Annotated in this window: 57 protein-coding genes and 2 tRNA genes (1 of these 59 only partly in view); 29 read left to right on the forward strand and 30 right to left on the reverse strand. The window is 62.2% G+C overall.

From position 1 onward, the window contains the following. Positions 1–155 precede the first annotated feature (155 nt). The 7 genes from pheT to infC all read right to left on the reverse strand — a co-directional run bounded on the left by pheT (position 156) and on the right by infC (position 6,178). Entirely contained in the window at positions 156–2,582 is a 2,427-nt protein-coding gene (gene pheT, locus ABIE33_RS20950; RefSeq protein ID WP_429128953.1) for a phenylalanine--tRNA ligase subunit beta, read from the reverse strand. 30 nt (positions 2,583–2,612) lie between these two features. After that, entirely contained in the window at positions 2,613–3,695 is a 1,083-nt protein-coding gene (gene pheS / locus ABIE33_RS20955; protein WP_429128956.1) for a phenylalanine--tRNA ligase subunit alpha, read from the reverse strand. 52 nt (positions 3,696–3,747) lie between these two features. Beyond that, on the reverse strand, positions 3,748–4,206 hold the full coding sequence (locus ABIE33_RS20960; protein ID WP_429128958.1) for a hypothetical protein: 459 nt from the start codon (positions 4,204–4,206) through the stop codon (positions 3,748–3,750). Between the two features lie 90 nt (positions 4,207–4,296). Beyond that, positions 4,297–4,701: a 50S ribosomal protein L20 gene (rplT, locus tag ABIE33_RS20965; protein WP_025425551.1), complete on the reverse strand. Its 405-nt coding sequence runs from the start codon at positions 4,699–4,701 to the stop codon at positions 4,297–4,299. 39 nt (positions 4,702–4,740) lie between these two features. Then, a complete protein-coding gene (gene rpmI / locus ABIE33_RS20970; RefSeq protein ID WP_025425550.1) occupies positions 4,741–4,944 on the reverse strand; it encodes a 50S ribosomal protein L35 in 204 nt (67 codons plus the stop codon). 172 nt (positions 4,945–5,116) lie between these two features. Beyond that, positions 5,117–5,518: a hypothetical protein gene (locus ABIE33_RS20975; RefSeq protein WP_429128961.1), complete on the reverse strand. Its 402-nt coding sequence runs from the start codon at positions 5,516–5,518 to the stop codon at positions 5,117–5,119. A 123-nt stretch (positions 5,519–5,641) separates the two neighbouring features. Then, positions 5,642–6,178 (reverse strand): translation initiation factor IF-3, encoded by a 537-nt coding sequence (gene infC, locus ABIE33_RS20980; protein WP_077503129.1) that lies wholly within the window; start codon positions 6,176–6,178, stop codon positions 5,642–5,644. 219 nt (positions 6,179–6,397) lie between these two features. Here infC and ABIE33_RS20985 point away from each other — a divergent pair, with 219 nt between their 5' ends. Both ABIE33_RS20985 and ABIE33_RS20990 read left to right on the forward strand, forming a co-directional pair. After that, entirely contained in the window at positions 6,398–7,207 is an 810-nt protein-coding gene (locus ABIE33_RS20985) for an alpha/beta hydrolase (protein ID WP_429128964.1), read from the forward strand. Positions 7,208–7,494: 287 nt separating this feature from the next. Further along, positions 7,495–8,115, forward strand: coding sequence for a transglutaminase-like cysteine peptidase (locus ABIE33_RS20990; RefSeq protein ID WP_429128967.1), 621 nt, complete (start codon positions 7,495–7,497; stop codon positions 8,113–8,115). 178 nt (positions 8,116–8,293) lie between these two features. Here the strand turns inward: ABIE33_RS20990 and mbfA are convergent, their stop codons facing one another. Further along, positions 8,294–9,277, reverse strand: coding sequence for an iron exporter MbfA (gene mbfA, locus ABIE33_RS20995; RefSeq protein WP_429128970.1), 984 nt, complete (start codon positions 9,275–9,277; stop codon positions 8,294–8,296). A gap of 164 nt (positions 9,278–9,441) precedes the next feature. On the opposite strand from mbfA, the gene ABIE33_RS21000 reads away from it, so the two are divergent. Further along, positions 9,442–10,251: a lipo-like protein gene (locus ABIE33_RS21000; RefSeq protein ID WP_429128972.1), complete on the forward strand. Its 810-nt coding sequence runs from the start codon at positions 9,442–9,444 to the stop codon at positions 10,249–10,251. Positions 10,252–10,266: 15 nt separating this feature from the next. On the opposite strand, the gene ABIE33_RS21005 is transcribed toward ABIE33_RS21000, so the two are convergent. Together ABIE33_RS21005 and efp are read right to left on the reverse strand one after the other, a co-directional pair. Then, the gene (locus ABIE33_RS21005; protein WP_429128973.1) at positions 10,267–11,508 is read right to left on the reverse strand and encodes a class I SAM-dependent methyltransferase; all 1,242 of its coding nucleotides are present in this window, start codon (positions 11,506–11,508) and stop codon (positions 10,267–10,269) included. A gap of 297 nt (positions 11,509–11,805) precedes the next feature. Next, positions 11,806–12,375: an elongation factor P gene (gene efp, locus ABIE33_RS21010; RefSeq protein ID WP_065773805.1), complete on the reverse strand. Its 570-nt coding sequence runs from the start codon at positions 12,373–12,375 to the stop codon at positions 11,806–11,808. Between the two features lie 177 nt (positions 12,376–12,552). Here efp and epmA point away from each other — a divergent pair, with 177 nt between their 5' ends. From epmA to ABIE33_RS21035, 5 genes are all read left to right on the forward strand, one after another. Continuing rightward, a complete protein-coding gene (gene epmA / locus ABIE33_RS21015; RefSeq protein ID WP_429128977.1) occupies positions 12,553–13,605 on the forward strand; it encodes an EF-P lysine aminoacylase EpmA in 1,053 nt (350 codons plus the stop codon). After that, positions 13,602–14,654, forward strand: a complete 1,053-nt coding sequence (locus ABIE33_RS21020; protein ID WP_429128980.1) for a lysine-2,3-aminomutase-like protein — start codon at positions 13,602–13,604, stop codon at positions 14,652–14,654. The genes epmA and ABIE33_RS21020 overlap by 4 nt, the downstream gene beginning before the upstream one ends. 115 nt (positions 14,655–14,769) lie before the next feature. After that, entirely contained in the window at positions 14,770–15,654 is an 885-nt protein-coding gene (gene sigJ / locus ABIE33_RS21025; RefSeq protein WP_429128983.1) for an RNA polymerase sigma factor SigJ, read from the forward strand. Between the two features lie 195 nt (positions 15,655–15,849). Further along, positions 15,850–17,292: an MFS transporter gene (locus ABIE33_RS21030; RefSeq protein WP_429128984.1), complete on the forward strand. Its 1,443-nt coding sequence runs from the start codon at positions 15,850–15,852 to the stop codon at positions 17,290–17,292. 213 nt (positions 17,293–17,505) lie between these two features. Beyond that, positions 17,506–18,321 (forward strand): class I SAM-dependent methyltransferase, encoded by an 816-nt coding sequence (locus ABIE33_RS21035; protein ID WP_429128986.1) that lies wholly within the window; start codon positions 17,506–17,508, stop codon positions 18,319–18,321. A 193-nt stretch (positions 18,322–18,514) separates the two neighbouring features. On the opposite strand, the gene ABIE33_RS21040 is transcribed toward ABIE33_RS21035, so the two are convergent. Further along, positions 18,515–19,180, reverse strand: coding sequence for an OmpA family protein (locus ABIE33_RS21040; RefSeq protein ID WP_429128989.1), 666 nt, complete (start codon positions 19,178–19,180; stop codon positions 18,515–18,517). 206 nt (positions 19,181–19,386) lie between these two features. Here ABIE33_RS21040 and ABIE33_RS21045 point away from each other — a divergent pair, with 206 nt between their 5' ends. Next, a complete protein-coding gene (locus tag ABIE33_RS21045; RefSeq protein WP_429128992.1) occupies positions 19,387–20,025 on the forward strand; it encodes an exopolysaccharide biosynthesis protein in 639 nt (212 codons plus the stop codon). 191 nt (positions 20,026–20,216) lie between these two features. On the opposite strand, the gene ABIE33_RS21050 is transcribed toward ABIE33_RS21045, so the two are convergent. Beyond that, on the reverse strand, positions 20,217–20,567 hold the full coding sequence (locus ABIE33_RS21050; RefSeq protein ID WP_429128993.1) for an antibiotic biosynthesis monooxygenase family protein: 351 nt from the start codon (positions 20,565–20,567) through the stop codon (positions 20,217–20,219). A gap of 211 nt (positions 20,568–20,778) precedes the next feature. On the opposite strand from ABIE33_RS21050, the gene ABIE33_RS21055 reads away from it, so the two are divergent. Continuing rightward, positions 20,779–21,186, forward strand: a complete 408-nt coding sequence (locus ABIE33_RS21055) for an OsmC family protein (protein ID WP_429128996.1) — start codon at positions 20,779–20,781, stop codon at positions 21,184–21,186. A 14-nt stretch (positions 21,187–21,200) separates the two neighbouring features. Here the strand turns inward: ABIE33_RS21055 and ABIE33_RS21060 are convergent, their stop codons facing one another. The 3 genes from ABIE33_RS21060 to ABIE33_RS21070 form a co-directional block, all read right to left on the reverse strand. Continuing rightward, entirely contained in the window at positions 21,201–22,226 is a 1,026-nt protein-coding gene (locus tag ABIE33_RS21060; protein WP_429128998.1) for a histone deacetylase family protein, read from the reverse strand. 242 nt (positions 22,227–22,468) lie between these two features. Continuing rightward, a complete protein-coding gene (locus ABIE33_RS21065) occupies positions 22,469–23,002 on the reverse strand; it encodes an N-acetyltransferase family protein (protein ID WP_429129001.1) in 534 nt (177 codons plus the stop codon). Positions 23,003–23,004: 2 nt separating this feature from the next. Next, positions 23,005–23,583: a helix-turn-helix domain-containing protein gene (locus ABIE33_RS21070; RefSeq protein ID WP_429129003.1), complete on the reverse strand. Its 579-nt coding sequence runs from the start codon at positions 23,581–23,583 to the stop codon at positions 23,005–23,007. A 209-nt stretch (positions 23,584–23,792) separates the two neighbouring features. Between ABIE33_RS21070 and ABIE33_RS21075 the strand changes: the two genes are divergently transcribed. Further along, positions 23,793–25,034 (forward strand): MFS transporter, encoded by a 1,242-nt coding sequence (locus tag ABIE33_RS21075; protein ID WP_429129006.1) that lies wholly within the window; start codon positions 23,793–23,795, stop codon positions 25,032–25,034. A gap of 82 nt (positions 25,035–25,116) precedes the next feature. After that, the gene (gene lepA, locus ABIE33_RS21080; RefSeq protein WP_429129009.1) at positions 25,117–26,943 is read left to right on the forward strand and encodes a translation elongation factor 4; all 1,827 of its coding nucleotides are present in this window, start codon (positions 25,117–25,119) and stop codon (positions 26,941–26,943) included. A gap of 152 nt (positions 26,944–27,095) precedes the next feature. Here the strand turns inward: lepA and ABIE33_RS21085 are convergent, their stop codons facing one another. The 4 genes from ABIE33_RS21085 to ABIE33_RS21100 are packed head-to-tail and all read right to left on the reverse strand — an operon-like array spanning position 27,096 to position 29,424. After that, a complete protein-coding gene (locus ABIE33_RS21085) occupies positions 27,096–27,587 on the reverse strand; it encodes an N-acetyltransferase family protein (protein ID WP_429129377.1) in 492 nt (163 codons plus the stop codon). Between the two features lie 39 nt (positions 27,588–27,626). Continuing rightward, positions 27,627–28,193, reverse strand: coding sequence for a sugar O-acetyltransferase (locus ABIE33_RS21090; RefSeq protein WP_429129012.1), 567 nt, complete (start codon positions 28,191–28,193; stop codon positions 27,627–27,629). Beyond that, positions 28,190–28,669, reverse strand: a complete 480-nt coding sequence (locus ABIE33_RS21095) for a GFA family protein (RefSeq protein ID WP_429129014.1) — start codon at positions 28,667–28,669, stop codon at positions 28,190–28,192. The genes ABIE33_RS21090 and ABIE33_RS21095 overlap by 4 nt, the downstream gene beginning before the upstream one ends. After that, on the reverse strand, positions 28,669–29,424 hold the full coding sequence (locus ABIE33_RS21100; protein ID WP_429129016.1) for a type 1 glutamine amidotransferase: 756 nt from the start codon (positions 29,422–29,424) through the stop codon (positions 28,669–28,671). Before ABIE33_RS21100 ends, ABIE33_RS21095 begins: the two co-directional genes overlap by 1 nt. Positions 29,425–29,783: 359 nt before the next feature. Between ABIE33_RS21100 and rnk the strand changes: the two genes are divergently transcribed. Further along, positions 29,784–30,191, forward strand: coding sequence for a nucleoside diphosphate kinase regulator (gene rnk, locus ABIE33_RS21105; RefSeq protein ID WP_429129017.1), 408 nt, complete (start codon positions 29,784–29,786; stop codon positions 30,189–30,191). 135 nt (positions 30,192–30,326) lie between these two features. On the opposite strand, the gene ABIE33_RS21110 is transcribed toward rnk, so the two are convergent. Next, a complete protein-coding gene (locus ABIE33_RS21110) occupies positions 30,327–30,782 on the reverse strand; it encodes a DoxX family protein (RefSeq protein WP_429129020.1) in 456 nt (151 codons plus the stop codon). Positions 30,783–31,079: 297 nt separating this feature from the next. On the opposite strand from ABIE33_RS21110, the gene ABIE33_RS21115 reads away from it, so the two are divergent. Both ABIE33_RS21115 and ABIE33_RS21120 read left to right on the forward strand, forming a co-directional pair. Further along, the gene (locus ABIE33_RS21115; RefSeq protein ID WP_025425523.1) at positions 31,080–31,361 is read left to right on the forward strand and encodes a SelT/SelW/SelH family protein; all 282 of its coding nucleotides are present in this window, start codon (positions 31,080–31,082) and stop codon (positions 31,359–31,361) included. Between the two features lie 83 nt (positions 31,362–31,444). Beyond that, a complete protein-coding gene (locus tag ABIE33_RS21120; protein ID WP_429129380.1) occupies positions 31,445–31,789 on the forward strand; it encodes a YqaA family protein in 345 nt (114 codons plus the stop codon). A 4-nt stretch (positions 31,790–31,793) separates the two neighbouring features. Here ABIE33_RS21120 and ABIE33_RS21125 read toward each other — a convergent pair whose 3' ends face one another. Beyond that, positions 31,794–32,420 (reverse strand): ribonuclease D, encoded by a 627-nt coding sequence (locus ABIE33_RS21125; RefSeq protein ID WP_429129023.1) that lies wholly within the window; start codon positions 32,418–32,420, stop codon positions 31,794–31,796. A gap of 111 nt (positions 32,421–32,531) precedes the next feature. Between ABIE33_RS21125 and ABIE33_RS21130 the strand changes: the two genes are divergently transcribed. The 3 genes from ABIE33_RS21130 (at position 32,532) to ABIE33_RS21140 (ending at position 36,241) form a co-directional block, all read left to right on the forward strand. Continuing rightward, a complete protein-coding gene (locus ABIE33_RS21130; protein WP_429129026.1) occupies positions 32,532–32,843 on the forward strand; it encodes a hypothetical protein in 312 nt (103 codons plus the stop codon). Between the two features lie 193 nt (positions 32,844–33,036). Continuing rightward, positions 33,037–34,068 carry a hydroxyacid dehydrogenase gene (locus tag ABIE33_RS21135; protein WP_429129029.1) on the forward strand — a complete coding sequence of 344 codons (1,032 nt, stop codon included), beginning with the start codon at positions 33,037–33,039 and terminating at the stop codon, positions 34,066–34,068. Between the two features lie 172 nt (positions 34,069–34,240). Further along, entirely contained in the window at positions 34,241–36,241 is a 2,001-nt protein-coding gene (locus ABIE33_RS21140; RefSeq protein ID WP_429129032.1) for an adenylate/guanylate cyclase domain-containing protein, read from the forward strand. 5 nt (positions 36,242–36,246) lie between these two features. On the opposite strand, the gene ABIE33_RS21145 is transcribed toward ABIE33_RS21140, so the two are convergent. The 3 genes from ABIE33_RS21145 to ABIE33_RS21155 form a co-directional block, all read right to left on the reverse strand. Continuing rightward, entirely contained in the window at positions 36,247–37,197 is a 951-nt protein-coding gene (locus ABIE33_RS21145) for an adenylate/guanylate cyclase domain-containing protein (RefSeq protein ID WP_429129035.1), read from the reverse strand. Positions 37,198–37,544: 347 nt separating this feature from the next. Beyond that, positions 37,545–37,631: transfer RNA gene (locus ABIE33_RS21150), tRNA-Leu, on the reverse strand. 78 nt (positions 37,632–37,709) lie between these two features. Further along, positions 37,710–39,137, reverse strand: coding sequence for a phosphomannomutase (locus ABIE33_RS21155; protein ID WP_429129036.1), 1,428 nt, complete (start codon positions 39,135–39,137; stop codon positions 37,710–37,712). 217 nt (positions 39,138–39,354) lie between these two features. Between ABIE33_RS21155 and ABIE33_RS21160 the strand changes: the two genes are divergently transcribed. Both ABIE33_RS21160 and ABIE33_RS21165 read left to right on the forward strand, forming a co-directional pair. Next, positions 39,355–39,906, forward strand: a complete 552-nt coding sequence (locus tag ABIE33_RS21160; RefSeq protein ID WP_429129039.1) for a BA14K family protein — start codon at positions 39,355–39,357, stop codon at positions 39,904–39,906. A gap of 136 nt (positions 39,907–40,042) precedes the next feature. Beyond that, entirely contained in the window at positions 40,043–40,792 is a 750-nt protein-coding gene (locus tag ABIE33_RS21165; RefSeq protein WP_429129040.1) for a hypothetical protein, read from the forward strand. Here the strand turns inward: ABIE33_RS21165 and ABIE33_RS21170 are convergent, their stop codons facing one another. Next, complete coding sequence (locus ABIE33_RS21170; RefSeq protein WP_429129042.1) at positions 40,793–41,125, reverse strand: DUF6665 family protein; 333 nt, start codon at positions 41,123–41,125, stop codon at positions 40,793–40,795. Positions 41,126–41,541: 416 nt separating this feature from the next. On the opposite strand from ABIE33_RS21170, the gene ABIE33_RS21175 reads away from it, so the two are divergent. Continuing rightward, the gene (locus tag ABIE33_RS21175) at positions 41,542–43,200 is read left to right on the forward strand and encodes a hypothetical protein (protein WP_429129044.1); all 1,659 of its coding nucleotides are present in this window, start codon (positions 41,542–41,544) and stop codon (positions 43,198–43,200) included. Positions 43,201–43,455: 255 nt separating this feature from the next. Here ABIE33_RS21175 and rpsA read toward each other — a convergent pair whose 3' ends face one another. The 3 genes from rpsA to aroA form a co-directional block, all read right to left on the reverse strand. Beyond that, entirely contained in the window at positions 43,456–45,162 is a 1,707-nt protein-coding gene (rpsA, locus tag ABIE33_RS21180; RefSeq protein ID WP_429129047.1) for a 30S ribosomal protein S1, read from the reverse strand. Positions 45,163–45,327: 165 nt separating this feature from the next. Then, a complete protein-coding gene (gene cmk / locus ABIE33_RS21185; protein WP_429129049.1) occupies positions 45,328–45,963 on the reverse strand; it encodes a (d)CMP kinase in 636 nt (211 codons plus the stop codon). 251 nt (positions 45,964–46,214) lie between these two features. Next, positions 46,215–47,561 (reverse strand): 3-phosphoshikimate 1-carboxyvinyltransferase, encoded by a 1,347-nt coding sequence (aroA, locus tag ABIE33_RS21190; RefSeq protein WP_429129052.1) that lies wholly within the window; start codon positions 47,559–47,561, stop codon positions 46,215–46,217. A gap of 283 nt (positions 47,562–47,844) precedes the next feature. Here aroA and ABIE33_RS21195 point away from each other — a divergent pair, with 283 nt between their 5' ends. The 5 genes from ABIE33_RS21195 (at position 47,845) to ABIE33_RS21215 (ending at position 51,549) form a co-directional block, all read left to right on the forward strand. After that, positions 47,845–48,237: a TIGR02300 family protein gene (locus ABIE33_RS21195; RefSeq protein WP_053251913.1), complete on the forward strand. Its 393-nt coding sequence runs from the start codon at positions 47,845–47,847 to the stop codon at positions 48,235–48,237. Between the two features lie 290 nt (positions 48,238–48,527). Then, a tRNA-Ala gene (locus tag ABIE33_RS21200) sits at positions 48,528–48,603 on the forward strand. 169 nt (positions 48,604–48,772) lie between these two features. Further along, positions 48,773–49,948, forward strand: a complete 1,176-nt coding sequence (locus ABIE33_RS21205) for a TMEM43 family protein (protein WP_429129054.1) — start codon at positions 48,773–48,775, stop codon at positions 49,946–49,948. A gap of 79 nt (positions 49,949–50,027) precedes the next feature. Continuing rightward, on the forward strand, positions 50,028–50,843 hold the full coding sequence (locus ABIE33_RS21210) for a YdcF family protein (protein WP_429129057.1): 816 nt from the start codon (positions 50,028–50,030) through the stop codon (positions 50,841–50,843). Positions 50,844–50,913: 70 nt separating this feature from the next. Beyond that, complete coding sequence (locus ABIE33_RS21215) at positions 50,914–51,549, forward strand: trimeric intracellular cation channel family protein (RefSeq protein WP_429129059.1); 636 nt, start codon at positions 50,914–50,916, stop codon at positions 51,547–51,549. Between the two features lie 5 nt (positions 51,550–51,554). Here the strand turns inward: ABIE33_RS21215 and irrA are convergent, their stop codons facing one another. Further along, positions 51,555–51,980 (reverse strand): iron response transcriptional regulator IrrA, encoded by a 426-nt coding sequence (gene irrA, locus ABIE33_RS21220; protein ID WP_065784909.1) that lies wholly within the window; start codon positions 51,978–51,980, stop codon positions 51,555–51,557. Between the two features lie 20 nt (positions 51,981–52,000). After that, entirely contained in the window at positions 52,001–52,222 is a 222-nt protein-coding gene (locus ABIE33_RS21225) for a hypothetical protein (RefSeq protein ID WP_429129062.1), read from the reverse strand. Positions 52,223–52,301: 79 nt separating this feature from the next. Between ABIE33_RS21225 and fabA the strand changes: the two genes are divergently transcribed. The 3 genes in view from fabA to fabI are tightly spaced (at most 46 nt apart) and all read left to right on the forward strand, a layout consistent with a single transcriptional unit that may run on beyond the window. Next, a complete protein-coding gene (gene fabA, locus ABIE33_RS21230) occupies positions 52,302–52,817 on the forward strand; it encodes a 3-hydroxyacyl-[acyl-carrier-protein] dehydratase FabA (protein WP_025425501.1) in 516 nt (171 codons plus the stop codon). Between the two features lie 46 nt (positions 52,818–52,863). Continuing rightward, the gene (gene fabB / locus ABIE33_RS21235; protein WP_429129064.1) at positions 52,864–54,087 is read left to right on the forward strand and encodes a beta-ketoacyl-ACP synthase I; all 1,224 of its coding nucleotides are present in this window, start codon (positions 52,864–52,866) and stop codon (positions 54,085–54,087) included. Positions 54,088–54,091: 4 nt separating this feature from the next. Then, positions 54,092–54,390: the 5' portion of an enoyl-ACP reductase FabI gene (gene fabI / locus ABIE33_RS21240; protein WP_429129065.1), read on the forward strand. It continues 508 nt past the right edge of the window; only the first 299 of its 807 coding nucleotides appear in the window; it begins with the start codon at positions 54,092–54,094; the stop codon falls past the right edge of the window.

The following is a 54,390-nucleotide window of genomic DNA, read 5'->3' on the forward strand; positions in this document are numbered from 1 at the left end:
GACCGCAGCCTCTGCTGCGCTCTTCGCCAGCCGCCTTGGTCCTGGCCGAAATTCCTTCCGGCAGAATGCTTCTGTTTAAAGATGAAGCGCTCTAGCTGCATGAAAAAGGCCGCTGCAAGCAGCGGCCTTTGCGATGGTTACGGGTTGAACGGCTTTCAGGCGCGCAACACGCCGCCTGTCGTCTTGGTGACGTTGGCGACGATCTTGGCCGTCAAAGCCTCGAAGTCCTCGTCAGTCAGCGTGCGCTCGACCGGCTGGATCGTCACTTCGATGGCGATCGACTTCTTGCCTTCACCGAGCGAAGCCCCCTCGAACACGTCGAAGACACTGACGCCGGTTACCAGCTTGCGGTCGGCGCCAGACGCCGCACGCAGGATGGCGCCTGCCTCGACGCCCCTGTCGACGACGAAGGCGAAGTCGCGCTTGACGGCCTGGAAGGGCGAAAGATCGAGCGCGGGCTTGGTGCGGGTCGCCTTTTTCTTCGGTTCCGGCATGGCGTCGACATAGATCTCGAAGCCGCAAAGCGCGCCGGAGACGTCGAGCGCCTCAAGCGTCTTCGGATGGAATTCGCCGAACGAGCCAAGCACGATCTTCGGACCGAGCTTGATCGTGCCGGAGCGGCCAGGATGGTACCAGGCCGGGCCACCGGCCTCGAACTGGACATTGCCCATCGGCAAGCCGCAGGCTTCGAGCACCGCGATCGCATCGGCCTTGGCGTCAAAGACGTCGACCGGCTTGCCGCCGCCCTTGGCTGCATTCGACCAGAGCCGTCCGGCGCCATTCAGCGATGCGGTGCCACGCCGTACGCCACCGGCAACGCGGCGCTGCTGCTCCGGGCCGTCGCCCTCGTAGGTGCCGGAGACTTCGAAGAGCGCAACGTCGCCAAAGCCCTTGTCGGCATTGCGCTGCGCCGCCGACAGAAGACCCGGCAACAGAGACGGGCGCATGTCCGACATGTCGGCCGCGATCGGGTTGGCAAGCTTCAGGGCCGGCGCACCACCGCCGAAGAGCTTCGCCTGGTCTTCGGAAATGAACGACCAGGTGACGGCTTCCAGCATGCCGCGGCTCGCCAGCGCGCGCTTGGCAAGGCGGGTGCGGATCTGCAGCGTCGTCAGGATCTTGCCATTGACGGTGCCGTGGCTTGGCAAGGGTGCTGCAACGATATTGTCGACGCCGTGAATGCGCATGACCTCTTCGACGAGATCGGCCTTGCCGTCGACATCCGGGCGCCAGGACGGCACCGACACATTGACGCGCTCACCCGAACCCTCGACGCCGAAGCCGAGCTTCTTCAGGATCGTCACGCTCTCGTCTGACGAAACTTCAAGCCCCGTCAGCCGCTTGACCTCGGACATCGGGAAATCGACGATCTTCGGGCTATAGCCCGCATAGCCGACGACCTCGGCCTTGGCCGGCTTGCCGCCGCAGAGCTCGACAACCAGTTCCGTCGTGCGCTCGAGACCGGGCACCATGTATTCTGGATCGACGCCACGCTCGAAGCGATAGCGCGCGTCGGTGATGATACCGAGCGTGCGGCCGGATTTGGCAATGTTCATCGGATCCCAGAGCGCCGATTCGATCAGCACGTCGGTAGTGCTCTCATCGCAGCCGGAGTGTTCGCCGCCCATGATGCCGCCGATCGACTCGATGCCCTCTTCGTCGGCGATGACGACGTTGTTCGGGCCGAGCTTGTATTCGCGCTGGTCGAGCGCAAGCACGGTTTCACCTTCCTTTGCGCGACGCACAGTCAGGTTGCCCGTAACCTTAGCAGCGTCGAAGACGTGCATCGGCCGGCCCTGGTCGAAGGTCATGTAGTTGGTGATGTCGACCAGCGCATTGATCGGACGAAGACCGATGGACAAAAGCCGCTGCTGCATCCACTTCGGCGACGGTCCGTTCTTGACGCCGCGCACCAGCCGCAAGCCGAAGCCGGGGCAAAGGTGACGGTCTTCGCCAAGGTCGATCGTCAGCTTGACCGGGGTCTCGCCTTCGACTGCAAGGGACGGCACTGCGCGGGCCTTCAGCGTACCGAGGCCGGAGGCTGCGAGATCGCGGGCGATGCCGTAGACGCTGGTGCAATCCGGGCGGTTCGGCGTCAGGTTGATCTCGATCATCGGATCGTCGAGGCCGGCATAGGCCGCATAGCTCGTGCCAACAGGCGCATCATCAGGCAGGTCGATGATGCCGTTGTGGTCGTCGGAGATCTCGAGCTCCTTTTCCGAACACATCATGCCGTGGCTTTCGACGCCGCGAATGTTGCCGACGGAGAGCGTGACATCGATCCCCGGCACATAAGTGCCCGGTGCGGCGAAGGCGCCGACGAGGCCGGCGCGGGCGTTCGGCGCACCGCAGACGACCTGAACTGGCGCGCCGGACCCGGTATCGACCATCAGCACCCTGAGCTTGTCGGCATTTGGATGCTGCTCGGCGGAAACAACCTTGGCGATGACGAACGGCTTGAAGGCCGCCTTGTCGTCGACATCTTCGACTTCAAGCCCGATCATCGTCAGGCGCGCGCAGATTTCGTCCAGCGAGGCGTCGGTTTCAAGGTGGTCCTTGAGCCAGGAAAGCGTGAATTTCATGATTTCACCTGTGTCCTAATTTTTGCGCGATCAGACCGAAAGGCCGCCGAACAACGTCGGCATGTCGAGCGGGCGGAAGCCGTAATGGTTCATCCAGCGGACATCGGCGTTGAAGAAATCGCGCAGGTCCGGCATGCCGTATTTCAGCATGGCGATGCGGTCGAGGCCCATGCCCCAGGCAAAGCCCTGGTATTCGTCCGGATCGAGCCCGCCGGAACGCAGCACGTTCGGGTGAACCATGCCGCAGCCGAGGATTTCCATCCAGTCGCTACCCTCACCGAACTTGACGATCGGGCCGGAGCGGTCGCACTGGATGTCGACCTCGAAGGACGGCTCGGTGAACGGGAAGAACGACGGGCGGAAGCGCATCGTCACCTGATCGACCTCGAAGAACGCCTTGCAGAACTCTTCCAGCACCCAGCGCATGTTGGCGACGTTCGCGGACTTGTCGACGACCAGGCCTTCGACCTGATGGAACATCGGCGAGTGAGTGGCGTCGGAATCCTGGCGATAGGTCTTGCCGGGGATGATGATGCGGATCGGCGGGTCCTGCGCTTCCATCGTGCGTATCTGCACCGGCGAGGTATGCGTGCGCAGCACCTTGCGCTCGCCCTTCTCGTCCTCGTTGAAGAAGAAAGTGTCGTGCATTTCGCGGGCCGGGTGACCTTCCGGGAAGTTCAGCGCCGTGAAGTTGTAGTAGTCGGTCTCGATATCCGGACCTTCGGCGATCGAGAAGCCCATGTCGCCGAAGATCGCAGTGATCTCATCGACGATCTGGCTGATCGGGTGGATCCGGCCGCGCTCGGCCGGGGACGAGCGCACCGGCAGGCTGATATCGACCGTTTCGCGGGCCAGACGCTCGGCGATCGCCTGGTCCTTCAGCGCCGACTTGCGGGCGGTGATCGCATCTGCAACCGTGGTCTTCAGCGCGTTGATCTGGGCGCCACGGGTCTGGCGCTCTTCCGGCGTCATCGTGCCGAGCGTCTTCAGGAGCTCGGAGACCGAGCCCTTCTTGCCGAGCGCGCCGACGCGCACCGCCTCGATCGATCCTTCGTCGCCGGCGGCATCGATGTCCGCCAGCAGTGTCCGTTCCAGTGTTTCCAGTTCGCTCATTCTGTCCTGCCTCGATGCGGGAATGGGTTCGGTTCTATATCGGTTGTTGTCTTCAGGAATGTGATTGGGTCGTGCCAGCCAGGTCGTCCGTCCCCGCCACGAAGTGCACGAAGCCACCGCCGTTCTGAATGCGCAGGAAGAAGTGCGCCAGCGGCAACAATCGCGAGAAGAACGGCAGGCCCAGATGAGAAAGCACCAGCGCCGTCGTGTCGCGATAGAGAACCTGCGGGGTCTCGAAGCCGGCGGCGGAGAAGGCAGTGACCTCGCGGTCGAGCATGCCTTGCGGATTGAGAACGGGGGCCGGCCGGAGGATGGCAACGCCGCTCAGGCGCCAGACGAGCCACTGCAGGCGTTGGCCGAGGTGCTGGTAACCCTTGATCCAGACCATACGATCCTTGAGCTGGCACCGTTCGACACGGGACGATCCGCCGGCAAGTGCTGCCAGCAGAGCCGCCATGTCCTCGTCGTCAAGCTCCGGGACCGCAAGCAGTCCCCTTCGATCGTCGTACACTTTCGTCTCGCCAAATAAGAAAAACCCGCGCTAGCCCTGCCAGCGCGGGTTTCCCAACAAAATTCAAGAACGGTTTGGGAAAGCGCTGGCTTAACGAACAGCGCTTTCAAACTCGTTGGTCGTACCGGCTTCCTTGAGGTAGGCAAGTGCCTTCTTGGAAGCTTCGACGAGGGCGCCGAATGCTGCCGGCTCATGGATAGCCATGTCGGACAGAACCTTGCGGTCGACTTCGATGCCAGCCTTGTTCAGGCCATCGATGAAGCGGCCGTAGGTCAGGCCGAATTCGCGGACGGCAGCGTTGATGCGCTGGATCCAGAGGGCGCGGAAGTTGCGCTTGTTGACCTTGCGGTCGCGGTAAGCGAACTGCTTGGAACGATCAACCGCAGCCTTTGCAGCGCGGATGGTGTTCTTGCGGCGGCCGTAGAAGCCCTTGGCTGCCTTGAGTGTCTTCTTGTGCTTGGCGTGAGCGGTTACGCCGCGTTTTACACGTGCCATGTCATGATCTCCTTAACGTGTCCAAAATGCCTGAAAGTCTTAGAGACCGTTGGGCAGGTAGTTCTTGATGACCTTCTTGCCATCGGGCTCCGCGAGAACCATGGTTCCACGTGCGTCGCGGATGAACTTGTTGGAACGCTTGATCATGCCGTGGCGCTTGCCAGCAGCTGCTGCACGAACCTTGCCGGTAGCGGTGATCTTGAACCGCTTCTTGGCAGACGATTTCGTCTTCATCTTGGGCATTTTGCTACTCCATTTTTCTTAAGAAATCGAAACAGACAGACGAGGTCCATTTCCAGCGTTAAGAACGGCCACGGCATGCCCTGCCGGACCGTTCGGACGGGGGCTTATACCCGGACAGCCCCAAAAGCGCAACTACCGAATCGAAGAAGCGTCATAGAGGCGACATGGAACGTCAAACCGGATCGCGCGGACGCTTGCGCCCGCCGGTCGCTTCGAAGGCGAGCACTGACGGGCCGGGATTGCGTCGGGCATCGCCGCCGTGCGGCTCGACCGTCACCACACGCGGGCCGTGTTCGAATTCGACTTCGACCTCAAGCACACCCCCGAGATTGTCGACCGCGATCAACGAGCCGTCACACAGTCCGCGCAGGCTGGCTTCGGACACGTTGTGCGTGACTTCGTCCCGGTCGCCGCGGTCGCCGTCATCATCATCGCTGTGTCGGCCGCGGTGATCGTCTTCATCATCATTGTCGTCGTCGTGATCGCTGCCGGGGGCCGCGGTTACCGCCGCGATCGTCATCGTCATCCCGATCGTCGCGATCGTCGTTGCCGCTCCGGCCGCTGCTGTCGTCATCGTCGGCAAGCGCGGGCATGGCGAACGGATGCGCCGGATCGGTTGCTATCAACGCAAAAAGCCGCCCCATGGGCGGCTTCCTACCTGATCGAGTTTCCGAGCGTTGCACCCGGACACTTCGGGTCAACGCGGAGCGAGGACCATCATCATCTGGCGGCCCTCGAGCTTCGGCTCGGCTTCCACCTTGGCAATCGTCTGCGTGTCATCCTTGACCTGAAGCAGGAGCTTCATGCCGAGTTCCTGGTGCGCCATTTCGCGACCGCGGAACTTCAGGGTCACCTTGACCTTGTCGCCTTCTTCGAAAAAGCGATTCATCGCCCGCATCTTCACTTCATAATCGTGCGTGTCGATGTTGGGACGCATCTTGATCTCTTTGATCTCGACGATCTTCTGCTTCTTGCGCGCTTCGGCCGCCTTCTTCTGGTTGGCGTATTTCAGCTTGCCGAGATCGAGGATCTTGCACACCGGCGGTTCGGAGTTCGGTGCGATCTCCACCAGATCAAGACCGGCCTCTTCCGCCATGCGGAGCGCCTGGTCGATCGGGACGGCGCCGATATTCTGGCCTTCGGCATCGATAAGCTGAACCCGGGGTACCCGGATTTCCTTGTTTGAGCGCGGTCCCTCCTTGACGGGGGCGTCCGTTTTGAACGGTCTGCGAATGGTCGTACTCTCCTCGAGCTGTTTCCGAAAATGCGGTTCAATTAATAGTCGGCGCGGCCTTGGCCGAAATGCTTCAATCTGCCACCGACGGCAATGTGTGAATTGCGACGCGAGAGTCAATAGCATGGCTCGCAGGGAAAATCACCACCTGTCGAAGCCAAGACGAATCTGTTTTAGAAAGAAATTCGCCGCCAATCCGGGCATTTGGAGAGAAATGAGATGCAAACGACGCCAGCCGAAACCGAAACAACCTTCATCGAGGTTGGCAAGGATGCCGCCCGTCGCCGCATCGCCATGAAGATCCTGCGCGCACAAAAGCCCTCCGATCGGCCGGTGCTTGTGTGGCTCGGCGGTTACCGCTCCGACATGACCGGCACGAAGGCCATAGAGGTCGAGCGCCTTGCCCGCGACCGGGCAACCGACTGCATCCGGCTCGACTATTCCGGCCATGGCGCCTCCGGCGGCGCCTTCAACGACGGCACGATCTCGCGCTGGCTGGAAGAAAGCCTTGCCGTCGTCGAGCATGCGGCGCCTAAGCAACGCCTGATCCTGATCGGCTCATCGATGGGCGGCTGGATCGCGCTGAGACTGATCCAGGAACTGCGCCTGCGCGGCCTCGGCGAACGCATCGCCGGACTGGTGCTGATCGCGCCTGCCCCCGACTTTACCGCCGAGCTGATCGAGCCCAATCTGACCGAAATCGAACAGCGCTCACTTGCGGAGCAAGGCTATTTCGAGGAGCCGTCCGAGTATAGCCCCGAGCCCAACATCTATACGCGCGCCCTGATCGAGGATGGCCGCGACAATCGCGTGCTCGTCGGCACGATCACCACCGGCTGCCCGGTCCACATCCTCCAGGGCATGCGCGACCCGGATGTGCCCTACACGCACGCGCTGAAACTGATGGAGCACCTTCCCGCCGACGACGTCGTCATGACGCTCATCCGTGACGGCGACCATCGTCTTTCGCGTGAGGAAGACATTGCTAAAATGAAACAGGCGATCGGAAACATGCTGCCTTCGGCTTAAGCCGTTAAGCCGGCGCTCGACGCCCATTCTACCCCCAATTTTCGAGCCCATGCGCCGCAGACTGCCTGCTGCGCAGGGCTTTGCGCTGCATTTCGGCAACGGCTTTAACCATAAAGTCCAATGCCCGAATCAGTAGATTGACTCTCCGACCCCAACGCTATTAACTCTTTATTAACGATTAGAGCAGCGTGAGGCGGAAGACCTGAACAAGCTGCCTTCAACTCAGGATTGCGCGAATACGTCCGGACAGGAAGAGCCCGGCATACCGCGTCACGCAGGGGATTTGTATGGCGTCTTGGACTGGGGTTAAGGGAAGTATCGCGGCGTTTTGCGCACTTTTCATTTCAGCGAACACGGCAATTCCCGCACAGGCGGGATCCTCTCCTTGGATGCAGACCGGCTCGGTTACCTCGCAGCCGATCGGACATTACGAGTTCTGTCAGAAGCACAAGGGCGAATGCAGCGTCAAGTCGAAGACAAGCGTGGCGCCGCGTGTCACCGAACGCGGCTGGGCGACGATCCGTCAGGTCAACGCTGCCGTGAACCGCGAAATCACGCCGGTGACCGATCAGGAACTCTTCGGCAGGGATGAAATCTGGTCCTACCCGCAGGACGCCGGCGATTGCGAGGACTTCGTCCTCGAAAAGCGCAAGCGCCTGATGCGCAAGGGCTTTTCCGCAAGCGAACTGCTGATCACCGTCGTTCGCAAGCCCGATGGCGAAGGCCATGCGGTGCTGACGGTGCGCACCGCCCAGGGCGACTTCGTCCTCGACAATCTCGAAAACGGCGTGAAGCTCTGGACGCAGACGCCCTACCGCTATCTCAAGCGCCAGGCTTCGTTCAACAGCGGTCGCTGGGTCACCATCGAAAATGGCGCGGAAGTGGTCGTCGGCTCGGTCGGCAACTGATACCGCAGCATCACCTCTTTGCGAAAAAGGGCCGGTCAAACCGGCCCTTTTTTTCGTTTCTAAGCATTTTCAGGAAAAGTGAGAAGCGGTTTTCCGCCAGGACACGCGTAAAAACAAAGAGATAGAGCGTTTCTGCCACTCCGTCTAAGCCAGAAACGCTCTCACGGTGCACGCCTGGTCAAGCGTTGCCGATCAGGATGCCCGCTGCCAGCACCAGGCCGCCGCCCAGCACAACCTGGAATGCGGCACGCAGGAACGGCGTTTCCATGTAGCGGTTCTGAATGAACGCGATTGCCCAAAGCTCGAAGAAGACGACGACTGCGGCCGTGATAGTCGCTGTCCAGAAATGTGGAATGAGATAGGGCAGCGCGTGCCCGAGGCCGCCGAGCGCGGTCATGATGCCCGACGCAAGGCCGCGCTTGATCGGCGACCCGCGGCCGGAGAGCTTGCCGTCATCGTGGGCCGCCTCGGTGAAGCCCATGGAAATACCGGCACCGACCGAGGCGGACAAGCCGACGAGGAAGGTCTGCCAGGTATCCTGCGTCGCAAAGGCGGCAGCAAAGATCGGTGCGAGCGTCGAAACCGAGCCATCCATCAGCCCGGCCAGCCCCGGCTGAACGTAAGTCAGGATGAACTGTCGGCGCGCGGTCTGATCTTCTTCGTCGCGGACATCCTCCGGCGTGTGCTTTTCACCGAGCCTGCGGGCGAGCGATTCATGCGACTTCTCCGCGATCGCCAGATCGCCCAGCAGCTTGCGCGTCGCCGCATCCTGGGTGCGCGCCGCCGCCTCGACATAGAAGCTGTGCGCCGTCTCCTCCATCGCCTCGGCTTCCGCGCGCGCCTTCTCGATCGGCATTTCGGCGATCAGCCACTCAGGCTTGCGATCGGGGAAATCGCGGACATGCTCGCGGCGGACCAGCGGGATGCGGTCGCCGAAGCGCTGCACATACATGTCGATCAGCCATTGCCGATGATGGCTCTCCTCCTCCGCCATTTCCTCGAACACTTTTGCCGAGTGCGGATATTTCTCTCTCAGCGCATCCGCATAGGCGAGATAGATGCGGCCATCGTCCTCCTCGGAGGAGATCGCCAGCGCCAGGATTTCCTGTTCGTTGAGGGAGAGAAACGGCCGCTTGGAGCGGGAGAAGAGGCGGGAGAACATCGACGAAAAACCTTCTTTAGAATAATTCTAAAATAGAAACCGCGGGGATGTGCGTCAAGGCCAAAGCCATGCAATCACGCGACAATCACTCGACAGAATGTCGCGGCTCGGCCACCATGCAGGCGCATGCGAATCCCCTTCCCGCCGCTGGAGCGATCGCCTCCATGAGGACCATCTACCCGCTTTCCGAAAGCAAGGATACGTTTCTGGACCGGCTCGGCGCCCGTATGGCCGCAAGGCTGCAGACACAGACCCTTGGCTATGAACCCTACACGCCATCCGATCAGGAGACCTTGGCGCGCACGCTGCGCCCGGGTGACGTCCTGTTGATCGAAGGCAACCAGAAGGTTTCCGCCGCGATCAAATACCTGACGCAATCCACCTGGTCGCACGCCGCGTTTTTCGTCGGCGACCAGATGCCGCTGACGCTCGACCAGGCGACCCTGCCGGTGATCGAGAGGCCACAACTGATCGAGGTGAATATCGGCGAAGGTTGCGTCGCCGTGCCGTTGAAGAAATATGCGTCGTTCAACACGCGCATCTGCCGACCGGTGGCGCTGACGCCCGACGATCGTACCGCGCTGGTCGGCTTCATGATCTCCCGGCTCGGCATGAAATACGACCTAAAGAACATTCTGGACATGCTGCGTTATTTCATGCCGGCACCGCCGGTGCCGGTGCGCTGGCGGCGACGCCTGCTGGCACTTGGTTCCGGTGATCCGACGCGGGCGATCTGCTCGACACTGATTGCTGAAGCCTTCGAGCAGATCCATTATCCGATCCTGCCGGAGGTCACGCGCGCGCCCGGGCGCGCATCGGCCACCTCCACCTATTCACGCGAAGAGATCCTGCATATTCGCCATTATTCGCTCTACACGCCGCGCGACTTCGATCTCTCGCCGTTCTTCTCGATCGTCAAGCCGACACTCGAATTCGGCTTCGACTACAAGCGGCTGCGCTGGAACCGAGACTGACCGGCAGAAAACCGGTCAGATGTTAAGGTCGAGCCCGTGCTCGCGGGCCATGAAGTCGCGCTGCCGGTCGGTGATGTAATCGCGCACGATCGGCGCCGCGTCGCGCGAGCGCGACAGCTGCATGTGGAAGACCAGTTGGCTGCCGGTGCGGAACATCATTTCGGCGCTGATCAGGTAGAACTCCCACATGCGGGCAAAGCGCTCGTCATACATCGCGATCACCTTGTCGCGGTTGGCCTCGAACCGCGCGCCCCAATGCGCCAGCGTCGTGGCATAGTGCACGCGCAGGAATTCGAGATCGGTGACCCACAGGCTGTTGCGCTCGACGACGTCGAAGACCTCCGAAAGCGCAGGCGAATAGGCGCCGGGAAAGATGTATTTTCGCAGCCAGGCGCTCGCCATGCCGGGCGGGCTCATGTGACCGATCGAATGCAGCACCGCAACGCCGTCACCCGGCATCAGGGCATTGAGCTTCTTGAAAAACTCGTCGTAGTGATGCACGCCGACATGCTCGAACATCCCGACTGAAACGATGCGGTCGAACGGTCCCTGCACGTCGCGATAGTCTTTCAGTTCGAAGCGAACGCGATCGGCGAGCCCGGCGGCCTCGGCCCTTTGCGTCGACAGCGCCTGCTGCTCCTTCGAAAGCGTCACGCCCAGAACCTCGACGTTTTCCAGCTTCGCCAGGTACATCGCCAGATCGCCCCAGCCGGAACCGATGTCGAGCACCTTCATGCCCGGTTCCAGGCAGAGCTTGGAGGCGAGCAGCCGCAGCTTGTTGCGCTGGGCCTTCTCCAGGCTCTCGTCCGGCTCGCGGAAATAGGCGCAGGAATAGAGCATGTTCTCGTCGAGGAACAATTTGTAGAAGTCGTTGCCGAGATCATAGTGATGGGCGACGTTCTCCTGCGCCTTGCCCTTGGGATTTGCCTGCTGGCGCTTGCGGAAGCGCATCTTTATCGCGCGCAGAACCTTCTGGATCGGGTAGGAGCCGAGCGAGAGCCGATTGATCGAAAACAGCGTCAGGAAATCCTTGAGCGTCGAACCTTCCTCGAAGCGCATGGTGCCGTCCATATAGGCCTCGCCGGCCGCAAGCTCCGCATTGAAGACAAGGCTGCGATAGAGCTTCTTATCGGTAAGCCGCATCGTCACCTGCGGGCCGGGTTCACCGGAAAAGACATGCCTCTTGCCATCGGCGTCGATCACCGTCAGGCGACCCTTGCGAATGAACGACTTCATCATATGCGACAATGGAAACATGCAGACCCTCTCGTGACAGAAACGTCGTGGCGCCGGCATCCTAGCACCCGTTTTTTGAAATGCTCCCCCTAAATTTGCGGTTGCTGATCCGGTCGCAGTCGCAGCTTCTGGGCTCTGCGGCGTCGCACCTCTGCTGACGCGTCAAGGACGCGGTAGCACCTTGAACTTGCGGCCTGGTCTTGCCCCTGAAACATCAACGATCGAAGGAGCCCTGCAGTAGAAACGACAACGGGGACGGCAGGTTGAACCTGCCGTCCCCGTTCGATCCGATCACTCGATCGTCAGTGCTTGAGCGTGTCAGTCCTTGGCGCGCTCGACATAGGAGCCGTCTTCGGTGGCGATGACGACGCGGGTGCCGGCCTGGATGTGCGGCGGAACGAGCGTGCGAACGCCGTTCGAAAGCACAGCCGGCTTGTAGGACGACGATGCCGTCTGGCCCTTGACGACCGGCTCGGTCTCGGTGATTTCGAGCGTCACGTGCCGCGGCAGGTCGATAGCGATCGCCAGGCCTTCGTGGATCGAAAGAATGCAGGCCATGCCTTCCTGCAGGTAGGCCTTGAGGTCGCCGATGTCGTCGGTGGTCATGACCAGCTGGTCGTAGCTTTCCGGGTTCATGAAGTGGAAGCCTTCGCCATCTTCATAAAGGAAGGTGTGCTCGCGGTCCTCGACGAAAGCGCGCTCGACCTGTTCGGTCGTGCGGTAGCGCTCGGAGACCTTCACACCGTCCGAAATGCGGCGCATGTCGACCTGGGTGACCGGCGTGCCCTTGCCCGGGTGGAAGTTCTGCGCGGTAAGAACGACATAGAGCTTGCCGTCAACATCGAGAACGTTGCCCTTGCGGACAGATGAAGCGATGACCTTGACCATTAGTCTTCCTTGTAACAGAGGTATGCGCGACACGGCGCGCCGGGAAAGCCGGCCCCGAAAGACGCGAAAATTATGATATCGCGCCGCCACTACCCTAATTTCGTGCAAATAGCCAGCCTGCGCCGGCATTGGCGCGAAGAAAGCGTAGGGCGCGAAGAAAGCCTGGATCGAACGACCATGTCGCATGCCTCACCCTGGTGGACGCCGCACGTCCATGCCGACCGGCGTCCGTTTCTTCTCGGACGCAACCGGATCCAGTCGGCATTGCGCCGGTTCTTCGACGAGCGCGACTTCATCGAAGTCGATACCGCGACGCTGCAGGTTTCGCCGGGCAACGAAGCCCATCTGCACGCCTTCGCCACCCAGGCGCTCAACCATGATGGCTCCGCCCATCCGCTCTATCTGCACACCTCGCCGGAGTTTGCCTGCAAGAAGCTGGTCGCCGCCGGCGAAAAGCGCATCGCCTGCTTCGCCCATGTCTACCGCAACCGCGAGCGTGGGCCGCTGCACCATCCGGAATTCACCATGCTCGAATGGTACCGCGCCGGCGAGACCTACGAGACGCTGATGCGCGACTGCGCCGATATCGTGGCGCTCGCGGCGCGCACGGCCGGCGTCAGTCGGTTCACCTTTCAGGGCCGCACCTGCGACCCCTTCGCCGAGCCTGAGCGCCTGGCGGTGGCCGAGGCCTTCGCGCGCTTTGCAAACATCGACCTCCTCGCCTCGATCGCCTCCGATGGCGAAACGGACCGGGACGCGCTTGCTGGCGCGATGGTACCGGTCGGGTTGCGGGTTGCCGCCGACGATACCTGGGCCGACCTGTTCAGCCGCGTGCTGGTCGAAAAGGTCGAACCACATCTCGGCTTTGGCCGCGCCACGATCCTCGACGAATATCCGGTTGCCGAAGCTGCCCTTGCCCGGCCGACCGCGCGCGACCGCCGCGTTGCCGAACGCTTCGAGCTCTATGCCTGCGGCGTCGAACTCGCCAATGCGTTCGGCGAACTGACCGACGCTTCCGAGCAGCGCCGCCGGTTCGAGATGGAGATGGCGGAAAAAGCCCGCGTCTATGGCGAGACCTATCCGCTCGACGAAGATTTTCTGGCGGCGCTCGCCATCATGCCGGAAGCCAGCGGCATAGCGCTCGGTTTCGACCGGCTGGTCATGCTGGCGACGGGTGCCACGCGCATCGACCAGGTGCTCTGGGCGCCGGTGGCGGAGACGGCGAGATGAACGTTCACCGCCCGATCAAGACGGCCGTTGAATTGGTTGATGCCGGCCTTGTCCAACCGTCGCAGCAAGAGGCCGTTTCGCGCGTCGCCGAGCGCTATGCCGTCGCCATCAGCCCGACGATCGCGCAGCTTATCGACCGCGATGATCCGAACGATCCGATCGCCCGCCAGTTCGTGCCCGATGCCGCCGAGCTGACGCTGCTGCCAGAAGAGCGCGAAGATCCGATCGGTGACAAGCCGCACAGCCCGGTCACCGGCATCGTCCACCGCTATCCCGACCGCGTGCTCCTGAAGGCCGTGCACGTCTGCCCGGTCTATTGCCGCTTCTGCTTCCGCCGCGAAATGGTCGGCCCACAGGGGCTTGGTACGCTGACACCGGCCGAACTCGATGCGGCGATCGCCTATATCGCCGAGCATGAGGAGATCTGGGAAGTGATCCTTACCGGTGGCGATCCGCTGGTGCTTTCGCCGCGCCGCCTCACCGAAATCATGGAGCGGCTGAAGCTGGTCGCGCATGTCAAGATCGTGCGCTTCCACACCCGCGTGCCGGTGGTCGAGCCCGAGCGCGTCAACGCCGAGCTCATCGCAGCCCTCAAGGCCAGCGGCAAGGCCACCTATGTGGCGCTTCACGCCAACCATCCGCGTGAACTCACGCAGGAAGCGCGCGACGCCTCAGCCCGATTGATCGATGCCGGCGTCGTCATGGTCAGCCAGTCGGTGCTTCTCAAAGGCGTCAATGACGATGCGGACGTGCTTGCCGCCCTGATGCGCGCCTTCGTCGAAACCCGGATCAAGCCCTACTATCTGCACCATCCGGATCTGGCACCCGGCACCGGCCATTTCCGGCTGTCGATCGAGGAGGGCCAGGCCCTCGTCGCGTCGTTGCGTGGCCGGGTCTCCGGCCTCTGCCAGCCCGCCTATATCCTCGACATTCCGGGCGGTCACGGCAAGGCGGCGATCAGTGCGGCATCGATCGCAGCGGACGGCGGCGGTTGCTACACCGTCACCGACTTCCGTGGTGAAGAGCACACCTACCCGCCAAAAATCTGAGAAAAATTTCAAGACGGCGTCACAGGTGCGCAAAGCCAATCGTCAGATGGTCATGTGATCAACGATCGCGGCAATCAGCCGTCCGAACCGTATCTGAGGCATTGAGATGGGTAGCATGAACAGCATTGATATCTTCGAGGACGCACGTCCCCGTCTTCTCGGCCTCGCCTACCGGATCCTCGGATCGCGGGCGGACGCGGAAGACGCGGTGCAGGACACATTCGTGAAGTGGCAGGAGGCCGATCAACGGGCGATCGAAAGCCCGGCCGCATGGCTGACCACTGCCTGCACCCGCCGTTGCCTCGACCTCCTGAAGGCGGCGCACCGCAAGCGCGTCGACTATGTCGGCGCCTGGCTGCCGGAACCGATCCATACGGCAAGCGAAGACAATGCCGAGGAAAAGCTGGCGCTGACCTCGTCGCTCACCACCGCGTTCCTTTTGATGCTGGAGCGGCTGACGCCGAAGGAGCGGGCCGCCTATCTGCTGCATGAAATCTTCGGCCAGCCCTATGAAGAGGTCGCTGAAACGCTCGACATGCAGGAGGCGGCCGCGCGGAAGCTGGTGTCGCGCGCCAAGACCAATATCGGCGTCGAGAAGAGCCGTCACCAGACGCCGCGCGAACGCCAGGACGAATTGCTGTCGGCTTTCCACACGGCGATCCACGGCGGCAACATAGCCGGCCTCTCGAGCCTGCTTTCCGCCGACGTGCGACTGACCGCCGATGGCGGCGGCAAGGTGGCGACAGTGCTCGGCGTGCTCTCGGGCAAGGAAACCGTGCTTGCCTTCATCGCCGACAGGCTCACCGAATACTGGGCGCACTATGTCTGGGACGTTGCCGAGATCAATGGCGGCCGCGGCATTGTGCTCAGGGGCGAGACCGAAAATGATATCGCCGCCAGCGTTTCCTTCGGCTATGACGGCGACGGAAACGTCAACGACATCTTCATCGTTCGCAATCCGGACAAGCTCGCCCATCTCGGTGACGCTGCGGTCCACTGAATCAGAGCACTTCCCAGGAAAAGTGCGAAGCGGTTTTCCGTCGGGAAATGCGTAAAAACAAAGAGATAGAGTCGCTCCAAAACCCCATTTTAAACGGGAGTGCTCGATCGGCGCCGACGGGGGCAAACCCGACGCGCTCGCGCAGCGATGCGCCGCGCGTTAATTGCCGTGACGCCAAAGGAAAGGTGCACACATATGCTCGACAAGACATCCGACCCCGCTGATAAGGCCAACAGCGGCTGGCTCGCCTTGCTATCGGGCGAAAACGCCATTCATTCGATCGTGCTGAGCGGCGGCGTGGCGCTCCATGCCCTGAACATCTATGTCGTCACCACCATCATGCCGTCGATCGTGCGCGAGATCGGCGGGCTCGAATATTATGCCTGGAGCACGACCGTCTTCGTCGCCGCATCCATCCTCGGCGCAGCGCTCTCGGCCCGGCTGCTTGCTGCCGTCGGCGCCGGTTCGGCCTATGCGATCGGCGCTCTCGTCTTCGGCCTCGGTACACTTCTGTGTGCCTCAGCCCCCGATATGCTGGTGCTGCTTGGCGGCCGGGCGATCCAGGGTTTTGGCGGCGGCCTGCTCTATGCGCTCGCCTATGGCGTCATCCGGCTGGTGTTTGCGCCGGCGCTCTGGACCCGTGCCATCGGCCTGATCTCGGCGACCTGGGGCACGGCAACGCTCATCGGCCCGGCAGTCGGCGGCATGTTTGCGGAATTTGCCACCTGGCGCGCCGCCTTCTGGTCGCTGCTGCCGCTGACGGCACTTCTGGCAGCACTTGCCTTCTGGACGTTGCCGCGCAACGCTTCGTCCGAGGACAAACGCACACCGCTGCCCGTGATGCAACTGCTGCTCCTAGTCGGCATTGTCCTGGCTCTTTCGATCGCAAGCACGCTGTCCACATCAGCTGAGCAGCTCGCCTCGGTCGGCGCGGCCATCCTCATGTTCGCCGTGCTTCTCTTGGTCGAACGCCGGGCTGCCGGCAAGCTGCTGCCGAGCGGCAGCTTCACCATAACCTCCCCGCTGGCAGCACTTTATGCTACGATCACTCTGTTGATGATCGGCATGCAGCCGGAGATCTACGTGCCGTATCTGCTGCAGGAATTGCATGGGCTGTCGCCGCTGGTTGCCGGCTACATCGCTGCGCTGATGTCGATCGGCTGGACCGCAGGATCGATGACCAGCGCACACTGGCACGGCGACAGGGCGCAACGCACGATCTTCGCCGGACCTGGCTTCGGCTTTGCCGGCCTGGCGCTGATCGCCGTGTTCATGCCGATGGCTGGCGCCGGCTTTGCCGCGATCGCCGCGCCGCTCTCGGCAGGTATCATGGCGGTCGGTTTCGGCATGGGTTTCGCCTGGCCGCATATCGTGACGGCCGTCTACGAACTGGCACCACAGGGCGAGGAAGAGAAGGCTTCGAGTTCGATCACCACCGTGCAGCTTTTCGCCGCCGCGCTCGGTGCTGCCCTTGCCGGCCTGGCTGCCAATCTGGCGGGTATCGAAGCAAGCACCACCGGCGGCGTTGCCCGCGCGACGCAATGGCTCTTCTGGCTGTTTGCGCTGGCACCGGCACTGGCAATGCTGACGGCGAAGCGCGTCCGTCGGGCTCGTGCCGCAAAGGCAACCGGAGCCTAGAGCGTTTTTCGCATTTCCTGACGGAAAACCGCTCCGCACTTTTCCTGGAAATGCTCCAGGCCGCGGATACGGCCCATCGTTTCCGGGGCCGTGTCTCCTGCATAATTCCTTAAATCGGATCCGATTCAAGGATAAAATTATGCAGCAAGTTTAAAGCGCTACAGGGTCCTGTGCGCGTTATATTTGACGCGCGGCGTTGTAGAGGAGGAAACGATGGACGCCGACGAGATCGGCCTTAGCGGCGCGCAAGAGACGCTGCTGATCACGCTGCAGGCAAAGGCCGCCGAAAGCGCGCTTCCCGATTCCCTCCTGCACGACCATTTCGCCGCCGATGCCATGCGGCGTCTCGGGCAAGCCGCGCAGCGTCTCGACGTCGGCCATGACATGACGATCGGGATCGCCATGCGCGCCTATCTCGTCGACCGATGGACACAGGCTTTCATCGCCAGGCACCCGGATGCAACCGTGCTGCATCTCGGTTGCGGCCTTGATAGCCGCGTTTTCCGCGTCGATCCGCCCGAGCAGGTGCGGTGGTTCGACATCGATTTTCCTGATGTGATCGCGTTGCGCCGCAGGCTCTATCCGGATCGCGCCAGCTACACGCTGATCGGATCTTCGGTGACGGAGGCAGGATGGCTTGCGACCATACCGGATGACAGCCGGGCGATCGTCGTCGCCGAAGGCGTCCTGCCCTATCTCGCTGCAGACGACGTCTACGATCTGCTTCGGCGCCTTTTGGAACATCTGCCGGCGGGCGAGGTCGTCTTCGACGGCTATAGCCACCTGGGCATTCAATTGCTGCGCTTCAATCCCGCCATCCGCGCCACCGGCGCCGAGCTTCGCTGGGGCATCGACGATCCACGCATGCTGGAGCGGCAGGTTCCGGGCCTCAGTCTGCTGGAGGAGGTCAGCGACTACGATCCAAGCCAGATAGAAAGGATGTCCGCGGCCGCGCGCATCGCCATCCAGCTCTTCAGCGTGATGCCCATACTGCAGCGGATGGGGCGGCTTTTGCGCTATCGTTTCTAGAGCATTCCCCGGAAAAGTGCGAAGCGGTTTTCCGTCACGAAATGCGTAAAAACAGAGAGATAGAGCGTTTCTGCGACTCGGTCTAAACCGGAAACACTGCAGTAGGGCCGCGGAGAGGCTGTCGCCCTCAACGAAGAAGGGCTGCACCGGTTCTGGCACAGCCCTTCGATGTTCAGATATCCAGCAGAAGCGATCAGCCCTGCTTGATCGGCGCGATCGAGATTTCGACGCGGCGGTTCTGCGCCCGGCCGGCTTCGCTGCCGTTGGAGGCGATCGGCCGTTCCTGGCCGAAGCCCATGGTGGCCATGCGGCGCTGGTCGACGCCCTGGCTTGCCAGATAATTGGCAACGGACGCGGCGCGGCGCTCGGAAAGGCCCTGGTTGTAGGAGGCACTGCCGGTCGAATCGGTATGGCCGTCGACGTCGATCAGCGTCTTGTTGAACTTGCGCAGCACGATCGCCACGGAATTCAGCGTGTCGTAGAAGGCCGGAATCACCTGGTCGCGGTCGGTTGCGAAGGTGATGTTCGACGGCATGTTCAGGATGATGCGGTCGCCGGCGCGGGTAACGGAAACCCCGGTGCCCTGCAGCTGGGCGCGCAGCTCCGATTCCTGGCTGTCCATGTAGTTGCCGACGAGGCCGCCGCCGAGCGCACCGATACCGGCACCGACGAGAGCGGCATCACGCCGTCCCGCAGAACTGCCGCCGACGAGAAGACCGGTCGCTGCACCGAGACCCGCGCCGATCAGCGCGCCGCCGGCGGTGTTCGACATCTTCTGCTCACCCGTATAGGGATCAGTGGTCGTGCATCCTGAGAGATAGATGGCCGCTACAGCCAGTATGGCGCATTTCTTGATCATAGAATCAATGGTCCCTATTCGTGCTCAAAGGTGCTTCATACTAGCGATTGCGGCAGGAAGATGAAGAGGCGTCCCACTGATGCCATGGTTTGACGACAAATGGCCACATGGCCACGGTTGTCGTCATGACAGGGCCGGATACTAACCGATCCTTCACACGCTCTTGATAACAAGCGCGTTCGAGGAAAATCGAGGCGGACTATCTGATGGCAATCGAGTTTGGCGACACGCAACGCAGTCTCAGCGACACGCTCAATGGGATGATCGGGTCCATTCGCGGCAACACGATCACGCTTCGCGACCTGATGACGGGCATCGGCGAACAGGGCTTTCTGCTGCTGTGCGCGCTGTTGACGCTGCCGTTTTTGCTGCCGGTCTCCATTCCCGGCGTCAGCACCGTCTTCGGTGCGGCCATCATCCTGATCTCGATTTCGATCACGCTCAACCGCCTGCCCTGGATGCCGCAACGCATCCTCGACCGGCAGATCGAAACCGAAAAACTGGTGCCGACGCTGCAGAAGGGTGCAGCACTTGTCTCGAAGCTCGATCGTTTCGTCAGGCCGCGCTTCGGTTTCTTGACGCAAGGCGCGCTGATGAACCGCTTCAATGGCCTGATGATCATGGCCGGAGGCGTGCTCCTGATGTTTCCGCTCGGCCTCATCCCGCTGTCGAACACGTTACCGGGCATCGCCATCCTGCTTCTGTCGCTCGGCATCATCCAGCGCGACGGATTGATGGTTGCTGGCGGCTATCTCTTCCTGATCGCAACCACGGTCTACTTCACCGTCCTCGCCTATATGGCGGTTGCGGCCGGCCAGGGCCTATCCACCTTCTTCGTTTCTTGAAGCCTGATAACTTCGCAAGTGAGCCTGACGCGTCGTCATCGACGCGCCGCTCGCCAGTCCGGCCGACTACAGCGCCGCGCGTCAAATATGACGCGCAAAGGACGCTGTATCGCTTTAAACTTGCTGCATAATTTTGCCCTTAAATCGGATCCGATTTAAGGAATTTTTGCAGTAGCCGGAGCGGCGGGTTGTCATGCCGGTGTCGCCTGGAAGCTCTTGTAGCTGGCGGAATCGGTCTGGACGCCGAGCTTTTCCATCAGCGCCGCACGGTCGATGTTAAGGCTCTTATCGAACTCGCCGATCGCCGCTGCGACCTTCGGCGCGAACTCTTCGCTTTCGAATTCGATCATGGTGCAGAAGTTGAACTTTCCCGGGCCGGCATGCTGCTCGAGGAACAGATCCTTGACGTAGCCTTCCTGGCTGCGAATGACCGCAAGCGTCTTTTCCACCAATTCGACGAACTCAGCGCGCGCCGCAGTCGGCACGGCAAACTTGTTGATGCGATAGAGCGCGACGATGCCGGTCTTTACATTGCTGCTCATTGAACTCTCCCTCAAGTGTCACTTCAAAGCCCGCCGGCGACCATTCTGCGGCGGGCAGCAACACTCGTACGACCTCAAGTAAAGTTGAGGTCAACAGGGGTCTCGCGAAAAAATAGGCATTGCCGCCACCGCGATGGTCGAATGCGTGCAGCCTTGCGCCTCCATCGTCACGCGATAAGCTCGGCTTTCGAAACCACGCGGAGATCGTCCAATGCCGTCAATGACCGTGGAATTGCGCAATGTCGAAGGCACCGAGGCGGCCCTGGGTTGGGTGGGCGGACACACGATCGTGGTCGACAGGCCCGAAGGCAAGGCCGGAGGCAGGGGGCTGGGGTTCAATGGCGGGCAATTGCTGGCTTTGGCGATCGGCGGATGCTTCTGCAATGATCTGCGCTATGTCGCAGCAGAGGCCGGCGCGCGCCTCGGGCGACTTTCTGTCAGCGTGACGGTCGAGCTTGACGGCAGCCCGCTGCTGGCGACCGCAGCAACGATGACGGTCGGGCTCGAAACCCTCGACGGGTCGGACCCGACCGAGATCATCGAGCGGGCGAAGGCAAGCTGCATGGTCAGCAACTCGCTGCGCGCCGGCGTGCCGGTGGAGATCCGCACTGCCGCCTGACCGCCGGAAAAGCCTCAGGCGGCGATACCCTTGAGCACATTGGCGACATTGAGCCCGATTTCCGGCACGCCGTAGCCGCCTTCCATGCAGACGACGACCGGCACGCCTGCCCTTTTCAGCCTCTCGCCCATATCAAGATAATCCTCCGACTTCAGCTTGAACGACGAAATCGGATCCCGCTCGAACGTGTCGACGCCGAGCGAAACGACCAGCGCCTCGGCACAGAACGCTTCGATGCGGCGAAGCGCATCCTCCATCGCGGCCGACCAGGCGGCAAAGCCCGTCCCGCGCGGCAGGGGATAGTTCTTCGTCGAGCCTAGACCTTCGCCTGCCCCCTCCTCGTCGGCAAAGCCGAGAAAATATGGGAAAGCGTCGACCGGATCGCCGTGCAGCGAAGCGAAATAGACGTCGCCGCGCTCGTAGAAGATATCCTGGGTGCCGTTGCCATGGTGGAAATCGACATCGAGCACAGCCACTCTGGCGGCACCGAGATCACGCAGCCGCTGCGCGGCGCAGGCGGCGTTGTTGATGAAGGAATAGCCGCCAAAAAGATCGATCGCCGCGTGATGGCCGGGCGGGCGGCAGAGAGCAAAAGCGGCCCTGCTGCCCGCATTGACATGCTCGGCTGCGGAAATCGCACAATCCATCGCCGCGCGCGCAGCCGCGTAGGTGCCTTCGGTGATCGAGGTTTCGGCGGCAAAGGCGTAGTAGCCAAGCGCCCCGTCGATATCCTTGGGTGGGTGCTGGCGCATCCGGCGGGCGGGAAAGCAGGTCGGGATCGCCTCGCCGCGATAGCCATCGGCGACCCAGCGTGCCCAGGCGGTTTCCAGAAATTCGAGGTAGTCGGCTGCGTGCAGCTTGCCGGCCGTTTCCAGCCCGTGATGTTTGGGCGCGACGACGTCGTGGAAGCCCGCTTCCCTTACCGCCGCCAGAATCCACTCGGCACGAAACGGCGCCTCGAATGGCGCAACCAGTTCGCCGCCGAACAATTCGCTGCGGGCATCGCGCAGCCTGTGGTCTTCGGAATAGAATATGCGCATGCAGATGATGTCCCGGTTGAGTTCGTGGAGCGAACGGAGCGTCGGCAACCTAGCGCAGGGTCCGGGCCGCTGGCTACCTCAGCGGGCGCCCCCTCATCCGGCCTGCCGGCCACCTTCTCCCGCGAGCGGGGCGAAGGACTATTGCGGTAAGCTCCGATCTCCCCTCTCCCCGCTTGCGGGGAGAGGGTCGGGGTGAGGGGCTTTTACACCAAGTGAGAAGCATCAAACCAAGCGAGTGACGATCACCCCTGAACCGCGATGCGCTTGTAGAAAAGCGTCGTGGCGCAAAGTCCACCTTCCGGCCACATCGCATAGTCGGGAATGACGCCAACGCGCTCCCATCCCAAGCGCGGATAGATCGCCTCCGCCTCGCTGCCGGTTGCCGTGTCGAGAACCAGCAACTCCTTGCCGCGCAGAGCCGCCTCGCGCTCGATGGCCTGCATCAACAGTCGTGCGACGCCCTTGCCGCGGGCGGCGCGATGGACGAGCAGCTTCTTCAGGTCGCCGCGATGCGGCTGGTTGGGCATCTGCGCCACGCCGACCTGGACCGTACCGACAATCCGCCCCTCGTCTTCGGCGACCATCAGCAGCGTTTCATCGCCGGCAACCGCATTGGCGACACCATCCCAGTAAGGCAAGGCCGCCTGTGGCGGATAGGGCTGCATGAAACCGACGGAAGCGCCGCCCTCGACGCAATCGGACAATATCTCGGCGAGCGCCGGCACGGCGGAACGGGCTTCGGCTTCGGTTAAAAGTCGGATTACTATGTCAGGCATGGTCAAACCCTGGTTCGGCTAAGGATGACGGCGTAGTGAGCCGGCTCATCATGGGGATTGTGAAAGACGTGGGCTTGCTCGAGGCCCATGAACAGGCAATCGCCCGTCTCCAGCACATAGGGGCCGGATTCCATGGTCAGTTCGAGCCGACCGGAGAAAAGCCAGAGATGCTGCGTGGTACCCCGGTCGGCCGGTTGCCGCTCAAACACCACGCGGACACCCGGCGGGAACTCGACCTCAACGATATCGACCGGGGAACCGACGCCTTCCGGCGAGACCGAGCGGCGCAGATAGCCGGATTCCGGATCCCGCCAGAGTCTTTGATCGGCTCGCCTTGCAACCGGCGAGGCCTGCTCGCTTTCAAAGGCAAAGAGCGCAGACAGTGTGGTCGAGAGCGCGCTGCAGAGCTTGGCCAGCAACTGCGCCGTCGGGCTCGCCTCGCCGCGCTCGATGCGGGAGATCATCGCTCGGCTGACGCCGGAACGCGTCGCCAGATCGTCAAGTGTCAGGTTCTGCTCGGTCCTCAGCGAACGAACGCGTTCGCCGATGGCATGCTCGAGTGGGTCGGCGGCATTTTCCATTATTTGAGATTGCATTTCTCATATAATGGAGTCAAGACCGTGCGGGACTGAAAATAAAGGCTGATAATGCCGCTTTGGCGACATTGCGACGACATGCTTTCGGCTAAGGTCCGCAACAGGCATCCGGAGCGAAAAAGCATTCTTACTCAATAATTTAGCAGAGTCTCACAAAACGGGCCGTCACGGCCGATGGAACGGACCGACAAGACATGGACAAGCAGCCCTCCTCGCTGACGTCGATCGCCAGCATAGTGATGTCGATGACGGCTGTGGCGATCGGCAACGGCGTGATGCTTGCCTATGTGCCTTTCGTGCTGACGCGGTCCGATGCGCCGGAATGGGTGCCGGGTGCGGCCGTCACCATGATCGCCTTCGGTGGCCTTGTCGGCTGTGTGATCGCCGGACCGATGATCCGCCGGGTCGGCCATGCGCGGGCGTTCTCATGCTCGATGGCACTGGTCATCCTTTCGGCGCTGACGATCAGCCTCGGCATGCACCCGATCCTCTGGGTGCTTGCCCGCGGCCTTTACGGCGCTGCCGGCAACACCAATTTCATCATCAGCCAGAGCTGGCTGAACCATGCCAGCGACAACCATTGGCGCGGCAAGGCCATGGCCACCTTCTACATGGCCTATGTGATCGGGCTCGGCACCGGCGCCTGGCTGTTCGGGCAGATTCCCGCCGACGGCAACCTGCCGCCGCTGATCACCATCTTCTTCACCGCCCTTGCCATCCTGCCGATCGGCCTAACCCGCCTGCCGACGCCGCCGGCGCCGGCCAAGGTCAGCATCGACATCCCGATGGTCTGGCGCAGTTCGCCTGTCGCCTTCATCGGCGTGCTTGCCGCCGGCGGTCTGTCGATGGTGGTGCAGGGCTTCACGCCGATCTATGCCGCCGCCAATCAGGTGAGCCAAAGCGACGTCGCCAACCTGATGTTCGTGATGCAGCTCGGACTGATCGCCATCCAGTATCCGATGGGCACGCTGTCCGACCGGATCGACCGCCGGCTGGTGCTGATCGCCACCTGCCTGCTCATCGTCGTCGCCGGCTTCTTCGCGATCTCGGCGACCTTCAGCAATCTTCTCCTGCTGATGGTCGTCTTTGCGCTTTTTGCCGGTGCGGTCGAGACCGTCTATTCCATCGCCAATGCGCATGCCAACGACCGCACCGATCCGGCGGATTTCGTGCCGCTTGCCAGCACCATGCTGGTCGCCTGGTCGGCGGCCGCAACCCTGGTGCCGATGCTGGTGACGCTGCTGACGCCGGTGTTCGGGTCGCGCACGTTCATCTATGCGGCGATGGTCGTTGCAGCGCTCTACGCGCTGTTCGTGCTGATGCGCTTGCGGAAACGCGACGAGGTGCCGGCCGGCGAGCGCGAGACCTTCGAACTGAAGAGCGCGCAGGTGCCGAATGCCGGCGCGCTCATCGACGCCGAGGCAAGAGCCGAATAGCCGCAGAAGCCATGCGATTTATAGTGAACGAAGCCTTCATTTCCCGCTTTGCGCGGCTTGAACGCACTGCTATATGCGGCCCATGAGCACAACATCTTCCAAGACGCCCCTGTCGCATATCCGTAACTTCTCGATCGTGGCCCATATCGACCACGGCAAATCGACGCTGGCCGACCGACTGATCCAGTCGACGGGCGGCCTTGCCGAGCGAGAAATGTCCGAGCAGGTGCTCGACAGCATGGATATCGAGCGCGAGCGCGGCATCACCATCAAGGCTCAGACCGTGCGTCTGCACTACAAGGCCAATGACGGCGAGACCTACGTGCTGAACCTCATCGACACGCCCGGCCACGTCGACTTCGCCTACGAAGTCTCGCGGTCGCTGTCGGCCTGCGAAGGTTCGCTGCTGGTCGTCGACGCATCACAGGGCGTGGAAGCCCAGACGCTCGCCAACGTCTACCAGGCGATCGACAACAATCACGAGCTCGTCACCGTGCTCAACAAGATCGACCTTCCCGCCGCCGAACCGGAACGGATCAAGGAACAGATCGAGGAAGTGATCGGCATCGACGCGTCCGACGCCGTGCTGATCTCGGCCAAGACCGGCCTCGGCATTCCCGACGTCTTGGAAGCGATCGTCACCAAGCTGCCGGCGCCGAAGAGCGAGGGCGGCGATGCGGCACCGCTCAAAGCCCTGCTCGTCGATAGCTGGTACGACACCTATCTCGGCGTCATGGTTCTCGTGCGTATCATCGACGGGACGCTCAAGAAGGGCATGACCATCCGCATGATGGGCACCGACGCCAAGTACTCCGTCGAACGCATCGGCGTGCTGACGCCGAAGATGGTGGCCATGGATGCGCTCGGCCCGGGCGAGATCGGCTTCATCACCGCTTCGATCAAGGAAGTGGCCGATACCCGCGTCGGCGACACCATCACCGAGGACAAGCGCCCGACCGCCAAGGCACTGCCGGGCTTCAAGCCGGCGCAGCCGGTGGTATTCTGCGGCCTGTTCCCCGTCGATGCCGCCGACTTCGAGGACCTGCGCTCGGCGATGGGCAAGCTGCGCCTCAACGACGCGTCGTTCTCGTTCGAAATGGAATCGTCCGCCGCCCTCGGCTTCGGCTTCCGCTGCGGCTTCCTCGGCCTGCTGCATCTGGAAATCATCCAGGAGCGGCTGGAGCGCGAGTTCGACCTCGACCTGATCGCGACGGCCCCTTCGGTCGTCTACAAGCTGTTCATGACCGACGGCTCGGAGCGTGAGCTGCACAACCCGGCCGACATGCCGGATGTCGTCAAAATCGCCGAGATCCACGAGCCGTGGATCCGCGCGACGATCCTGACGCCCGACGACTATCTCGGCGGCATCCTGAAGCTCTGCCAGGACAGGCGCGGCATCCAGATCGAACTGACCTATGTCGGCACCCGCGCGATGCTGACCTACGACCTGCCGCTCAACGAAGTCGTGTTCGATTTCTACGACCGGCTGAAGTCGATCTCCAAGGGCTATGCCTCGTTCGACTACCAGATCACCGATCACAAGGAAGGCAACCTTGTGAAGATGTCGATCCTCGTCAACGGCGAGCCGGTCGACGCGCTATCGATGATGGTGCACCGGATGGCAGCCGAAAAGCGCGGTCGCGAAATGTGCGAGAAGCTCAAGGAGCTGATCCCGAAGCACATGTTCAAGATCCCGATCCAGGCGGCGATCGGCGGCAACGTCATCGCCCGCGAGACCATCTCGGCGCTGCGCAAGGACGTGACGGCCAAGTGCTACGGCGGCGACGCCACCCGCAAGCGCAAGCTTCTGGAAAAGCAGAAGGCCGGCAAGAAGCGCATGCGCCAGTTCGGCAAGGTGGAGATTCCGCAGGAAGCCTTCATCGCCGCACTCAAGATGGGCGACGAATAAGGGCGGTTCGACTGTCGATACTTCGACGTCGTTCAGGATGCAGAAAACAAAACGGGCGGCCTGCTGGCCGCCCGTTTTGTTTGATCCAGGCAGCGGCTATCGGCGGTAGCGCCCTCGTAAGCCGCGATCAGGCCGGGGCGGAAGCGCTCGCTTCACACCTCGGTGAGCAAATACCGCTTCGAGATTCGATCCACGACTAGGCCGCTCTTGAGCGGCACGGCCTTGTCGACCTTGTAGTCGACGAAGCCCATCTTGCCGTAATAGGCAAGGCCGCCGGTATTGTCGGCGCGGATGGTGGCGTTGATCGCCGTAAGGCCCAACGCACGGGCCTTGTCCCTCGTCGCGGCAAACAGCGCCGAGCCGGCGCCGCGCACCTTGGCATCCGGTCGGGAGAAAGTGCCGATATCGGCCCAGCCTTCCGGCAAGCCGTCGTAGCGCTCGAGCGCCTGGAATGCGCAAGGACGGCCATCGGTGTCCTCGGCGACGAAGCAGCTGACGAAGCCCGGACCGCTGAGATAGTGTGCGGCAAAACTTTCGGACGTGAACGGCGTTTCGTTGGCGGTCGTGCCGCCGATCCGGATGATTTCGTTGAGGAAGGCGCAAAGCGCCGGTACGTCGGCAGGGGCTGCCGGGCGCACCTTGATTGTTGTTATCTCGTCGACCACCAAAAACTCCCTGTTGAACTATCGTTTGCCGGATAACGGCAGAGGTCGTGCCGGGTTGCCGACAACCGTCGCTCCGGCCGCCACGTCTTTGGTGACGACCGAGCCGGCCCCGATGATGGCGCCGTCGCCGATCGTCACGCCGCCGAGAACGATGGCGCCGCCGCCGATCCACACGTCCTTGCCGATCACGACCGGCCTTGCGATCTCGATGCCGCGACTTCTGAGCGGCACGTCCTTGTGATGCTCGGCGCAATAGATCTGCACGCCCGGGCCAAGCATCGAGCCCTCGCCGATCGAAATGCGGCCACTGTCCAGCATGGTGCAGCCGGCATTGAGATAGACGCGAGACCTGAGCGAAATGTTGATGCCGTAGGAGCAGTGAAACGGCGCCTCGATGAGAACATCGTCGGCGACGCTTGCGAAGAGCGCCCGCAGTGCCGGAGCCATCGACCCACGTGCATCGGGCGCCATGGTGTTGTGCTGATATACGGCGGCACGCGCTCGCTGACGCAGCTGCTCGAGTTCCGGGTCAAGGCAGCAGTACCAATCGCCCGCCGCCATCTTTTCGCGTTCGCTGGCGCTCACGCCTTCGCCCTTGCTTCGGCCGCCGCACGCCGCGCCAGGCTTTCGGCCGGCCACTGTGCCGCCATGTCGTAATAGATGTCGAAGGCGGGCGCGCCGCCTTGAAGCGACAGCCAGGCGACTTTCGAGCGCGTGAAAATATGGGCATCGGGCGGGAAGTCCGACGGCCGGTCGAGGCTGGCGATGCGCAGGAAGGACAGCCAGCCGCGCCGACCGTAATCGCTCCAGAGCGCTGTCTGGCATTCGGCGCAGCGGTAGACGTCATGCGGGCGGCCGCTCTCGGTCGGCAGCGTCACGACGACGGGCTCGCCCGCCGTCAACTCGATATTTTCCCGCTCGATGACGCCATTGACCACGAAGGCGCTTCCGACCTGCCGCTGGCAATCGGTGCAGTGGCAGCAATTGACGAACATCGGCCGCCGCTTCAGCCGGTAACGGATGCGTCCGCAGAAGCAGCCGCCACCAATGTTTTCGTCCATCAGCAGGCCTCCTCCAGCACCTCGTCGCCCGGCGCTGCGGCATAAGCATCGCCGTGTCTGATGGTAGAAACCCAGGCGCGTGCCAAAGCGAGCCCGGCGGCATTGGCCTTTTCGCCATGACGCCGGGCGTGGGCAGGGTATTCAGCCAACCAGTTGGGGTCGAGCCGATTGATCGTCTGCGGGAACGAGCGGTTCCAATCCTCGACAAGGTCGGTGTCGGCCTCGAAGTGGAACTGCGTGCCGTAGGCGGCACGACCGATGCGAAACGCCTGATGCCGCGTGACGTCGTTTTCAGCAAGGTGCATGGCCCCTGCCGGAAGCGTGAAGGTATCGCCATGCCATTGGAAGATCGGGAAGCTTTCGCCGACGGATGCCAGCACCGGATCGCTCTGTCCTTCGGCACGCACGCGCACATCGTGCCAGCCGAATTCCTTGGCTTCGCCCAGCAGATTCTTCGCACCATAGGCGCGCGCCAGAAGCTGGCTGCCGAGGCAGATGCCGAGTACGGAACGCTCGCTGTCGCCGAAGCGGCGCATCAGCGTTGCCAACTGCGGGAGATAGGGGAAAGCCTCATCGTCAAGCGCACTCTGCTCGCCGCCGAGCACGACCAGCGCATCGTAGCCATCGGGTCCAGCCGGAACCGGGTCGCCGGCATAGGCGCGGCGAACCTCGATCTCCGCCTTGACCTCGCGAAGCGCCGTGCCTACCTGGCCGAGCTCCGTCTTCGCCATGTTTTCCACCACCAGTACCCGCATGATAACCTACCCTTCGTCGTATGGGCGGAAGATTGATCACGTCATGCGCTTTGGTTCAAGAGGCGAGAGAGCACCCGTACTCACCGCTGAAAGCAGCCGGGCCTTGACTTCCGTGCCAAACTTTCCGACTTTCGGGGCATCATGATGCTCGCGATTTCTTCCCTTCGCTGCTTCCGGGTGTGCCCGATCGCAGGAACCTGACCCCAGCCCGGATGCTTGCGCTCTCCGGGTCAGGGGAGCCTTTCGCGTCGGCAAATGAGAACCTCGTTCCCAGGCCACGATCCGAGCGCCAAGTTTTTCCAGATAGAATTAGCAACGACGGCGCCCATGGCCCGTCGAAGAGAACGTCAGGTATCATCATGGCGACGACCGCCCGCAACAAACTTCCCGCGATCATCATCAATGCCGAGGATCACAAGCGCCTGACGGCGCTTGCCTCTGCCGCCCTCGAGCGTATCCCTGAAGTCGCCGAGGCGCTTCTGTCCGAACTCGACCGGGCACGCACCACCACGCCGGAGAAGCTACCGGCCGACAGCGTGCAGATGGGCTCCACCGTCGCCTTCGACGCCGACAACGGTTTTGCCAAGCAGGTGACGCTCGTCTATCCCGGCGAGGCCGATATCGAGGCTGGGCGTATTTCGGTGCTGACGCCCATCGGCGCGGCCCTGATCGGGCTCTCCGTCGGCCAGTCGATCGATTGGCACGACCGCTCCGGCAAGGTCCACCGGATGACCATCCGCAGCGTTACACCGGCCGAACGGGCCTGAGCGCATCGCCCTGCCTGCCGGATGGCGAAGGCCGCGCGGCGGACGATGGGGGATGTGCATCGCTTCCCCCAAAAACACGTCGAGGAGGCCGGTCATCAAACCGCCCTCCCCGCTTTCAATATGCCTGAAGGCTTGTCAGAACTGCTTGCCGAGCTTGGCGTCGACGGACTGGCTGTTGGCGCCGCGAACGGCAAAGAAGAACAGGATCGCTGCCCAGAGAACGGACTTTTCGGCGCCGCCGAGACCCTCTCCCTGCACGATGCCGTGGAAATAGACAGTGACGAGCAGCACGATCGTAGCGGCGAAGGCGGCCGGACGGGTGAGAAGGCCGATCGCGATCAGGATGCCGCCGAAGAATTCTGTGGCAGCCAGCAGCGGCGACCAGAAGACGCCGGGATAAAAGCCGAGGCTTTCGACCATGCCGACAGCGCCGAACGGATTGACGATCTTGCCGTAGCCGTGGGTTACGAGCAGGACGCCGCACAGAACGCGCAGCAGCGTTTCGGCAAAGGTATCGAGCGGCAGATAGATCTTTTCCAGCGCCGGCAGGATTGCACGGGGACGGGAAGTCGAAACGGTGGCATCAGTCATGAGAAGGTCCTCTTGGAGGTGGCTGCGACAATATGTGCAATGCAGCAATGTCTCGCCGGCCGCCTTTTCCTTTGCAAGGGAGCGGTCGATAAAAACATGACCAAATCAGTTGACAATTGCGTGAGAGACGCGTGACTGCCGGTTGTTCACGATCGCCTGCTATAGCGCGCATCATGGAACACGCCCCTGGACACAGTAACGCTTGAACTTTGCTGAACAATTTTCTCTTCGGGACGGTTCCGATTTCCAGGAGTTATGCAGTATGTTGCCGCGCACAAACCAGCCGGGAATCATCAGATGGACGAGAAGCCGCGGATCACCATCCTTTATTGCACGCAGTGCAACTGGCTGTTGCGCGCCGGCTGGATGGCACAGGAGCTGCTGCAGACCTTCGGCCAGTCGCTGGGTGAAGTGGCGCTGATTCCCGGCACCGGCGGCAATTTCGAGATCCGCGTCAATGACGAACTGATCTGGGAGCGCAAGCGTGACGGCGGTTTTCCCGGGCCGAAGGAATTGAAGCAGCGCATCCGCGACATCATCGAGCCGGAGCGCGATCTCGGCCACACCGACAGGAGCTGATCCTGGATTTCGGCATTCTTGCTGGCGTTTTCTCGGCAGCCTTCCTTTCCGCGACACTGCTGTTCGGCATGTCGGAGGCGGCGATCGTCGCCGCCGCACTTCATGGCGAGACGAGCCGTGTCGCTCTTTTCGTGGTGGCCACGGCCGGCAACGTGCTGGGTGCGGTCGTCAATTTCGTGCTTGGGCGGTTTTTGATCCGCTTCGAGGGAAGGCGCTGGTTTCCGATCTCGCCCACAGCACGGCAGAAAGCGGAGGCGCTGTTTGCGCGCTATGGCCAGCCGGTGCTGCTTCTAGCCTGGTTGCCCGTGGTCGGTGATCCGCTGACGCTGGTCGCCGGGTTGCTGCGCATGCCTTTTGCACTGTTCCTGGTGCTCGTGACGATCGGCAAGGCGGCGCGTTATGCCGCCGTGCTCTGGCTGACGCCGTAACGGCTCAACTGTGGGCGAAAATGTCGGTCTCGTCCCAGCCGAGCAGGTCGAGCTTGGAGCGGGTCGGAAGAAACGCGAAGCAGGCATCCGCATGCTCCATGCGGCCATCGCGCAACAGCCGGGCCGTCAGCTTTTCCCGCAGCGCATGCAGGTGCAGCACGTCGGACGCGGCATATTCGAGCTGCGCCGGCGACAGGATCGCCGCCGCCCAATCGGAGGACTGCTGCTGCTTGGAAATGTCGACGTCGAGCATTTCCTTCAGATTGTCCTTCAGTCCGTGGCGATCGGTATAGGTGCGGGTCAGGCGGGAGGCGATCTTGGTGCAAAACACCGGCGTCGTGGTCACGCCGAAGGTGTGGAAGAGCACGGCGATATCGAAACGGCCGAAGTGAAAAATCTTCTGGCGGGCCGGGTCGGCGAGCATGGCGACCAGGTTCGGCGCATCCGTCTGACCGGCGGCAATACGGATCACATCCGCGGTGCCGTCGCCCGGCGAAAGCTGGACGACGCAGAGCCGGTCGCGACGGGGGACGAGACCAAGCGTTTCCGTGTCGACGGCAATTGCACCCCTGTAGCGAGCGGCATCGGCTGCGGAAATATCGCCTTCGTGGAACCGTATTGCATTCGCCATCGAAAATCCCCAGATGAAACGGAAGTGGTGACGCCTATAGCGCAAGTTTGGCCCTGGCGAAACCTTGTCATGGCACCTCACCGCGGGTGCTGTCTTCGAAAGCTCGCATTGATGACCTCCTGCCGCCCTGCCCTCGTTCTCTCTGCCCTCACACTGATCCTCGGCCTGTCGGCCATGCCGGCGCGGGCGCAGAACTACATGGATCTACCCGGCGTGCGCCCGATGGATCCCCTGAATGAAAACGGCGACAGGGTTGTCTGCCAGCAGACACTTATCGATCGTAACTATCCGTTCGAATCGAGCTCGCGCGGTGGGCCGCGCTACGACACGATCTACAACTGCCGCCGCGGCGACGGCCCGGTATTCCAGGGTAGCGATCTGCCGCCGTCGCTCTATCGGCAGAAGCGGGGGCTCGGCTACTAAAGCGCGTCGCAATCTCCAGGATTCGCTTGCTGCGCTTTAAGCTCTTATGCATGTCGTTATCGCAGAACCGCAGCACACTTTGCGCGACATGCATTAACCCGCTGCACCGGTTCGGCTTGGCAAGCCGCTGAATACTTCCTAGAAAATTGGGCAAGGAACCGTGGAGGTGTTCTGCCCCCACCCAGGAGGAACAATGCCCAACGACAGCAGACCGCTCGCCATCAGCGCGCCGGCGCCTCGCACGCTCGACCTGATCTTCACTGCCGATGCGTTGAAGCAACTGCACGCACGCTACCGCATCGTCGAAGCCGATCCGGAAGACATAGCGGGCCTCGGAGACGAGGTGCTGTCGCAAGCACGCTACATCATCGGCCAGCCGCCGCTGGACCACCACACCCTGTTACGCCTGCCGAAGCTGCGCGCCATTCTCAATGTCGAGAGCAACCTGATCAACAACATGCCTTACGAGGTGCTGTTCGAACGCGGCATTCATGTCGTCACGACCGGCCAGGTTTTTGCCGAGCCGGTTGCCGAAATGGGGCTTGCCATGGCCCTCAACATCGCTCGCGGCGTCGTCGACGCCGATCTCGCCTTTCGCGAGGGCCGGGAACTTTGGGGTGGCGACGGCAATCGCTCGGCGCGGCTGCTCTCCGGCTCGGACATCGGCATAATCGGCTTCGGTGATCTGGGCAAGGCGCTCAACCGGGTGCTATCGGGCTTCCGCGCCAGGATCCGCGTCTTCGATCCCTGGATGCCGGCCTCCATCCTCCGGGACAACGGCGTCGAACCGGCATCATTGGAAACGGTGCTGACAGAAAGCGATTTCGTCTTCGTCGTGGCGTCGGTCACCAGCGAAAACGAGGGCTTTCTCGGCGCAAAGGCTTTTGCCAGCATGCGCCCCGGTGCGGCCTTCATCCTGCTCAGCCGCGCCGGCGTCGTCGATTTCGATGCGCTGATGGCGGCCGTCGAAAGCGGGCATATCGTTGCCGCCAGCGACGTCTTCCCGCAGGAGCCGCTCCCACTCGATCACAGGGTGCGCCGCCTTCCCGGCTTCCTGCGCTCGGCGCACCGCGCGGGCGCGCTCGACAGCGCCTTCAAGAGGATGGGCGACATGGTGCTGGAAGACATGGACCTGATGGACCGCGACCTGCCGCCGATGCGCTGCAAGCGTGCCGAGCGCGAGACGGTGGCGCGGATGCGCTCCAAGCCGGTGACGGTCAACTGAGCCACCGTTTTTCACGGGTGGATTTCGGCGGGTTCGTGCATCCCGCCGATTAACGTGTTTTATGGGAATTGCATATAGAGTTCAACGCAGCGGCGGCATGTATATCATCGGCACACGCAAAAGTCGCCGGAACAGTACAAACCGTAGTGTAGAGCGAAACCAGAGGCCCGTAATGGCAGACAAGGCGCCCGACGCTCGACAAAGCAGAACAAGCGATGGCTGGAACAGTTCCCTCCGGTCACTGTTCAGCCTGGTTATGGTCGCCATGCTGATCGCCGTTTCCACGATCCTCGTCGGGCTTGACTATAACCGCTCGCGCAATGCCGCGATCGCGGATGCAGAGGCCAATATGCATGGCTTCATGAGCCGGTTGGTCGACCGGCTGGGCGTACTCTCAGGTGATACCTCCGCGCTCGTCAGCCTCGTCTCGTCGGTTGCCAATTCCTTCCTCGTGCCGCCACCGGAGCGGATGAACGACAAGGTGGCAGTCCTGCGCGAGGGCATTACCCGTTCGCCGCATATCGACGGGGTCTATGTCGGCTACCCCAACGGCGCCTTCTTTCAGATGGTCGACCTCAAGCAGATCGCATGGCGCATGGCGCTCGATGCGCCGCGCGGCGCGGCCATTGCCGTGCGCTCGATGGAAAAGGATGCAAGCGGCAAGCCCCTCCAGCGAGTGCTCTTCCTGGACAAGGATGGTACGCAATTCTCCGAACGGCGCGTGCCACCCTCAGACTTCGACCCACGAACCAGGCCTTGGTATCGAGCGGCCGTAAACGGAAAGGCTGCGGTCTCGACCGGCCCCTACGAAAGTGCCACGACCGAAACGCTTGGAATGACGATCTCGCAGGCCCATCGCGGCAATCCGCAGATCGTCATCGGCGCCGACGTAATCCTCGATACGATCACCGATTTCCTCGCCCGCGAGCGGCTGACGGCGGGCTCGGTCTCTTTCATCCTCGATGCCGTCGGTAGACCGATCATCCATTCCGACCGGGTGATGATGCGACGCATCATGGCGGCGAAGGATAAGGATGGCCCGATCGTTCAGGCTGAGAGCGACCCCCTGATCAAGAGCATCCGTCTCAATCCGCCAGCGCCCGGCAAGGCCGACTTCGTCGAAGTCGGAGACCGAACCTATCTCGTCATGGTGACGCCGCTCGAATCCGCGCTGCTTCTCTCCGGCAACCGCGCCGTGGTGGCCGCGCCGCTCGATGAACTGATGGCAGAGGCTAACCGGACGCTCGTGCAGGGATTGGCAATTTCCGCAGCGGTCGTGGCGCTCGCGGTGCTCGCCTCCCTGGTGCTTGCGCATCTGATCACCAAGGGACTGAACCAGTTGACCGCCAGCGCCAACCGGCTGCAGGACCTGGACTTCACCACGCCGATCGACGTGTCGTCGCATGTCAGCGAGATTTCCACGCTCGGCGGTGCGATGAACCGGGCGCGCGACGCGATCTTCACCTTCGCGCTGTACGTACCGAGGGAACTGGTGCGCAAGGGCATCGAATCCGGCCAGTTCAGCGGCCGCTCGGCCTGGCGCCAGGAGGTTACGGCACTTTTCACCGATATCTACGATTTCACCACCTTGAGCGAGCAGCACGCGCCGGAAGAAGTGGTGGCGATGCTTTCGGAATATTTCGACATCTTCAGCGAGGTCGTCGATGCCCATGACGGCACGATCATCCAGTTCCTCGGCGATTCGGTGTTTGCCATGTGGAACGCGCCGGCGCCGGACGAGCGCCATGCGGAGAACGCCTGTCGGTGCGCGCTGGCGGTCGAGGAACGGCTGCAGGCATTCAACGAAGCGCAGCGCAAGAAGGGCCTGCCGGAGTTCCGCACCCGCTTCGGCATCCACACCGGCACCGCCGTCGTCGGCAGCGTCGGCGCCAAGGAGCGGCTGCAATATACCGCCATGGGCGACACCGTGAACGTCGCCTCGCGGCTCGAAGGAATGAACAAGAACTACGGCACGACGATCATGGCAAGCGGCGCAGTGGTCGCCCAGGCGTCCGATGCGATCACCTTCCGGCCGCTTGGATCGGCGCAGGCAAAGGGGCGAACCACGGCACTCGATATCTACGAGGTGCTGAGCGCCAAGCCGGAAGCAACAGCACCGGCGGAAGCGCCGCCAGCCAAGCCGGAACACACGCAAGGCAGTGAAAGCGCTTAAGGGCCTTAGGGCCCAGCGCTGCGGCGCGGTCGGGTCACCCAGCGAATGCCTGCGGCCACAGCGAGCGCGAGCAGCGGCCAGATAGCCCAGAACACGCCGCGCCAGGTCAACAGATTGACGGTGAGGAGCACCAGTCCAGCAAGCGCAAGCGTGCCGATGCGCCGATCTACCCAGCTGTTTGCCTTCAGCCAGGCAAGGCCCCAAAGAATGCCAAGGCCGAGCAACGGCCAGACGGACCAGAAGACTTCGTTCCAGGTGAGCAGATTGAGCGCGACCAATCCCGCTGCGATTACGGCGAGCACAGGGAGCGATCCGCGCCTGATCGCCGCGATCACCCCATCGGCTCGCGCCGCATCGGGCTGGCCGGCGTCTGTACGCGCGGCACCGCCAGAGCGGCCAAAGGCTCCAAGCGCTATCGCCGGGTGCGCATCGGACGCACCGATGCGCACGGCGTAGCTCGGCACGCCGCCGTCGATGTTCTTGACCTCAAGCTGGCCGAGGAACTCGAAGCCGACGGATACCTTGTTGCGCACCTGGTCGTAGACCGTGTTGGAGATCACGATGCCGCCGGCAGGGGCGGAAGCCTGCAGGCGAGCGGCAACATTGACGCCATCGCCGTAGATATCGTCGTCCTCGGCGATCACGTCGCCGAGGTTGATGCCAATGCGAAACAGCATCTGCGCATCGTCTGCGCTTTTCGCGTTGTATCCGGCCAGCTCGCTCTGGACATCGATCGCCGCGCGCAACGCCTCGACGACACTGGGGAAATCGGCGATCAGCCCATCCCCCCAGGTATTGATGACCCGGCCGCCATGCGCCTCGATCAGGCGTGTCATGGCATCCCGGTAGCGTTTGAGAGTGGCAAGCGTACCCTCCTCGTCCGCCCGCATCAGGCGGGTATAGTCCTGGACATCAGCGGAGAAGATGGTCGTCAGCTTGCGACGCGTTTCAGCCATCGCGGTAGATCCTCGCATAAGATCCGCCACCGCAGCGGACAAACAGATAGTAGTGAGCCTAACACAGATCGCAAGATGCGCCGACAGGAGCGCTCGTCCCCGGCCGACACCCCTAATGGCGTCGATCCGCTGAACACTACCGAAATGGCGCGATCGGCGCGCCGGCACGCGCGAGAATCCGACGTGGGAAGGCAGGTTCCGCCGCGTCGCTTCGGGCACAGGAATTTGGGAAATTTTCGTTGTGGTGGCTTGCGGTCTTGGCTTGCCGCGACGGCTGAAATCCCGAAACGAAAAAACCCCGGCAAGCCGGGGTTTTTCAAACCAAAACAAATGTTTGGCTAAAGGAATGGTGCCCAGAAGAGGACTCGAACCTCCACACCCTTTCGAGTACCAGCACCTGAAGCTGGCGCGTCTACCAATTCCGCCATCTGGGCGACGGACCGGCATGTAAAAGGCCCGAGCCGAAGTGTCAACAGGCATTTTGAAGTTTTCGTGTCAGAACACGAAAAAGGTCAGTTTGACGTCGCTTTTGCCCAGGACCTGATTGTGGAAAGTCCTTGAGCAAGCAGTGCTTCCGCTTCAGCCGCCGTTTCGGCTTCGACATAGCAGCGCATCTCCGGCGCGTTGCCGGACGGGCGGAAATGAACAGTGCGGCCATCGGCAAGGGTGACACGCAGGCCATCGATGTCGCTGACGGCGACGGGGCGACCAATTTCGGCGAGAAACCCGGCAAGGTTCTCTGCCCCACCGTGCAGAAAAGCCATGAGCCGAGCGCTGGTTTCGACCGGGAAGTTTTCGAGCCGGTCGCTGAGCGCGACCGGAAGGCGATAGGATGCGGCCAGCGCCGAGAGGGTCACCCGGCGCTCGGCGGCGCGCGCGAGCACCGCGAGGATCGGCAGGAAACTGTCACGGGTGGGCAGGGCCTTGAGAACACCATTGCCGACGGGGAAGTCGCTGGCGGTCAGCGTGCCGCCGTTGGCTTCGAACCCGGCGACCTTCGTCGCACCATCCGCAACCGCTTGCGCCATTCCCGCGATGACATAGGGCGAACCGACGCGGGTGCGGATGACCGAAAGGCCTTCGGCACGTTCGAGGCCGGAATTGGAGGTGACCGGCGTCACGGCCACCTGAGCGCCGAGGAACTCACAGGCGACGAGGCCGAGCAGGTCGCCTCGAAGCGGAGCGCCTTTTTCGTCGGCAACCAGCGGCCGGTCGCCGTCGCCATCGGCCGAAACGATCGCATCCAGGCGATGTTCGGGAGCCCAGCCGGCAAGCTTGACGAGCGTCTCAGGCGAAACAGCCTCGGTATCGACAGGCACGAAGTCCTCGGATCGGCCGAGAGCGATCGTCTCGGCCCCGAGATGCGTCAGGAACTCGACGAGCAGGTCGCGGGCAACAGTGCTGTGCTGATAGACCCCAATGCGCAAACCGCGAAGCGATCCGGGCGGTAAAAGATCCCTGTTGCGCTGAAGGAACAGATCTTCAGCCAAGGCCGCATGGTCTTCGCCTGAGCCGGCCGCAGGCACGCTCTTGCCGGCAATCGCGTCGGCGAGAGCGCTGATCGCCAGTTCGTCGTCCTTGTCGATTTCGCCGTCCGGCCGGTAGAATTTGATGCCGTTGCGATCGGCGGGAATATGCGAGCCCGTGATCATCAAGCCCGCGGCTTTATGGACGAGACCGTAGAGCGCCAAAGCAGGCGTAGGCACCGTGCCGCAATCGAACACGCGAAAGCCTTCGCTCTTGAGGGCGTCGGCGCAAACGGCCGTAATTTCAGGGCTGGAATCGCGGAAGTCGCCGGCAATCAGGATCGGATCCCCCGCCTTCGCCTGCCCAGAGACGATCAGGTGCCGCGCGAAGGCTTTAGCATAGCGTGCAGACGGCTCGCCTTTCAGCTCCTCGGACAGGCCACGCAGGCCGCTGGTACCGAACTTCAATTGCATCTCATACTCCGCAAACGCCGGCTGCTGACAATAGGCAAAAATAACAGTGACATGGCAAACGCAACGGCGCATCCTGACTAAAAGACGGACAACGTGGAAATCCAACCGAAAGCCAAGCGGAGCGGCACCGTTTCGCCATGAATAAACCAAGAAAAAAACACGTAATGTGAAGCAGGGACACAACCGAAAAGCAACCCTTTCGGAAAGCGAGGAAAGCATGACGGGATTTCGGAATTTCGTTGTCGGCTGCGCCCTGGCCGCCGCCTCCCTGATGACCCCGGGCGCGCCCGCCCAGGCCATGCCGCTACCGGCACACGACCTTCAGATCAAGACGCAAGGCGACGTCCAGAACGTTCAATACTACCCGTACAGGCGATACGGAGGCGTTATGTATCCCAATGGTTGGGGTGGCGGTTGGCGTGGTGGCTGGGGACCAGGCTACTACGGCGGCGGCTGGGGACCGTCCTATCGGCGAGGATGGGGCGGCCCGTATTCTGGTTCGGGCTTCAGCCTCTATTTCGGGCAGAGCTATGGCGGCTACTACAACAACTACCCCCGCTACTACAATAACTACCCCCGCTACTACGACGACTACTATCCACGTCGTTACTACCGGGAGCGCTACTACTATCGCGACAACTATGTTCGCCGCGGCACCAGCGCGCATGTGAGCTGGTGCCTGTCGCGCTACCGCTCCTACAATCCGGCAACCAACCGGTTCCTCACCTACCGGGGCGTCTATCGCGCCTGCTACTCGCCCTATCGATAGGTCACGCCCAAGCGGCGCAGCTCCAGCGTTGCGCCGCTTTCCCAACTCCAATTTCTTGGAAAGATCGGTTAAGCGGCAATTAACCTCGTCACCTTACCGTTTCATCACGCTCGCAACCTTTTGCCGGAATGAAACGATGCTGCTCCCGACCCAGCAATCCAACGCCACCGCGACGACCAATCTGGTCGGCTCGATCCTGAAGGATATCGAAAGGCGCCAGGCGGAAGAGGACGAAAAGGCCAAAGGCACCAAGGACGACAAGATCCTGAAGGCCCAGGTGAAGTCGGACGACGCCCAGAAGGCGGCGAACACCAAGATCAACGATCACTTCTTCAATCAAGCCGGAAACGATGCCAACAGCAACCGGATGGTGCTGATCCGGGAAGTCGGCGCGTTCTTCGACTTGAAGCGAGAGGATTTCAAATCGGATTTCGCCTTCGGCAGCGAACTGGAAAAGATCGTCGAGGGCCTGACGCCTGCCGCCATCAAAGACATCGAGAAAAAGCTGGGACTGGCGAATCTGAATGTTTCGCTGAACGAACTGGTCGAAGCGATCAAGAATCCCGATGGCAGCCAGGGCAAGAAGCTGGACGAGGCGCTCGAGGCCAAGGGTGCTGCAACCACCGGTCAGGGCACTGGCGCGACGAAGGCGGTACAACGCCTTGCCGATGCGGCGGAGACGAAATCGTTGGACGAACGGCAACTCGATCGCCTGACCGGTGACCCGACCCGTTTTGCCGACACGGACACTGTCGTCGAGCAGCAGAAGGAGTTGCAAGCGCTCCTGGTCAAGGACGAGCTGGAAGACTCCAAGCGACCGTTGCCACTCGAGATCGACGAGATCGGGCTCTACAGCCTTGCCAGCCAGACATTTATCGCCGCCTGATCATTTTCGACGGACGATGCCCAACCGGGCCATGACCTGGCTGGGTATGCCATAGCGCCGAACCGCGTCGCGGCTGTCGCGCAGGCCGCAGATTTCTCGCTGAATAAAAAACGCCCAGACGGCATCGGCTGCATCGTCGAGCAGGGTCTCGCGTTGTTCTGGGGTGGTTTCATTCCGGTCGAGCACCTGCAACGCCGCGATCGCCTTTTCGACCTTGAGGCCGTGCCGCCCGAGCGCGTCGGCGCGCTCCGAAAGCAGTTCGTATTCGAGGGCGCTAAGGGCACCCGAGGCGGAATAGGAGGTGCTGAAGGATTTTGGAGGGCGAACGGTCATCCGAAACTCCATGGCTCTAACACGGATAGGGCCACTCGTTGTCCACGGCGCTCAATCGAGGTGGCTGCCTGATCTTGCCGCCAGATCGATCCCGATGCAAAGGGGTCGTGTGGAAAACATGGCTCGCAGCGGAGCCCGCGACCAGGATGCTGCCAGCTCCGTGCGCCTGATCGCATGGTTAAGATTTCATAAACCTGTCTCGCCTAGCATCGAAGCATCATGCCGATTGCCGTATCCGCAGCCAAGCTGCGGCAGGTCTGGCCGGTTGGCCGAGACGCGCATGAGGCGCCAGCCCGAACCGAAGTGACAACCTGCCCGACTGACGGTCGAGGTGATCGGTGGAACCGCGTGGAATTCTGCGACCGGCTATCAACGGCCGCGCGTCAATTCGAGGGTCAAGCGAGAGGGAGACCAGAATGCTGACACCCATTCTCACGGTCAGAACCGCGAGCGGACTTGCCGAGGAGGCGACCACGCGGCCCCAGCAACCGGCAGCCCCCCTTACTGCCGCCCAGCGCGGCGAAGCGATACAGAAGATCCTTGATGCACTGACCCGGCATCTCGCCGGCCGCGAGATCCTGTCCAAGGATGCGCTCGTGCGGCTGATGGAGGACCTCGCCCGCATCCTCAAGTTTCCGCCGCTGCCACAGGAGGGCGGGCGCGACTTCGTGCGCCGGCTCGTCACCTTTCTCGAATCCATGCCGATGCCGGAACGCCTGGCGCTTGAGCGGCAACTGGGCGGCCGCAGCCTGGCGCTGCGGGTCGGTATCCTCGCAGACCTGCCGGCGATCCGAAATGGTGCGGCGCCACCCTCCATGGGCGCAGCATCGCCCAGCCTCAGCAATCCGCCCCTGCAACCGGCCATCCCGCTGCATCTGGCCGCCGCCAGGGCACCGGCTGCAAGCGAAGTCGCCTTGCTGCAAACCGTGCTGAAAAAAACCTTTGGCGTCGGCAACGAGAGTGACACCTCGAGCCGGGCATCGGATGAGGTGGACGCGGCGCTTCCTGCTGAAGACGAAGCACCAGTACGGCCTCAGACCTCTCCGGAGCGAGGAGAACCGAGAACGATGCCCGGCCGGCTACCCTCGCTTGATGGCCCCGAGATCGAAGCTCTGGCCGCCATCATCAACGGCGACACCGACCCCGAAGCCGTCGATCCGGAGGCTGCCACCGGCAAGGTCGCGGTCGAAGATGAAGATGATGGCTCATCGCACGCTGCCACCACGGCTGACGATGCCGATTTGGCCGCAAAGGCCAGGGACGCGGGAGCGCGCAGCGGCGCTACCCGAACGGATGCCGGCACCGAGGCGGGCCGCGCCGACGAAGCCCAGGAGCCGGACGGCACCTATCGTCCCCTGCCCGACGGCGAGCATCACCCGCAGAACGACAGGGCAACGACGCGCGGCAACGAGGACCGTACGGACCGCACGCTTTCGGACGCGCTGAAGACGATCGTGCGCGATACGCTCGGCCTGCCGGGAGATCCTGCAGGTACCGACAGGCCCGAAGTGATCGCATCCGAAATCGAAAGCGCCGAAGCCAACGCAGCAGCGCGCCAAACAGAGAGGGATAGCGCTGAGCCGAGCCGTGCAAACCCGCTCCGCCCCCGCGATACGACTGCAGGCGCCGAGCTTGCCGCTCTGAGCGTTGCGGAAGACCAGATGGAGCAACCGGGGCCGGCAGGTGCCGCTGCCGCCCAGCGGCCCCAGAAGCCGGTTGACGACCCGGCGATGCAGCAGGCAATCGCACGGTTGATCGAGAATGGCCTGCCGCGCGAAGCGATCCCGTTTGCGATGATCCCCTATCCGATCGCAGTCGAGGACGTGAAGAGCGAGACGGAAAAGAGCGAGCGAGAAGAAGGCGGAGGCGAAGGCGGCGAAGAGCCGAACGGCGACGGCGAAGCCGCACAGGACGATGGCGAAGCCGCACAGGGCGACCGCGAGGCAGCACAGGACGACGGTGAAGCCACGAAGGACGGCCAGCAGACTGAAGACGGCAGGGCTGAAACGGGCGACGACCAGAATGCCGAGCCCGACGTCTACGAGCTCTATCGCAAGCTCGGCGGTCTCGGCTGATCCCTCCGGAATGATCGCCGAAAGCATGTCGCGCAAAAGTGTGCAGCGGTCTTGCGATAACGACATGCGCAAAAACAAGAGCTGAAAGTGCCGTAAGCGAAATCCTGGAGATCGCGACGTGCTTTAGCTCGGAAGCGGTTTCGAGAGAACTATGCAGCAAGCCCAAGGACGCTGCAGCCGAGCGAAATGCTCACAAGCAAAAGCCCGCGGAGATCGCTCTCCGCGGGCCTTTTCATTTCAGGCGTCAGGCAACGATTACTCGTTGTTCTGGCGGCTCTTCAGAGCGGCGCCGAGAATGTCGCCGAGCGAAGCGCCCGAGTCGGACGAACCGAACTGAGCAACGGCTTCCTTCTCTTCCGCGATTTCCAGAGCCTTGATCGACAGCTGGATCTTGCGGTCCTTCTTGGAGAAGTTGGTGACGCGTGCGTCGACAACCTGGCCAACCGAGAAACGCTCCGGACGCTGTTCGTCGCGGTCACGCGACAGATCGGCGCGGCGGATGAACGCGGTGATGTCCTCGTGGTTGACGAGCTTCACTTCGATACCACCGTCGTTGACGGCGATGATCTCGGCCGAAACAACAGCGTTCTTGCGCAGTTCGCCCGAAGCAGCGGCATCGCCGACTGCATCCTTGCCGAGCTGCTTGATACCGAGCGAGATGCGCTCCTTGTCGACGTCGACGTCGAGAACAACGGCGCGAACGACGTCGCCCTTGTTGAACTCTTCGATGACCTGCTCGCCCGGACGGTTCCAGTCGAGGTCGGAAAGGTGCACCATGCCGTCAACGTCGCCATCGAGGCCGATGAACAGGCCGAATTCGGTCTTGTTCTTGACTTCGCCTTCAACTTCGGTGCCAGCCGGATGGCTATGCGCGAATGCCTGCCACGGGTTCTCGAGCGTCTGCTTGAGGCCGAGCGAGATGCGACGCTTGGTCGGATCGACTTCGAGAACGACAACGTCGACTTCCTGGCTCGTGGACAGGATCTTGCCGGGGTGTACGTTCTTCTTGGTCCAGGACATTTCGGAGATGTGGATCAGGCCTTCGATGCCCGGCTCCAGCTCGACGAACGCACCGTAGTCGGTGATGTTCGTGACGGTACCCGAGATCTTCTTGCCGACCGGATACTTCGCACCGATGCCATCCCACGGATCCGACTCGAGCTGCTTCATGCCGAGCGAGATGCGGTGGGTTTCCTGGTTGATGCGGATGATCTGAACCTTGACCTGCTGGCCGATGTTCAGGATCTCCGACGGATGGTTCACGCGACGCCATGCCATGTCGGTGACATGGAGCAGGCCGTCGATGCCGCCGAGGTCGACGAACGCACCGTAATCGGTGATGTTCTTGACGACGCCTTCGACAACCTGGCCTTCTTCAAGGTTCTGAACGATTTCAGAACGCTGTTCGGCACGGGATTCTTCGAGAACGGTACGACGCGAAACGACGATGTTGCCGCGACGCTTGTCCATCTTGAGGATTTCGAAGGGCTGCGGGTTGTGCATCAGCGGGGTCACGTCGCGGATCGGACGGATGTCGACCTGCGAACGCGGAAGGAAGGCTACAGCGCCGTCGAGATCGACGGTGAAGCCACCCTTGACCTGGTTGAAGATGATGCCTTCGACGCGTTCGCCGGCTTCGAACTTCACTTCCAGGCGCATCCAGCTTTCTTCGCGGCGAGCCTTTTCGCGCGAAAGAACAGCTTCGCCGAGCGCGTTTTCGATGCGCTCAACGTAGACTTCGACTTCGTCGCCGACCTTGAGCGAGCCGTCCTTGGCCTTCGCGCCGAATTCCTTCAGAGCGATGCGGCCTTCGACCTTCAGACCGACGTCGACAACGGCGACGTCCTTTTCGATGGCCGTGACGATGCCCTTGGCAACATAGCCTTCGGCAAGATCGGTCTTCGCGAAGGATTCTTCGAGAAGCGCTGCGAAATCATCACGGGTTGGGTTGGTAGCAGACATGGAATCTCCTGATGCATCTCAAATAGAGACGCACATGCGCCGGGGGCTGGTGTTGAACAGGCCTGAACCCAGTCCGTCCCATCAAAGGGACAATCCGGCGCGTGGACGGAATTTCAGGCTTATGCAAGAAGAGCGATCCTGACAGTGTCGCGAAAAGGCTCTTCTTCAGATCTTCTTGATCAGGGCCGCATCGATCAAAGACTTCGCGGCCTGAAACGCCGCCTCTATACTCATTTCAGACGTATCAAGCAAGTGCGCGTCATCGGCGGGGCGCAAAGGACTGTCGGCCCGCCCCATGTCGCGCTCGTCGCGCTTCTTCACATCGTCGAAAATCGCCGCGTAATCGGCGACGGCGCCGTTGCCGACGATCTCGTCAAAACGTCGTTTCGCCCGCACTTCCGGCGAGGCAGTGACGTAGAGCTTCACCGCCGCATCCGGGCAGACGACGGTGCCGATATCGCGGCCGTCGAGCACGGTGCCTGGCTCTTTGCGCGAAAAAGCCCGCTGCGCCTCGACCAGCGCGCGGCGCACGGCCGGCATGACGGCAATCTTCGATGCCGCCTCGCCGATCGCGTGTGCCGACAGAACCGAACGATCGAGGCCGGAAAGTTCGATATCGAGCGCCATGCGCTCGGCCACCGCCTCATCGTCGAGCGGCAGACCGGCATCGAGTAGCGCTTTTGCCGTTGCGCGATAGGTCAGCCCGGTATCGAGGTGGTGAAAGCCGTACTCTTCGGCGATCTGGCGCGAGAGCGTGCCCTTGCCTGCCGCTGCGGGTCCGTCGATGGCGATGGTGATCATTACGTGGTCCTGCAATCGATGTTGTTGCTGGCCTGTAGATCAAAATCACAGGCGAATCCATGCACCATCCGATGTGTGTCATCCTTTGCCAACAGGCCGCGCACGTATGACGATCGCCGATACATTCAACATAGCCAATAGCAAATTGCCGACGAAAGCCAATGAAGGGGCATGAGCGGGCCTAACTCGTTGAACCATAGCCGATGGACGTTACCGACGGGTCGCGCCGACCTTATGATTTTACAGGTGCATCATTCGATCGTCGCGCCCAGGCCCGTCATAAGCTCCACGAACTCAGGAAAACTGGTGGTGATTATCGTCGCGTCGTCGACGGCGACGGTATGTTCCGAGGCAAGGCCCATGACGAGGAAGCTCATGGCGATGCGGTGGTCGAGATGGGTGGCAACGGCGGCCCCGGCGGCATTGCCGAGGCCCTTGCCGCTGGGGCGACCATGCACGACGAGGGAGGCGGGCGCCTCCTCGCAATCGACACCGTTGAGCTTGAGCCCGGCGGCAACGGCGGAAAGCCGATCGGATTCCTTGACGCGCAGTTCCTCAAGGCCACTCATCACCGTCCGCCCCTCGGCAAATGCCGCCGCGACGGCAAGCACCGGGTATTCGTCGATCATCGAGGGGCCGCGCTCTTCCGGCACGGTAATGCCCTTCAGCTCGGAAGAACGGACGCGCAGATCGGCCACGTCCTCGCCGCCTTGGAACCGCGCATTCAGTACATCTATCTGAGCGCCCATCTCCTGCAGCGTCACGATAAGTCCGGTGCGGGTGGGGTTCATCAGTACATTGCGAATGGTGATGTCGGAACCCGGCACGAGAAGTGCTGCCACCAGCGGAAAGGCTGCCGAGGACGGATCGCCGGGGACATCGATGTCCTGGCCCGTCAGTCTGCCCTGCCCTTGGAGCCGAATGATGCGTTCGCCTCCAGCACCTGTCTCGACCGTCAAGTTCGCGCCGAAGGCCTGCAGCATTCTCTCGGTATGATCGCGGGTCATCACCGGCTCGATCACCGTGGTGATGCCAGGCGCGTTCAATCCGGCCAGCAGCACAGCGGATTTCACCTGGGCCGAGGCCATCGGCAAGCGATAGCTTACCGGGTTCGCCGTCTTCGGTCCGCTGAGCGTCACCGGCAGGCAGCCTCCTTCGGCCGCCGTCACCTGAACGCCCATATGGCGCAGCGGATCGAGAACGCGGCCCATCGGACGTTTGATCAGCGAGGCATCGCCGATAAAAGTGGTAGCAAAATCATAGACGCCGACGAGCCCCATGGTCAGGCGGCAGCCGGTACCGGCATTGCCGAAATCGAGCGGCGCATCGGGCGCGAGCAGCGCACCGTTGCCGACACCGTCGACGATCCAGGTCTCACCCTCCTTGCGCACCGTTGCGCCGAGGGCCTGCATCGCCCTTGCGGTGTGGACGACATCGTCGCCTTCGAGCAGGTCGGTAATGCGCGTCCGGCCGGCGGCAAGCCCGCCGAGCATCAGGGCGCGATGGGAAATCGACTTGTCGCCGGGGGCGCGCACCGTGCCGCGGAGAGCCTCGGATTTGCGCGCAATGGCAGGCCTTGCGATCAAGCCAGCGGACATATGAACCTTCCTCAAACCTGCGGCCGGCACCATCCATCGCCACAGGCGAAAGGGCAATAGTTGCGCAACCACCTTCCGTTGCGCTGCCTATCACAATGCGATTGCGCGATCATCCTCCCGACCGAAGAAAAAGCAGGCGGCGCAGGGCTTTCGAGTTTTATCTTTGACAGATGCGGCCAAGATGATTATGGGGACCGGCTAATCATCATAGGCTTGATATCCTTTCCACCCGCCGGCTTTCCGGCAAGCGCCGGCTCGGCCGGCCATTCAAGAGGCTTTGACTGTGGCAAAAGCGGAACTCGGAACAAAGCGCATTGACCCGGAAACGGGGCGCAAATTCTACGATCTGAACCGTGATCCGATCGTTTCCCCCTACACCGGCAAGTCCTACCCGCTGTCCTTCTTCGAAGAAACCTCAGTTGCCAAGGTGCTCGAGAAGGAAGAGGAAGAGGACGTCGCTGAAGTCGACACCGAGAACACGGAAGTCGAACTCGTATCGCTCGAGGAAGCTGACGACGAAGCAGCCGGCGGCGACGAGATTCCGGATCTGGGCGACGACGAAGTGGAGATCGACGGCGACGACGACGACGATACCTTCCTGCAGACCGACGACGAAGACGACGACGACGACATGAGCGACCTCATCGGCGTGTCCGACGACGACGACGACGTCTAAGCTCTTACAGCGCCGCGCGTCATATGACGCCGTAACGCTTTAAACATGCTGCATAATTTTATCCTTAGATCTGATCTGGCTTAAGGAATTGTGCGGAAGAACATTACGCGAATGCCTCCCGTCCCCTGCCAAATGGCGCGGACGGGAGTAAATCGGGCCGGGGCCAAATTATTTCCGCCGGCCTGACATTTTCGGCTTGCTATCCGCGAAAAGCAGAAGTAATAAGCCGCCACTCGCCGGGCACAACAGCCCGACAAGTTTCCCGGAACCGGCCTCGCCGGACCCGATATGGGGCTATAGCTCAGCTGGGAGAGCGCTTGCATGGCATGCAAGAGGTCAGCGGTTCGATCCCGCTTAGCTCCACCAAATTTCTCCTCGAATACAAACCTTTGAACTGACCGCCTTTCACCATGTTTGGGCCAAACGCCTGCGCATGTCGGCCGATATATTCCTTTCCGCTTTTTTTCTGCTACCAACGGGAAAATCGAACGGTTCGCTTGCGAATCCGGGTCGAATGCAAGTGCCGGGGGATCAGATGAGTTTTACCGAAACGACCAGAACGTCGTGGTTTGCGCGCCTTAAGAATGGTGTCATTGGCATCTTCGTCGGGCTGCTCCTGGTCTTCGGCATGATCTGGTTGCTTGCCTGGAACGAAGGTCGTTCGATCAAGACCTATCGGGCGCTGGTCGAGGGCGCCGGTGCCGTGGTCGACATAGACAGCGCCGCTGTCGAGGCTGGTAACGAGGGCAAGCTCGTCCACATCGCCGGTCGGATCGAGCCGGTCGGCACACCGGCCGACAGCCAGCTCGGGATCTCCGCGAAGGGGGCCGTGGGCCTACGCCGCTCGGTCGAGATGTACCAATGGGTCGAGGAAAAGAAGAGCGAGACGCGCAAGACGCTCGGCGGCGGCGAGGAAACGGTCACCACCTATTCCTACGCCAAGGAATGGCGGAGCGACCGCGCCGATTCGGCCGATTTCCGTGACGGCAACGGGCATCAGAACCCGGAAATGCCGATCTCGAGCGAGCGCTTCACTGTCGACCGCGCGATGCTCGGCGCGTTTTCCGTCAGCGGCAGGGCCGTTGCCGATCTTGGCAGCGACAGCCCTGTGCCGATGGCGGACGCCGATCTGCAGCGCCTCGCCGATGCGCTCGGCACCAATCGCCCGGTCAAGACCGACGGCCAGACGATCTTCGTCTCCGCCGATCGCCAGAACCCGGCCGTCGGCGATCTGCGCATCGGCTTTACCCGCGAAGACACGGAGACAGCGAGCTTCGTCGCAGCGCAGAAGGGTGGCAGCCTTGCCCCCTACCGCACAACGAACGGCCGTGACCTGTTCCTGAGCTCGGCCGGCATCGCCAGCGCCGCTGAAATGTTCGACGCCGCCCAGAGCGAGAACACCCTGATTACCTGGCTGGTTCGGGTGGGCGGGTTGATCGGCCTGTTCATCGGCTTCACGCTGATGCTGTCGCTCATTTCAATCATCGCCGACGTCATTCCGGTCCTCGGCTCGGTGGTCGCATTCGGCACCGGCATCATCGCCGCGATCCTGACACTGATCCTCGGGCCACTGGTCATCGCCGTCGCCTGGTTTGCCTATCGCCCGCTATTGTCGCTGGCGATCGTTGCCGTCGGCGCGCTCATTGCCTTTGGCATCGGCTATCTTCGCGCCGGCAAGGCGAAACCGCTTGCCGGTGGCGTGACGGCCTGACCAGCGGCGCCGGGCGTGAGACGCCCGGCCTACCCGCTTTGCGAAATATTAAGGGATAGCAGCGAAGAACAAGGGCCTGATGTTTCTGCTTTCCAAGATCTTCTGGCTCGTCGCGCAGCCTCTTTCCCTGGCGTTCTTCGCCGCCCTTGCCGGACTGCTGATGACGGCGGCCGGGCTCAGGCGCAGCGGCTCCGCCTTCGGCCTCATCGGCGCGCTGGTGCTGTTCGTCAGCCTGTTCACGACATCAGGATCCTATTTCCTGCAGATGCTCGAGGACCGCTTCCCGCGGCCGGCAGCGGCACCCGCTACCCTCTCCTGCGTCATCGTGCTCGGCGGCGCCCTCGAGAACGAGGTGATGGCGAGCCGCGGCGGCATCGAGTTCAACCAGGCCGCCGACCGCTTCATCGAGACGGCCATGCTGGCCAAGCGCTACCCGCAAACGCGCATCCTGGTGTCCGGCGGAGACGGTTCGTTCAGCGGCGCCTATGACGGCGACGCAAAGGCGTCGGAAGCCTTCTTTGCCGCCTTCGGCATCGGTCCCGAGCGACTGATCCGCGAGGAGCAGTCGAGGACGACATTCGAGAATGCCCGCAACACGCAGGCGCTGCTGGCGGCAAACGGGCTTTCCAACTGCGCGCTGGTAACCTCGGCCTTCCACATGCCGCGTTCGGTCGGGCTTTTCCGCAAGCTCGGGCTGGAGGTCACCCCCTGGCCGACGGACTACCGCACAAGCGGCACGGTCACGCTCGGCCTCGATTTCACCCAGCCCTCGCTCAATGCCCAATTGACGACGACGGCAATGCGCGAATGGATCGGGCTGGCCGCCTATTCCTTCGGCAGCCGCACGGACAGCCTGCTTCCCAGCGTTTCACCCCCGAACGCGTCACCCCGTTGACGCGGCGGACCCAGATGCTCCAGCTTGCAACGCGACCAACAACAGCGATGCGCCTATCAACGGAGCGGCCATGACGATCCTCGAAATCCTCGACTATGCGGGCGTTGCCGTCTTTGCCGCGACGGGAGCGCTCTCGGCTTCGCGCAAGCAGCTCGATATCATCGGCTATCTGTTCCTGGCTTCGGTCACCGGCATCGGCGGCGGGACGATGCGCGACGTCATCCTTGGCGCGACGCCGGTGTTCTGGGTGCTCAACCCGAACTATCTTCTGGTCTGCGCTTCTGTGAGCGTCATTCTGTTCTTCACGGCCCATCTGTTCGATTCGCGGTACCGGGTGCTGGTCTGGCTCGATGCAATCGGCATGTCGGCCTATTGCGTCATGGGCGCGGCAAAAGGGCTGGCGGCGACCGGCTCGCCCGGGGTTGCCCTTGTCACCGGCATGCTGACGGCGACCTTCGGCGGCGTCCTGCGCGACCTCCTGGCGGGCGAGCCTTCGGTGCTGTTGCGTCCGGAAGTCTATGTGACGGCGGCTCTGGTCGGCTCTGCCGTGTTCGTCGTCGCCACCATGATCGGTCTGCCACTGGCGGCGACTTCAGCACTCGGCGTGATCTGCGCCTTTACCGTGCGTGCGGGTGCGCTCAAATACGGCTGGACGCTGCCGATTGGCAAGGCAAGCCCCGGCCGCGACCCCGACGATGTCATGTAGGAAGGTTACGACCGTTCGCGCTTGCGGCGGAGACGAATGACCACGTCGACATGGGCAATCTCCATGCCTTCGGGCGGCTCCGGCAGATTGCCGATCTCAATATTGCTCACCGGAATATCGAGGACTTCGTTCTGGCCTTCGACGAAGAAGTGGTGATGGTCGGAAACGTTGGTGTCGAAATAGGTCTTGGCACTTTCCACCGCGAGCACGCGGATCATGCCGGCCTCGGTGAACTGATGCAGCGTGTTGTAGACGGTTGCCAGTGAAACCGGTACGCCGGCGACGACCGCCTCTTCATGCAATTCTTCAACGGTCAGGTGACGGTCGCCCTTGGCGAAGATCAGATCGGCAAGGGCGACACGCTGACGCGTCGGGCGCAGGCCCGAGCTGCGCAATCTCTCTTCCGAACTCACTTCTGTTGCTTTCGTCATCAAGGAGCGTTCCATGGATCCTATAAAATTTGCAATACTTCCGTTGCGATATAACTTTTGCGCGCTGTTCTTTCAATAGATTCTAAGGTGCAGAACGGCTGGAATGCCTGAAAAACCGGCCTATTTCGGGGCAGGCTGGTATTTAACTCTGGTCGGACCCACATTGATCCTGTAAGCGACGACGGAACGATATCGCCATCGAAATGGGCGGCGCCGACGTCGGAAACATCGAAAACGGCCATCGGCGCGCTTCATTTCGCAGCGAACTTGCTCTAAAGCAGGTCTGACAACACTTTATGTTACTCGGGGAAACAACCATTGATGACGACCAGACAATCCAGCTTCAGCTATGAGGAAATCCTGACCTGCGGCCGAGGCGAACTGTTTGGCCCTGGCAATGCGCAGCTGCCGCTGCCACCCATGCTCATGGTCCATCGCATCACGGAAATCTCCGAAACGGGCGGCGCCTTCGACAAGGGTTTCATTCGCGCTGAATACGACGTCAGCCCGGACGACTGGTACTTCCCCTGCCATTTCCAGGGCAACCCGATCATGCCCGGCTGCCTCGGTCTCGACGGCATGTGGCAGTTGACCGGCTTCTTCCTGGGTTGGCTCGGCGAACCGGGTCGCGGCATGGCGCTGTCAACAGGTGAAGTGAAGTTCAAGGGCATGGTTCGCCCCCATACCAAGCTGCTCGAGTACGGGATCGATTTCAAGCGGGTCATGCGTGGTCGCCTCGTGCTCGGCACTGCCGACGGCTGGCTGAAGGCCGATGGCGAGACCATCTATCAGGCAACCGACCTGCGCGTCGGTCTGTCGAAGGAAAAGACCGACTAAGCCGCGGGTTCTCCGCACCGAATGAGATAAAGAAAAGGTCATTACCATGAGACGGGTTGTTGTCACGGGCCTCGGGATCGTTTCCTCGATCGGGAACAATGCCGACGAAGTCACGGCATCGCTGCGCGACGCCAAATCGGGCATCACGTTTTCTCCCGATTTCGCCGAAAACGGCTTCAAGTGCCAGGTCTGGGGCGCACCGACGCTCGATCCGACCGATCTCGTCGACCGGCGCGCCATGCGCTTCCTGTCGCAGGGCGGCGCCTGGAACCATGTGGCGATGAAGCAGGCGATCGCCGACTCCGGTCTCGAGGAAGCGGTCATTTCCCGCAACGAGCGCACCGGCATCATCATGGGCTCGGGCGGACCGTCCACCCGCACTATCGTCGAAGCGTCGGATATTACCCGCAAGAACAACAGCCCCAAGCGCATTGGCCCGTTTGCCGTGCCGAAGGCAATGTCATCGACGGCGTCTGCCACGCTTGCGACCTGGTTCCAGATCCACGGCGTCAACTACTCGATCTCGTCGGCCTGCTCGACGTCGGCGCACTGCATCGGCAATGCCGCGGAAATGATCCAGTGGGGTAAGCAGGACGTGATGTTCGCCGGCGGCCACGAAGACCTGGACTGGACGATGTCCAACCTGTTCGACGCCATGGGCGCAATGTCCTCAAAGTATAACGACACGCCGTCGACCGCTTCGCGCGCCTACGACGCCAGCCGTGACGGCTTCGTCATCGCCGGCGGCGCCGGCGTGCTGGTGCTCGAAGAGCTGGAACATGCCAAAGCGCGCGGCGCCAAGATCTACGCCGAAATCGTCGGCTACGGCGCGACGTCCGACGGTTACGACATGGTTGCTCCGTCCGGCGAAGGCGCGATCCGCTGCATGCGCCAGGCGCTGTCGACCGTGAAGGGCGACGTCGACTACATCAACACGCACGGCACGTCGACTCCGGTCGGCGACAGCAAGGAAATCGGCGCCATCCGCGAAGTGTTCGGCTCGAAGATCCCGCACATCCAGTCGACGAAGTCGCTCACCGGCCATTCGCTGGGTGCTGCCGGCGTCCAGGAATCGATCTACGGTCTCCTGATGATGCAGGCTGGCTTCATCGGCGAGAGCGCCCATATCAGCGAACTCGACCCGGAATTCGACGGTGTGCCGATCGTGCGCAAGCGCATCGACAACGCCAAGATCGATACGGTTCTTTCCAACTCGTTCGGCTTCGGCGGCACCAATGCAACGCTCGTCTTCCAGCGCCATAACGGATAACGCCATGACGGGACTGATGAACGGAAAGCGTGGCCTCATCATGGGTGTGGCCAACAACCACTCCATTGCCTGGGGCATCTCCAAGGCACTGGCAGCGCAGGGCGCGGAACTGGCCTTCACCTACCAGGGTGAAGCACTCGGCAAGCGCGTGAAGCCGCTGGCAGCCGAAGTCGGCTCCGACTTCCTGCTTCCCTGCGACGTCGAGGACATCGCCTCCGTCGATACGGTCATCTCGGCCATCAAGGAGCGCTGGGGCAAGATCGACTTCATCGTCCATGCCATCGGCTTTTCCGACAAGAACGA

This window comes from Ensifer sp. 4252, from assembly GCF_050434565.1.
Lineage (GTDB): Bacteria > Pseudomonadota > Alphaproteobacteria > Rhizobiales > Rhizobiaceae > Ensifer.

What these genes read in the sequence shown, in the direction of transcription:
- ABIE33_RS21050 (WP_429128993.1), bottom strand. Translation starts at nt 20,567, where the DNA reads ATGAGCAGCAATGTAAAGACCGGCATCGTCGCGCTCTATCGCATCAAC.
- ABIE33_RS21175 (WP_429129044.1), top strand. Translation starts at nt 41,542, where the DNA reads ATGCTGACACCCATTCTCACGGTCAGAACCGCGAGCGGACTTGCCGAG.
- ABIE33_RS21070 (WP_429129003.1), bottom strand. Translation starts at nt 23,583, where the DNA reads ATGGAAAATGCCGCCGACCCACTCGAGCATGCCATCGGCGAACGCGTT.
- aroA (WP_429129052.1), bottom strand. Translation starts at nt 47,561, where the DNA reads ATGTCCGCTGGCTTGATCGCAAGGCCTGCCATTGCGCGCAAATCCGAG.
- ABIE33_RS21020 (WP_429128980.1), top strand. Translation starts at nt 13,602, where the DNA reads ATGAACGTTCACCGCCCGATCAAGACGGCCGTTGAATTGGTTGATGCC.
- irrA (WP_065784909.1), bottom strand. Translation starts at nt 51,980, where the DNA reads ATGACGAAAGCAACAGAAGTGAGTTCGGAAGAGAGATTGCGCAGCTCG.
- ABIE33_RS21035 (WP_429128986.1), top strand. Translation starts at nt 17,506, where the DNA reads ATGGACGCCGACGAGATCGGCCTTAGCGGCGCGCAAGAGACGCTGCTG.
- ABIE33_RS21130 (WP_429129026.1), top strand. Translation starts at nt 32,532, where the DNA reads ATGACCTCCTGCCGCCCTGCCCTCGTTCTCTCTGCCCTCACACTGATC.
- ABIE33_RS21115 (WP_025425523.1), top strand. Translation starts at nt 31,080, where the DNA reads ATGGACGAGAAGCCGCGGATCACCATCCTTTATTGCACGCAGTGCAAC.
- ABIE33_RS21145 (WP_429129035.1), bottom strand. Translation starts at nt 37,197, where the DNA reads ATGGCTGAAACGCGTCGCAAGCTGACGACCATCTTCTCCGCTGATGTC.
- ABIE33_RS21040 (WP_429128989.1), bottom strand. Translation starts at nt 19,180, where the DNA reads ATGATCAAGAAATGCGCCATACTGGCTGTAGCGGCCATCTATCTCTCA.
- fabA (WP_025425501.1), top strand. Translation starts at nt 52,302, where the DNA reads ATGACGACCAGACAATCCAGCTTCAGCTATGAGGAAATCCTGACCTGC.
- ABIE33_RS21030 (WP_429128984.1), top strand. Translation starts at nt 15,850, where the DNA reads ATGCTCGACAAGACATCCGACCCCGCTGATAAGGCCAACAGCGGCTGG.
- cmk (WP_429129049.1), bottom strand. Translation starts at nt 45,963, where the DNA reads ATGATCACCATCGCCATCGACGGACCCGCAGCGGCAGGCAAGGGCACG.
- sigJ (WP_429128983.1), top strand. Translation starts at nt 14,770, where the DNA reads ATGAACAGCATTGATATCTTCGAGGACGCACGTCCCCGTCTTCTCGGC.
- rplT (WP_025425551.1), bottom strand. Translation starts at nt 4,701, where the DNA reads ATGGCACGTGTAAAACGCGGCGTAACCGCTCACGCCAAGCACAAGAAG.
- ABIE33_RS21140 (WP_429129032.1), top strand. Translation starts at nt 34,241, where the DNA reads ATGGCAGACAAGGCGCCCGACGCTCGACAAAGCAGAACAAGCGATGGC.
- rpmI (WP_025425550.1), bottom strand. Translation starts at nt 4,944, where the DNA reads ATGCCCAAGATGAAGACGAAATCGTCTGCCAAGAAGCGGTTCAAGATC.
- ABIE33_RS21160 (WP_429129039.1), top strand. Translation starts at nt 39,355, where the DNA reads ATGACGGGATTTCGGAATTTCGTTGTCGGCTGCGCCCTGGCCGCCGCC.
- ABIE33_RS21000 (WP_429128972.1), top strand. Translation starts at nt 9,442, where the DNA reads ATGAGGACCATCTACCCGCTTTCCGAAAGCAAGGATACGTTTCTGGAC.
- ABIE33_RS20975 (WP_429128961.1), bottom strand. Translation starts at nt 5,518, where the DNA reads ATGACGACAGCAGCGGCCGGAGCGGCAACGACGATCGCGACGATCGGG.
- efp (WP_065773805.1), bottom strand. Translation starts at nt 12,375, where the DNA reads ATGGTCAAGGTCATCGCTTCATCTGTCCGCAAGGGCAACGTTCTCGAT.
- ABIE33_RS21075 (WP_429129006.1), top strand. Translation starts at nt 23,793, where the DNA reads ATGGACAAGCAGCCCTCCTCGCTGACGTCGATCGCCAGCATAGTGATG.
- epmA (WP_429128977.1), top strand. Translation starts at nt 12,553, where the DNA reads ATGTCGCATGCCTCACCCTGGTGGACGCCGCACGTCCATGCCGACCGG.
- ABIE33_RS21205 (WP_429129054.1), top strand. Translation starts at nt 48,773, where the DNA reads ATGAGTTTTACCGAAACGACCAGAACGTCGTGGTTTGCGCGCCTTAAG.
- rpsA (WP_429129047.1), bottom strand. Translation starts at nt 45,162, where the DNA reads ATGTCTGCTACCAACCCAACCCGTGATGATTTCGCAGCGCTTCTCGAA.
- ABIE33_RS21065 (WP_429129001.1), bottom strand. Translation starts at nt 23,002, where the DNA reads ATGCCTGACATAGTAATCCGACTTTTAACCGAAGCCGAAGCCCGTTCC.
- ABIE33_RS21095 (WP_429129014.1), bottom strand. Translation starts at nt 28,669, where the DNA reads ATGGACGAAAACATTGGTGGCGGCTGCTTCTGCGGACGCATCCGTTAC.
- ABIE33_RS21045 (WP_429128992.1), top strand. Translation starts at nt 19,387, where the DNA reads ATGGCAATCGAGTTTGGCGACACGCAACGCAGTCTCAGCGACACGCTC.
- ABIE33_RS21110 (WP_429129020.1), bottom strand. Translation starts at nt 30,782, where the DNA reads ATGACTGATGCCACCGTTTCGACTTCCCGTCCCCGTGCAATCCTGCCG.
- ABIE33_RS21135 (WP_429129029.1), top strand. Translation starts at nt 33,037, where the DNA reads ATGCCCAACGACAGCAGACCGCTCGCCATCAGCGCGCCGGCGCCTCGC.
- ABIE33_RS21055 (WP_429128996.1), top strand. Translation starts at nt 20,779, where the DNA reads ATGCCGTCAATGACCGTGGAATTGCGCAATGTCGAAGGCACCGAGGCG.
- ABIE33_RS21100 (WP_429129016.1), bottom strand. Translation starts at nt 29,424, where the DNA reads ATGCGGGTACTGGTGGTGGAAAACATGGCGAAGACGGAGCTCGGCCAG.
- pheS (WP_429128956.1), bottom strand. Translation starts at nt 3,695, where the DNA reads ATGAGCGAACTGGAAACACTGGAACGGACACTGCTGGCGGACATCGAT.
- pheT (WP_429128953.1), bottom strand. Translation starts at nt 2,582, where the DNA reads ATGAAATTCACGCTTTCCTGGCTCAAGGACCACCTTGAAACCGACGCC.
- ABIE33_RS21155 (WP_429129036.1), bottom strand. Translation starts at nt 39,137, where the DNA reads ATGCAATTGAAGTTCGGTACCAGCGGCCTGCGTGGCCTGTCCGAGGAG.
- ABIE33_RS20990 (WP_429128967.1), top strand. Translation starts at nt 7,495, where the DNA reads ATGGCGTCTTGGACTGGGGTTAAGGGAAGTATCGCGGCGTTTTGCGCA.
- fabB (WP_429129064.1), top strand. Translation starts at nt 52,864, where the DNA reads ATGAGACGGGTTGTTGTCACGGGCCTCGGGATCGTTTCCTCGATCGGG.
- ABIE33_RS21005 (WP_429128973.1), bottom strand. Translation starts at nt 11,508, where the DNA reads ATGTTTCCATTGTCGCATATGATGAAGTCGTTCATTCGCAAGGGTCGC.
- ABIE33_RS21225 (WP_429129062.1), bottom strand. Translation starts at nt 52,222, where the DNA reads ATGGCCGTTTTCGATGTTTCCGACGTCGGCGCCGCCCATTTCGATGGC.
- ABIE33_RS21060 (WP_429128998.1), bottom strand. Translation starts at nt 22,226, where the DNA reads ATGCGCATATTCTATTCCGAAGACCACAGGCTGCGCGATGCCCGCAGC.
- ABIE33_RS21210 (WP_429129057.1), top strand. Translation starts at nt 50,028, where the DNA reads ATGTTTCTGCTTTCCAAGATCTTCTGGCTCGTCGCGCAGCCTCTTTCC.
- ABIE33_RS21170 (WP_429129042.1), bottom strand. Translation starts at nt 41,125, where the DNA reads ATGACCGTTCGCCCTCCAAAATCCTTCAGCACCTCCTATTCCGCCTCG.
- ABIE33_RS21125 (WP_429129023.1), bottom strand. Translation starts at nt 32,420, where the DNA reads ATGGCGAATGCAATACGGTTCCACGAAGGCGATATTTCCGCAGCCGAT.
- rnk (WP_429129017.1), top strand. Translation starts at nt 29,784, where the DNA reads ATGGCGACGACCGCCCGCAACAAACTTCCCGCGATCATCATCAATGCC.
- ABIE33_RS21215 (WP_429129059.1), top strand. Translation starts at nt 50,914, where the DNA reads ATGACGATCCTCGAAATCCTCGACTATGCGGGCGTTGCCGTCTTTGCC.
- ABIE33_RS21165 (WP_429129040.1), top strand. Translation starts at nt 40,043, where the DNA reads ATGCTGCTCCCGACCCAGCAATCCAACGCCACCGCGACGACCAATCTG.
- ABIE33_RS20985 (WP_429128964.1), top strand. Translation starts at nt 6,398, where the DNA reads ATGCAAACGACGCCAGCCGAAACCGAAACAACCTTCATCGAGGTTGGC.
- lepA (WP_429129009.1), top strand. Translation starts at nt 25,117, where the DNA reads ATGAGCACAACATCTTCCAAGACGCCCCTGTCGCATATCCGTAACTTC.
- mbfA (WP_429128970.1), bottom strand. Translation starts at nt 9,277, where the DNA reads ATGTTCTCCCGCCTCTTCTCCCGCTCCAAGCGGCCGTTTCTCTCCCTC.